We start from the raw sequence: 56,403 nt of genomic DNA, 5'->3' as shown, positions 1-56,403 counted from the left end.
TGCCGCCGATCATCGGGCTTGGGACCGGCAGCGGCTTCGAGTTCCAGCTTCTCAGCCTGAGCGGGGGAAGCGCCACGGAAATTGCCCAGGCGGCGCGCGGCCTGATTTTCGCGGCCAACCAGAATCCGGCGCTCAGCCGGGTCTACACCACCTTCAGCGCCAACACGCCTCAGCTCTATCTCGATATCGACCGCGAAAAGGTTCAGACGCTCGGCATCCAGGTCGCCGACGTGTTCAGTGCGCTCCAGGCGGTTCTCGGCAGCACGTATGTCAATGACTTCAACCTGTTCGGTCGAACGTGGCAGGTCACCGTCCAGGGCGAGGCTTCCGCCCGCGCGCGGGTCGACGACATCTACAATATCAACGTGCGCAACAGCAACGGCCAGATGGTTCCCGTCAAGGCGTTCGCGGAGGCGCGCCTGATCCTCGGGCCACAGCAGATCGTCCGGTTCAACAACTATTCAAGCGCCACGATCAACGGCGGCCCGGCGCCGGGTCGCAGTTCGGGCGAGGCGATCGCGGCGATGGAGGAAGTTTCGGCGAAGACGCTGCCGCCCGGCTACAGCTACGAATGGACCGGAACCGCATTGCAGGAGATCGAGGCCAGCGGCAAGACGACCATTATCCTCGGCCTCGCGGTCCTGTTCGCCTATCTGTTCCTCGTCGGGCTCTACGAGAGCTGGACCATTCCCATCGCGGTGTTGCTGTCGGTCACGGCCGGCATCGCCGGTGCGATGCTGGCGCTGAAGATCGCCGGCCTCGACAACAATCTCTACGCCCAGATCGGTCTTGTCGTGCTGATCGCGCTTGCCGCGAAGAACGGCATCTTGATCGTCGAGTTCGCCATGGAGCGGCGCTCGCATGGGCTCGGCATATCAGAGGCCGCAGTGGAAGGTGCCAAGGAACGCTTCCGTGCTGTGATGATGACGAGCTTCGCCTTCATCGCCGGCCTCGTGCCGCTTGTCATAGCAGAAGGAGCCGGCATGCTCAGCCGCCGCGGGGTCGGCACGGCCGTCTTCGGCGGCATGCTCGGGGCAGCCCTGGTCGGCATCTTCCTGATCCCCGTCCTCTACGTGGTCTTCCAGTGGCTTCGGGAAAAGGCGAAGGGCATCAGGAGCACGCCGAAGCCGGAGGTGGCCGAGCAATAGCCGTCGCTTGCACGGTCTGGACCTATAGGCCGCCGGCGCCTGCCGTTTCGGTCGCAATCTGCGGCAGGGACTGCAACAAGGTCTGACGCGCCGAACGCAGGTGCAGGCGGCAGGAGAATTCGATGGCCGCCGGGTCGCGTGATTCGAGGGCGGCGATGTAGTCGAGATGCTCGTGAATGGCGCGTTCGTTGCGCTGTCGGGCAAACGCCTTGTTCCACTGATAGTGATAGTGAAAGACGATGGCGATCGCATCGTAGAAATCGGCAATGAACCGGTTCTTGGCCGCGCCGTGGATGAGCAGGTGAAAGCGCTCGTCGAGGGCGGAGAACTGCTTGTAGCGCTTGTCGAGATCCTGCAGCATCGCCTGGTGCTCGGCCTTGATCTCGGCAAGCGCACGCCAGGCGTCGTTCCCCGCCGGCAGCTTGCCGAATTCCGCCGCCGAGTGAAGCTCGAACATCTCGCGCACGTCGGCCAGCTCCAGCGCGAATTCGCGGGTGAACCCTTTCAGGATCCAATGGCTGTTGGGCCGCTTTTCGATCAGCCCGAAGCGGGAGAAGCGAATGAGGAATTCACGCACGCTGGTGGTGCCGGTTCCGATTTCGCGGGCAAGTTCCAGCTCGTTGATCTGCATGCCGGGCGCCGCGTCATCGGACAGGATGCGCAGCATGAAGCTTCGCTCGATGATGTTGTGGAGCGAATCCGTTTCCTCCGAGGGGAAGAAGTCTTCCTCGTTCGGTGCTCTCAGGACGATCTTCTGCCGCTTGTTCCAGCGAATGATTCCCTCGTCGCTGAGGCGAGTGAGGATCGCACGCGCGGTGCTGCGGCTGATCCCGAGCTGCGCGGCGATTTCCGGTTCCGACGGCAATGCCTCATCGGCGCGCAAGGCCGAAGCATAGCGATTGTAGGCCTCCTTGAAGACCGTATTCTGTCTTGCCATACGCACCCCGCCTTCATACCCTGCCGCATGGACCGACAGCCCGCGAATGCGGGCTTCGGATCATGGCAGAAGCTTATCTATCAGCAATCCTTATATTATTTTGGATTGCGTGCGGCTGTTTGCCTCCCTCGTCCACAGGATCAACAATCCCGTTGACTTGGAAATGTTTATTGTAGATAAAAAACAAAATCAATGCGCATTCGCCGATGCAGCGAGTGTTTCCTCAGGGAGAAGACGATTGACCAAAGACCCCTGGATCATCCTGTCGACCGGCGACAATGTTGCCGTTGCAACGGCAGCGATCGCCGCCGGTTCCGATGTCGCGGGCATTCCGACCCGGGAAAAGATCGACCCCGGCCATAAGATTGCCCTCACCGATATCCCTCTCGGTCAGCCCGTCGTCAAATACGGCCAGGCGATCGGGCGGACGACGGCGGACGTCAAGGCCGGCGACCACGTGCACAGCCACAACCTGCATTTCGAGAACGACCGCCTTGCGGCGACCGCGAACGCGGCACCGGAAGAAGCAAGTGCCGCAGACAAGGCACGCACCTTCATGGGCTACCGCCGCGCCGACGGGCGTGCGGCGACGCGCAACTATATCGGCATCATTGCCAGCGTGAACTGTTCCACCACGGTCTGTCGTGCGATTGCCGACACGGCCAACCGCACGCTCCTGCCGCTTTACGAGGGCATCGACGGCTTCGTGCCGATCGTCCACGACCAGGGCTGCGGCATGAGCTCGACGGGCGACGGGATGGCCGTGCTGCACCGGACGCTTGCCGGCTACACCAGGCACGTCAATTTCGGCGGCGTGCTGATGATCGGACTTGGCTGCGAGGTCAACCAGCTCACCCTCTACGGCCAGAGCGGCGCAGGCAATTCCAAGCGCCATTTCAATATCCAGGATGCCGGCGGTTCGCGCCGGGCCGTCGAACGTGCCATGGGCATGCTTCGCGAGATCGCCGACGATGTCGGTCGCGAGCGGCGCGTGCCGATCTCGATCGGCGAGATCATCATCGGCCTGCAATGCGGAGGCTCGGATGGCTTCTCGGGCATCACCGCCAATCCGGCGCTCGGAGTGGCGGCCGACTTGCTGGCTGCAGCCGGCGGCACCTCCATCCTCTCGGAAACCTCCGAAATTTACGGCGCCGAACATCTGCTGCGCAGCCGTGCCGTCAGCGACGACGTGGCACGGAGGCTCGACGACAAGATCGCCTGGTGGGAAAAATACGTGGCGATGCATGGGGCCTCGCTCGACAACAACCCCTCGCCCGGCAACAAGCGCGGCGGGTTGACGACCATTCTTGAAAAGTCTCTCGGTGCGGTTGCCAAGGGCGGACGCTCGCCGCTCAACGCCGTCTACGGCTATGCCGAGCGGGTTACCGCTCCGGGCCTCGTCTTCATGGACACGCCAGGCTACGATCCGGTCTCTGCGACCGGCCAGGTTGCGGGCGGCGCCAACATGATCGCGTTCACCACCGGTCGCGGCAGCTGCTTCGGCTGTCGCCCGGCGCCATCGATCAAGCTGTCCAGCAATTCCGCGCTCTATGTCTCGATGGAAGAGGACATGGACATCGACTGCGGCACGATCGCCACCGGCGATGCGACGATATCAGGCAAGGGCCGCGAGATCTTCGATCTCATCATCGATACCGCCTCCGGCAAAAAGACCAAGAGCGAAGAGTTCGGCTACGGCGACAACGAATTCGTGCCGTGGCACCTTGGCGCGACGCTCTAGATCAAAGCAATATCAAGTCTTCAGAGGAGGAATGATGAAGACGAGAAGGATCGGCAAGACGGAGTTGGCGGTGACCGAAGTGAGCTTCGGCGCGGCAGCCCTTGGCGGCCTATACCGTGCCTGCCCGCGTGAGCAGGCGATGGAAACGCTCGATGCGGCCTGGGACAGCGGCATCCGCTATTTCGACGTCGCTCCGTGGTACGGGCTCGGCCTTGCCGAACGCCGCGTTGGGGATTTCCTGCGTGACAAGCCCGAGGCGGAATGGGTGCTGTCCACCAAGGTTGGACGGCTGTTGCGGCCGGTGCCAACCGGAACGGTACCGGACTACAGCTATGTGGACCCGCTCTGCTTCGATGCGGACTACGACTATTCCTATGACGGCATCATGCGCTCGGTCGAATTCAGCTATGCACGCCTCGGACTGAACCGCATCGACATTCTCTATGTCCATGACATCGGCGGCTATACGCATGGTGCCGCGAGGAACGCGGTCTATCTGAAGCAATTCCTCGACAGCGGCGTCAAGGCGCTGGAAGAGCTGAAATCCTCCGGAGCGATCAAGGCCTTCGGCCTCGGCGTCAACGAGGCGCCTGTTTGTCTCGACGTCATGCGCAACGCCGACATCGACTGCATTCTGATGGCCGGCCGCTACACGCTGCTCGACCGGACCGCGGTCGCCGAACTGCTGCCGCTCTGCCGCCAGAAGGGCACGTCCCTTGTGGTCGGCGGCGTCTTCAACTCCGGTATCCTGGCGACCGGCGCGGTGCCGGGATCGAACTTCGACTACATGCCCGCGACGGAGGACGTCCTTGCCCGGGTTCGCGGCATGGAGGCCATAGCGAGCAAGCATGACGTACCGCTGGCGGCACCTGCCCTACAATTTCCGCTGCGCGACCCGATCGTCGCCTCCGTTCTGATCGGCACCGCGAAGGCATCGAGCCTGAACCGCAACATGGCACTTTTCGCGCCGCCGTTGCCCGAGACGATCTATCCGGAATTCGACAACTACACGCTCGTGGCACCGCCACTCGGCGACGAAGCCGTGCGCGTCTGAGGAACAGACCATGCTCAAAGGAATTCATCCCGTTCTCAATCCCGACCTGCTTCGAGCCATCGCCCGCATGGGCCATGGTGACGAAATCGTCATCGCCGACGCCAATTTCCCTTCCAGCACCATGGGTCCCGAGATGATCCGTGCCGATGGCGTGAGCGCGACCGATATGGCTGAAGCGATCCTCGCTCACATGCCGCTCGACACGTTCGTACCGGAAACCGCCTGGCGCATGGAGGTCGTCGGCGATCCGCAGGCGGTGCCGGACGTATGCTCGGAGTTCCAGGCCATCGTATCGAAGCGCGCCGGCGACTTTAAAATCGCGTCGCTGGAGCGCTTCGCCTTTTACGAGCGATCGCGAAAAGCAGCCTACATCGTGGCAACCACGGAGTTTCGGCTCTATGGCAACCTGATCCTGAAGAAGGGCGTGGTGCACCCACACGAGGTATTCACCGGCTAGCAGACAATGAAAATAGAATAAACATTCCGTATTGACATTTGCGCGGAACCTATGTTTCACTATTGCACACTGCCACCGGATATCGAGGAGGAAGTCCGGGGAGCAAAGAAGGTCCGAAAGTGGGCTTGCGGGATTTGATGCCGCGTCATCTGCAGCGTAGCAACTGACGCGCCGCCATTGGCGCGAGCGGACAAAATGCCCCGGAACTGTTGAGTCAAAGGGGCTTAATGCATGGGCTTGCAATTGGAATGAGCCTCGGCTAGCTTCCAAATCTGAAATGTTTTTTATCGATAAAAATCTCTCGTTCGCGTTCGCGAGAGATTTCCAGGAGGAGAACGCACCTGAGAGGAGAACCTACATGCGCATGAAATCCATCCTGTCCCGTCGAGCCTTTACAGCTCTTGCGGGCGCTGCCGTGATCGCTACTGCGATGCCGATGCCGTCTTTTGCGGCCGACGTCACGATCCCGATCATCGTCAAGGACACCACTTCCTTCTACTGGCAGATCGTTCTCGCCGGCGCTCGCGCCGCCGGTAAGGATCTCGGCGTCAACGTGCCGGAACTCGGCGCGCAGGCTGAAACCGATGTCAACGGCCAGATCAGCATTCTCGAAAACGCCGTAGCCGGCAAGCCGGCCGCGATCGTTATCTCGCCGACGGAATTCAAGGCACTCGGCAAGCCGATCGACGAAGCCGCCAAGTCCGTTCCGATCATCGGCATCGACTCCGGCGCCGACTCCAAGGCGTTCAAGTCGTTCCTGACGACCGACAACACGCAGGGTGGACGCATTGCTGCCGACGGCCTCGCTGCCGCGATCAAAGCAATGACGGGCAAGGACGAAGGCGACGTCGTGATCATCACGAACACGCCCGGCGCCGGCTCGCTCGAGCAGCGCCGCGAAGGCTTCCTCGATCAGGTCAAGACCAAGTATCCGGGCCTTAAGGTCGTCGCCGACAAGTATGCCGACGGCCAGGCAACGACCGGTCTCAACATCATGACCGACCTGATCACTGCCAACCCGAACATCGGCGGCGTCTTCGCTTCGAACCTGATCATGGCGCAGGGCGTCGGCCAGGCGATTGCTGAGAACAAGCTTGGCGACAAGGTCAAGGTCATCGGCTTCGACAGCGACGACAAGACCGTCGGCTTCCTCAAGGACGGCGCGCTTGCCGGTCTCGTGGTGCAGGATCCCTACCGCATGGGTTACGACGGCGTGAAGACCGCGCTTGCCGTATCCAAGGGCGAAAAGGTCGAGGCCAACGTCGATACCGGCGCCAACCTCGTTACCAAGGCCAACATGAGCGATCCGAAGATCGACGCTCTGCTGAACCCGAAGATCAAGTAATCTTCACCGGGGCCGCGCGGGAGCAATCCCGCGCGGCCCTTCTTCACCTGTAACATCGTCTGCCTGTCGAGCGCGGATGTCTGGTGGAGAGACCGGAATTCGCGAGGAGGAGACGTCCATGAGCCTGGAAGAAATCAGTCATCGTCACGATGATAGCGCCACGCTGAAAGAGGCAAACCGCGTTCCGGCGGGAGCGCCCATCCTCGAACTCAAGGGATTGCAGAAGAACTATGGCTACGTCCAGGCGCTGAAGCCGGCGACGATGACGTTTCTGGCTGGCGAGATCCACGCCATCGTCGGTGAGAACGGTGCCGGCAAGTCGACACTCATCAAGCTGTTGACCGGCGTCATCAATCGAACCGCCGGCGAGGTTCTGTGGTGCGGCCATCCGGTTGCGCTGGCAACGCCGAACGAGGCGATCGCGCGTGGCATCAATGCCGTCCACCAGGAAGTCGTGCTGTGTCCGCATCTGACGGTTGCGGCCAATCTGTTTCTCGGCGATGAAGTCAACAAATTCGGCCTGATGCGCAAGAAGCAGATGGTAAAGATGGCTCAGGCCGTTCTCGACGATCTCGGCTTCGGCCTGCCGGCCGCCGTGCTCCTGAGCGACCTCACGATCGGGCAGCAGCAGCTCGTCGCCACCGCCCGCGCAGCGATGCGCGGCACCCAGTTTCTGATTTTCGATGAACCGACGGCCTATCTCACGCGTCAGGAATCGGCGCAGCTGTTCAAGCTGATCCGCCGCCTGCAGAGCGAAGGCGTCACTATCGTCTACATCAGCCATCGCATGGAAGAGGTTTTCGAGCTTGCCGACCGCGTCTCCGTGCTGCGCGACGGAACGCATGTCGGCACCCGCCTGATCGGCGAGACGAACGACACCGAGTTGATCGCGCTGATGATCAACCGCTCGATCGAACAGATCTACCACAAGGAAAGCATCGACATCGGCGAGAACATCGTCGAGGTCCGCGGGCTCTCCGGCCCTGGCTTCCAGGACATATCGCTCTCGGTCAAAGCCGGTCAGATTGTCGGCCTCTATGGCCTTATCGGCGCCGGCCGCAGCGAATTCGCCCTGGGTCTCTATGGCCGCGAGAAGACCACGGCAGGCGAAATCCACTGGATGGGCAAGAAGGTCAACATCAAGAACGAACGCACGGCGATGGAACTCGGGATTGCGCTTGCGCCCGAAAGCCGCCGCGACCAGGGACTTTGCCTCAATCTGCCGATCGGCCTCAACATCAACCTGCCGGTGTTCGACCGGTTGAGTAAGGGCCCGGTCATTGGCCTCGCCGACGAGGCGAAGAATGCCGACAAGCAGATCCGCGACCTCAGCATCAAAACACCGAGCCGGCGCGTACTGGTGTCAGCCATGTCGGGCGGCAACCAGCAGAAGGTGGTCATCGGCAAGTGGCTGAGCCACGGCGCGCGGCTCTTCATCTTCGACGAGCCGACCGTCGGCGTCGACGTCGGCACCAAGGCGGAAATCTACCGGCTGTTTGCGAGGCTTCTGAAACAGGGAGCCGGAATCATCCTGATTTCGTCCTACCTGCCCGAAGTCTACGAGCTGGCCGACGAACTGCACGTCTTCCGGACAGGCAGGCTCGTGGCCACCCACGGCTTCCATGCGGCGTCACATGAACAAGTCCTCAGCGAAGCGATCGGCGTCTGAGTTAGGAATAAGAGGGAGAGAGACAATGACCGTAACCCCCACCGAGATCCCCGCGCCGCCGCAACGCCGGAAAGTGAATATTCTCTTCGGGCTGACCCTGATCGGTCTGCTGGTTGCGCTTTGGGTGGCGCTCGGGCTTTCCACCAACAGCTTCTGGACACCGCTCAACATCAGCAACCTGCTGCGCCAGGGCTCGATGACGGCGATCCTCGCTCTCGGCGAAACGTTCGTGATCATCACGGCCGGCATCGATCTTTCGGTCGGCGCGATCGTCGGCTTTGCCGGCGTCATCGTCGCCTATCTGCTGCAGGCGGGCTTCCCGGTGTGGGCGGCGATCCTGCTGACGCTCGCCTTCGGCGTTGCGATCGGTTCCTTCCACGGGTTCGGCATCGTGCACATGGGCCTGCCGCCCTTCATCATCACGCTGGCGACGTTGACGGCATTGCGCGGTTTCGGCCTGCTGATCACCAACGGCTCGTCGATCAACATCACCAACGAGGCCTTCTCCAACTTCTCGCGCGCCGATTTCCTCGGGGTGCCCAGTTTGTTCTGGATGGTGATCCTCGTGGCCATCCCCTCCTACGTCCTGCTGCATCTGAGCCGATGGGGCCGCTATCTCTTTGCAGTCGGCTCCAACGGCGAGGCTGCACGCCTCTCCGGCGTCCGGGTCAGCGCCATCATCTATATGGCCTATATCCTCTCGGCGACGTTCGCTGCGTTTGTGGGCGTCCTGCTGGCGTCGCGCATCGCGATCGGCAATGCCACACAGGCGGACGGATGGGAGTTGCAGGCAATCGCCTCGTCGGTCATCGGCGGCACCAGCCTCTTCGGTGCCGTGGGTTCGGTTCATGGCCCGCTGATCGGCGCCTTCATCCTTGCCACCATCAACAACGGCGCGAACCTGCTCAACGTCAATTCGTTCTGGCAGCGCATCATCACCGGTCTGCTGATCATCGTGATCGTGTATTTCGACCAGTTGCGCCGCCGCCGCAGCTCCTAACCGAAACGACAAGCAAAGCCGGTCCGCAAGACCGGCTTTATCTCTTCAACGATGCGAGACCCCGTCATGAAAGCCGTGCTTTGCCAACAACCAGGCGTCCTCGAGGTCGTCGAGCGCCCCTCCCCGGGGAGCCCGGCGCCCGGCTGGGCTCGGCTTGCGGTCAGCCATGTCGGCATTTGCGGCACGGACTACCACATCTTCGAGGGCAAGCATCCGTTTCTCGAGTATCCGCGTGTCATGGGCCATGAGATATCCGCGACCGTCGTCGAAGCCGGGGACGGTGTGGCGCTGGCCGTGGGCACGCCGGTCATCGTCAACCCGTACCTCTCCTGCGGCACCTGCGTTGCCTGCAGGCACAGCAAGCCGAACTGCTGCACCAACATCAAGGTGCTCGGCGTCCATACCGACGGCGCCTTCTGCGAGGAAATCACGGTGCCCGCAGGCAATCTCTACGCGGCGGAGGGATTGAGCCCGGAGGCTGCGGCAACCGTCGAATTCCTGGCAATCGGGGCACACGCCGTGCGCCGCTCGCTGGCACCCGCGGGGTCTCGCGCGCTCGTCATCGGCGCCGGCCCGATCGGCCTTGGCGCCGCTATCTTTTCGCGCATCGCCGGGCACGAGGTCACACTGCTCGACACCAGCGCCGAACGCCTCGACATGGCCGCGCATCGCTTCGGCTTCGCATCCGGTATCATTGCAAACGACGACACCAGCGAGGCAGTCAGGGCAAAGACGGAAGGCGACGGATTCGACGTCGTCTTCGATGCGACCGGCTACGGCCCCTCGATGGAGAAAGCCTTCAGCTTCGTCGCCCATGGCGGCGCGCTGGTTCTGGTCAGCGTCGTCAAGGACGACATCCGCTTCTCCGACCCGGAGTTCCACAAGCGCGAAATGATGCTGATCGGCAGCCGCAATGCGACGCGCGTCGATTTCGAGCATGTCGCCGCATCAATTGCCAACGGCCTCGTGCCGGTCGACAAACTGATCACCCACCGCACGACGCTCGCCGATGCGCCGCATGATCTCGCGCGCTGGGCGCACGAGAAAAGCGGGCTGATAAAGGCCGTCATCAAGGTTGCGAACTAGCATTTGCGGACGCAAAGCCGCGCTGCACGCTTTTGCTGAAATTGTTCTAGGCCGCGTCGATCGCCTGCCGCATCAGCCGGACGACTGCGGCATCCGTTCTGTTGGCCGACGCCGCCTCGAAGCCGAAGGCAACCGCGCGCGGATCCACGCTTGCGACCGGAGAACTGCACGAGCCGTGGACTTCCTTCGCGCCTGTCGCGCGCAGGATTTCCAAGACGTTGCTCGGGCGTACACCGCTGCCCGGCATGATGGAAATCCGCCCCGCTGCCGCCTTCGACAGGCGCGCCAGCGTCTCGAGCCCGTCGAGCGCCTTCGGAACGCAGCCTGATGTCAGGATGCGTTCGCAGCCGAGTTCGATTGCCTGCTGCAGCGCTACATCCGGATCTGGAACCAGATCGAAGGCGCGGTGGAGGGTCGATCCCATACCGGCGGCGTGGGCTTTCAGCCGGTGCAGCAGCGGCAGGTCCAGCGTCCCGTCCTGGAGGTTGGCGCCGATGACGACACCCGCAAGGCCGAACGCCCGCGCTGCGTCGATATCAGCCATCATCGCCGCTTCGTCTGCGGCGTCGAAAACGAACGGCCCCGCATGCGGACGGATCATCGCATAGACGCGGATGGGTGCCGCTGCCGCCGCCTTCATCAGACCGGCGACAGGGGTGAGGCCGCCGACTTCAAGCGCCGAGCAGAGCTCGATGCGGTTCGCCCCGCCCTCGACTGCGGCTGCGAGCCCCTTTGGACTGTCCACGCACACTTCCAAAACTGTCGTCACGTCCGAATCTCCTTCGCCTGCCTGCCGCGTCATACGCCGATGCCGCTCACTCGGCGACCGGCATTCGTCGCTATGCCTGCATAATTCGACGGGATGCTCATTCAGGCGGGGCCGTCGACGTCCAGCTGCTGGAGAAGATGTGGGGAGCGAGGCTGAGTTTGCCGATAACCTGCTCGATCAGTTCGTCCTCTTCGCGGCTGCTGAAAACCATCGCCTCTACCTCGGCCACGCTGGTGTCGTTGACGGCGTGACTTTCCATGGAATGAAGGCGAAGCTTGCTGGCACTCAACGCCTGGAGAAGCTGGGTGCGCACGGTGGCTTCATCGTGTGCCGCACATTTCAGGCCGATGACGTAAAAGCGCTCGACGGTCTCGTGTTCGGGTGCGAGCGCACTGATGTAGAACCCAAGGCGGGGAAGGCCGATATTGATTGCGATGATCAGGACCGTTGCCTCGACGGCTTCGAGCAACATCGCGTAACCGGCAAGAACGCCGATTGCGCCGGTTGCCCATACCGTGGCGGCGGTACTGAGCCCCCGGACATTCGTTCCGTCCCGCATGATGAGGCCGGCGCCGAGGAAGCCGATGCCGGTGACCACCTGCCCCCCCATTCTCACATCCGGAACATCGTGAAGGAGCGCCGGCAGCGAGGTGTAGATGGCGGCGCCGAGGGAGACCAGGGCATGCGTCGTCAAACCCGTGTGCCGCTGCCGCCATTGCCGTTCGATGCCAACCAGGCAACCGAGGAAAACGGCAACCAGAAGCCGCGGCGCGATCAAAAGAACTCCAGACAGACCCGTGGCATATTCCCACACAGCAAAACCCTCACCCTGTTTGCGCATGATTGCCGCGCTGCCAATCACTCCCGCAGTCGGAGAACTGCAACGTATGCGGCCCCTTCGATACGAGTCAATCGGCAGGGAAAGCGCCGGGAAATTCCTTTTGGGGTTGCTGCTTCCGGGCGCGTCGAGCCTGCCGGAAGGGGCGAATTCTACCCTATGCATCCCATTCTTCGCCGTCCGATCGTGCCGAGGTACCAGCCTGTGGCGACGGTGGTTCGAGCAAATTCCGTTGTCATCCGCGATAGTTAGCGACGCCCAGTTGCCATCCGCGCGGTCGCGTTCGCCAGCGAAAGCGGAGTATTTTAGCGTTCGCATCGATTTTTCTGTCATGCACGCTATTTCTGGTACGCAATACCTTGCCGACAGATTGAGGCTATGGCTTTTTTCGCCAGCGATCTTATCCGCGGCAGACTCCGCTAAAGGTTCCGCGCGTGTCAACGATCAAGGGGATAGTCCATGCTCACTAAATTCGCACTCGCCGTAACGCTCTCCGCCTTTGCTGCGGGTGCAGCACAGGCGGCAGACGTCGTCGTTTCATCGAAGATCGATACCGAAGGCACGCTGCTCGGCAACGTCATTGCGCTGGCACTCAATGCGAACGGCATCAAGACGCAGGACCGTATCGCGCTGGGCGCCACGCCTGTCGTTCGCAAGGCGATCACGGCCGGGGAAATCGATATCTATCCGGAGTACACCGGCAATGCCGGCTTCTTCTTCAACAAGCCCGAGGATGCCGCCTGGAAGAACCTCCAGCAAGGCTACGACATGGCAAAGAAGCTCGACTACGACGCCAACAAGATCGTCTGGCTGACGCCATCGCCGGCCAACAACACCTGGGCGATCGCCGTTCGCAACGATGTCGCCGCGCCGAACAAGCTCAAGACGATGTCGGATTTCGGCAAATGGGTCGCCGGTGGCGGTTCAGCCAAGCTCGTCGCGTCGGCCGAATTCGTGAATTCCGCCGGTGCGCTTCCGGCATTCCAGACGACCTATGGATTCACGCTGAAGCCGGACCAGGAAATCGTGCTATCAGGCGGGGATACGTCTGCGACCATCAAGGCGGCCGCGGACCAGACGAACGGCGCCAATACCGCCATGGTCTATGGGACGGACGGGGCGATCGAAGCCGCGGAACTGACCGTGCTTGAAGACGACAAGGGCGTGCAGCAGGTCTATGCGCCGACGCCGATCATCCGCGAGGAGGTGCTGAAGGCCAACCCGAAGATCGAGGAAGTGCTCGCCCCCATCTTCAAGAGCCTGACGGCCGACGAACTGCGCAAGCTGAACGGCAAGATCCAGGTCGACGGAGAGCCCGCCAAATCCGTGGCCGAAGCGTACCTGAAGGAAAAAGGGTTCCTGAAGTAGCCGCCCGACGCTCCGCCTTCCGAGGCGGAGCAACCTTTCTTTCCATACTGGGACGGATCGATGGAAGAAACCTCAGCGGTCCGCAGGCTGGACCGGCTCGGCGTGGTTCTTGTTGTTGCCGGCGTCGCCGCGACGCTTCTGCCCTTCATCTATGTCAAGGCGAACCGCATCGCGGCAGGCAAGCCGGTGTTGCTGATGCAGCTTCTGAACCAGCCTTCCGCAATCGTTCTCACCGTGCTGCTGCTGTCCACCGCGCTGGCGGTCTTGCTCGTGCGGAACGTTCGGCTCAGGCTGGCGATCGCAACGCTCTGTCTTCTGGCGTTGATCGCGGCGATCGGCCTCGTGGCAACCGCGTTTACACCAGAGAACAGCAACGTCGCGCGAATGACGCCGGGCGGCGGGTTCTGGCTGCTGTTTGCCGTGATCGGCCTCGTCATTTCCGATGCGCTGGTAAAAATCGACCTGACGCCAAAGATGCGCATTGCCGCACTCGCCCTCTATGCCTTCCTTCTCGGTATCTTCCTTTGGTCCGGCCTGCTCGATAGCCTTTCGATCATGAAGGAATTCGCCACGCGTGCCGATCAGTTCTGGTCGCAGGCGCTGGCACATCTGCAATTGGCTTTCGGATCGCTCGCGATTGCCGCCGTCATCGGCCTGCCGCTCGGCATCACCTGTTTCTGGGTGCCGAAGCTCAGGGCGGCGCTGCTCCAGGGATTGAGCCTGATCCAGACGATCCCGAGCCTGGCGCTGTTCGGCATCCTGATGCTGCCGCTCGGCTACCTCGCAACCCATGTTCCACTGGCCGCGGCGCTCGGCATTCGCGGCATCGGGGCCGCGCCGGCGCTGATCGCGCTCGTGCTCTATTCGCTGCTGCCTATCGTCGCCAACACCGTTGTCGGGCTCGAAGGCGTGGATCCCGCCGTGCGGGACGCCGCAGCGGGCATGGGCCTCACCCGCCGGCAGATCCTGACCGGTATCGATCTGCCGCTTGCGCTGCCTGTCATCCTTACCGGCATCCGTATCGTGCTCGTACAGGCGATCGGGCTCGTGACGGTAGCCGCGCTCATCGGCGGCGGCGGCTTCGGCGTCTTCATTTTCCAGGGGCTTGGCCAAACGGCCATGGACCTCGTCCTGCTCGGCGCCGTGCCGACTGTTTTCTTCGCCTTCTCCTCGGCCGTCATCCTCGATGCGGTCGCCGACAGCATCCGGGGGCCCACCGCATGAGCATGATCGACATCCGGAACGTCACCAAGCGTTACGGTGCCACGCCTGTGGTCGACAATGTCTCGATGTCGGTCGAGAAGGGGGCGATCACCGTCATCGTGGGCACCTCAGGCTCCGGAAAATCGACCCTGATCCGCATGATCAACCGCCTGGTGCCGATCACCGAAGGGGAGATCTTCGTCGACGGCCGCAACGTTGGCGACGTGCCGGCCACCGAGCTGCGCCGCAACATCGGCTATGTCATCCAGGGCAATGGCCTGTTTCCGCACCGAACCGTGGGCCAGAATATCGCGACCGTACCGCAGCTTCTCGGCTGGGACAGCGCGCGGATCGACAATCGCGTCAAGGAACTGCTGCGGCTGTTCAATCTCGATCCGGCGATCTTCACCGCGAAATATCCGCATCAGCTCTCAGGCGGCGAACAGCAGCGCGTCGGGGTGGCGCGCGCGCTTGCGGCCGAACCCGAGGTACTGATCATGGACGAGCCGTTCGGCGCGCTCGACCCTGTCATCCGCGGCAAGGCGCAGGATGACCTTCTTGCTATCCAGAAGCAGTTCGGGACAACAGTCATTCTCGTCACGCACGACATGGACGAAGCCTTCCATCTCGGCGACCGGATCGCGGTGATGAAGGGCGGGAGGCTGCTGCAATATTCGACACCTGAGGAGATCCTGACCGAGCCCGCCGACCCCTTCGTGCAGCAGCTGACCGGCACGTCCGACCGCGCGCTGAAGCGCATGTCGCTGCTGCCGCTGAAAGCCAGCATGGCGCCTGCCAAGCCCGGCCTGTCCCATAGCCTGGAGCAATCGCTTAGCCTTCGCGACGCGCTGGCGGAGATGATCTGGCAAGGCATCGACGAGGCGGCCGTTCAGGACGGCACCAAGAAAGCCCCTGTCGGCTCCATCTCCATGTCGCGGCTGCTGGCGCTGGGCCGCAAGGCATGAAACTGATCACCGCAAATCTTTTCCGCGTCGCAGCGCTGGTGCTGCTGCTGATCCTGCTTTTCAGGACGGAATGGCTGTCGTTTTTGCTGGCGCCGCTGACCAACAACAATGCGCCGGCGGTCTATAGGCAAAACAGCCTGCCGTCGCTCGCCGCCGGACATCTTGAGCTGGTGCTCGTCTCGATCGTGGCGAGCGCGGTTCTGGCCATCGTCGGGGGAATCTTCGTGACCCGAAAAAGCGGCGCCGACTTCCTGCCGCTATCGCGTGCCATCGCCAATGCCGGCCAGACCTTTCCGCCGGTTGCAGTGCTTGCGCTTGCCGTGCCCGCCATCGGCTTCGGCGCCGGCCCGACGCTGATCGCGCTCTTTCTCTACGGCCTCCTGCCGATTTTCGAGAACACGGTCGCTGGTCTCAACCAGGTATCGTCTTCGGTGCTCGATGCCGCTGACGGCATGGGGATGAGCCCGACGCAGCGGCTGTTTCGCGTCGAACTGCCGCTCGCGCTGCCGCTGATCATCGAAGGCGTCAAGGTCGCGACGGTGATCAACATCGGCACGGCCACGATCGGCTCGACGGTCGCGGCAAAGGGGCTCGGGGAGGTCATCATCGCCGGCCTGATCTCCGACAACACGGCCTTCATCCTGCAGGGCGGCTTGATCGTCGGCCTGATGGCCGTCCTGATCTACGACGCGATGGGGCTCGCCGAAACGGCAATTACGCGAAGAATGGGCTTGCGCGCGACCTGACACAGCGGCTACCAAAGCTGCCGCAACATGCAAGAGGGGAGGCAGCCTTGGCCAAGATGATTCACTCCATGATCCGCGTTCTCGACGAAGCGCGCTCGGTCGAGTTCTATGGCAAGGTTTTCGGCCTCGAAGTCGCCGATCGCATCGATTTCGATACGTTCACGCTGATCTATCTCAGCAGCCGCGACACCGGTTTCGAGCTGGAGCTGACGGTCAACAAGGGCCGCATCGAACCCTATAAGCTCGGGGACGGCTACGGCCATCTGGCGTTTTCCGTCGACGAGGTCGCCGTCGAACACAAGCGCCTGACAGAAGCGGGTCTTAACCCGGGCAAGCTGGTCGAACTCAATCGCGACGGCAAGCTCCTGGCGCTCTTCTTCTTCATCACAGATCCGGACGGCTACAAAGTCGAAGTCATGCAGCGCCACGGCCGCTACCTCTAAGAGCACACAATGATCGAAAAAATCGAACTGAGCCGCGGCTGGACCGCCTCCTGCAACGTTACAGGAAGGCCGGATCTCAATACCGGCATCCCTGCGGCCGTACCCGGCTGCGTCCATCTCGACCTTCTGGCGGGCAGGCTGATCCCCGACCCCTACATCGACGTCAACGAGATCACCAACGACTGGATCGGGCGGGAGGACTGGACTTACCGCTGCAGTTTCGATTCTGCGCCGGACGACGAACGGGTGCACGAGCTGGTCTTCGACGGACTCGACACGGTCGCGGCAATTTCGCTCAACGGCGAAGAGATCGGCCGGACCTTCGACATGCATCGCACCTACCGCTTCGACGTGTCGGAGCGGCTGAAGCCGGGCGCGAACGAGCTGAGCATCGTCTTCCGCTCGGCCTATGCCTACGGCGCGGAGATGGAGGAGCATTACGGCTACCGGCCGAACAACTATCCGGGGCCCGGCAACCTGATGCGCAAGATGGCGTGCAACTTCGGCTGGGACTGGGGTCCGACGCTGGTGACATCGGGCATCTGGAAGCCGGTGCGGCTGGAAAGCTGGAACCGGGCAAGGATGGCGGAGACGCGGGTTTCGGCGACGCTTGCGGGCGGCGATGGTCTTGTAACCGTCCATGCAACACTGGCGCGACAAGGCGAGCCGACGCCCTTGATGCTCACCGCAACCGTCGCTGGCCAGGAACTGGCCGTCGCCATACCGCCCGATACCGACGAGATCAGCTTCGAGATCCGCGTGCCCTCGCCGCAGAACTGGTGGCCGCATCATCTCGGCGCGCAACCGCTGTATTCGCTGGGTCTCGAGCTGAGCTGCGACGTAAGCAACGACTTACTCGATACCTATACGAAGGACATCGGCTTCCGGTCGGTGCGGCTGGACACGTCCGCGGATGAACACGGTTCGGCCTTCACCTTCGTCGTCAACGACGTTCCGCTGTTCGTATGCGGAGCCAACTGGATTCCGGATGATTGCTTCCCGTCGCGCGTGACGGCGGAGCGATACGCGTCCCGCGTCGACGAGGCGAAGGCTGCGAACATCAACATGCTCCGCGTCTGGGGCGGCGGCATTTTCGAGCGCGACGAATTCTATGAGGCCTGCGATCGCGCCGGCATGCTCGTCTGGCAGGATTTCCTCTTCGCCTGCGCCTCCTATCCCGAGGAAGAGCCACTTCGCAGCGAGGTCGAGGCCGAGGTGCGCGACAATGTCGTGCGACTGATGCCGCACCCGTCGCTGATCGTCTGGAACGGCAACAACGAGAATATCTGGGGCTTCGACGAATGGGGTTGGCGGCCTGTCATCAAGGACGGCGAGAGCTGGGGGCTCGGCTACTATCTCGATATCCTGCCGAAGCTCTGCGCCGAACTCGATCCGGACCGGCCCTATTATCCCGGCAGTCCCTATTCCGGCAGCATGACGATCGAACCGAACGCCGATTCGCATGGATGCAAGCACATATGGGATGTCTGGAACGACGTCGGCTACGAGGTCTACCGCAACTACATCCCGCGCTTCTGCTCGGAATTCGGCTGGCAAGCGCCGCCCAACTGGGCGACGCTGGAAGAGAGCGTCCATGACGCGCCGCTGACGCCCGTTTCCAATGGAGTGTTTCACCACCAGAAGGCGACGGAGGGGAACGACAAGCTGATCCGAGGGCTCGCCGGCCATCTGCCGATACCGGAGACGATGGACGACTGGCATTTTGCCACACAGCTCAATCAGGCGCGCGCGATCCGCTTTGCGATCGAGCACATGCGCTCGCATCGCGATATCTGCAAGGGTGCGATCGTCTGGCAGTTCAACGATTGCTGGCCGGTGACGTCATGGGCGGCACTCGATTCGGCCGGGCGGCGCAAGCCGCTGTGGTATGCGATGCGAGAGGCCTTCGATCCGCGGCTTCTGACGATTCAGCCCCGCGCAGGCGGACTGGCGGCCGTCGCGGTGAATGAGCGAACGCTTTTCTGGCGTGCGAAGATCAGCGGCAAGCGGATGAAGCTCGACGGGACGGTGCTCGCGGAGTTCGAGTTCTGGCGGCATCTCTGCGATCGCTTCGAGGCAAAAGCATTTCCTCTGCCGGCCGACATCGCTGCGCCAGCCGCGGCACATGACGAAATCGTCGTCGTGCAAATGCTCGACAGGCGCGCTTTCCACTACTTCGTCGAGGATATCGATCTCCGGCTACCGAAGCCGAGGGCTGCCATCAAGGTGACGACGACCGCAGATGGCTGCGAGGTCCACATCACTGCCGAGAGCTTCCTGAAGGACCTCTGCCTGATGGCGGATCGTCTCGATCCCGATGCCGTGGTGGATTCGATGCTGGTGACGCTGCTGCCGGGCGAAAGCCATACTTTCAAGGTCAGGACGTCGAAGGCCGTTTCCGTGAAGGACATCTCCCTTGGGAAGGTGCTTCGATCGGCCAACGATCTGCTTGACGGGCACTGAAATGGCCCCGTCCCCGACGGGGCCATCCAAATCATGCCGCCGCGCCGCCACAACCTGGACGCAGCGTGCTGCACGGGCGCTTATCCACGCTTGCGGGTAACCCTACATCCAGTAGGGCGGCACGCCATAGTAGTCATAGACCCGGCGGCCGTTGTCGTTGTACCAGTTGTCGTCATCGTCCGAATAGCTCGGCGCGCCTTCGATCTGCTCCTTCGTCAGGTCGATGCGATAGCCGTCCAGCTGGGTATCGTAGGCCAACTTTTCCCACGGCAGCGGGTAGTGATCGTGACCGATCCCCATGAAACCACCGAAGCTCAAAACGGCGTAGGCGACGCGCCCATCCTGCTTGCCGAGGATCAGCCGCTCGATCGAACCGATGTGCTTGCCATCGGCACCGTAGACGCGCGTCCCTTCCACGCGGTCGCTCGCAATCAACGTCGGCGTGTCCTTTACGTTTGGGTCTCGGCGGTTGTTGTCAGCGTCCTGATGCAGCATTGTGCACCTCCCTTTTGTTGGTTTCGTCGTGCTTGGCGTACGGTTTGAAAACGTCGCGCGGCGCTCAAGGTTCCAAATTTCCCACAGGCGCGCGCGTTGCTGCAATATTGACGTTTACGTCAAGGTTAGTGTATCTAATCTCGGCTTGAACCATTCAGGCAATGACATAAGCTGCCGTATTGGAAGATGGAGGATCGTCCAATCGGTTGCCGGTGGAACCGGTCGGCAGCGAGAGGGAGAGAGACACGATGAACAGCATTTCCGCCCACCCAGGCGGCGCCAAGCCGGCAAAGCCCTGGCTTGCCACCTATCCCGAGATCGTCCCGGCGGAGCTTCCGCCTCTCGAATATGCATCATTGGCGGAACTGCTCGACAAATCCTGCGCACGCTATGCCGACCGCGTCGCATTCTCCAGCATGGGAAAGCGACTGACGTATCGGGAACTGGAAAGCCAGACGCGCAAGATCGCCGCGTGGCTGCAGAACACAGGCCTGCAGAAGGGCGACCGCGTCGCCGTGATGATGCCGAACGTCCTGCAGAACCCTGTTGCCGTCTACGGCATCCTGCGCGCCGGCCTGGTCGTCGTGAACGTCAACCCGCTCTATACGCCGCGAGAACTGGAGCACCAGCTGCGGGACTCCGGCGCCAAGGCTATCTTCGTCCTCGAGAATTTCGCGCGAACGGTCGAGCAGGTGCTCGCCAAGACCGACGTACGCCACGTCGTCGTCAGTTCGCTCGGCGAAATGCTGGGTGCCAAGGGCCTGATCGTGAACCTCCTTGTTCGCAAGGTGAAGAAACTCGTTCCCTCGTGGTCCATCCCGCAGCACAAGACCTTCAAGCAGGTGCTGAGCGAAGGGGCCGGCAAGGCATTCAAGCCGGCCGTGGTGACCGGCAACGACATCGCCTTCCTGCAGTATACCGGCGGCACCACAGGGGTCGCCAAGGGCGCGGTCCTTACCCACCGGAACCTGCTGTCCAACAAGCTCCAGCTTGAACTCTGGCTGAAATCGGCCTTCGAAAGCCGGCAGCGGCCCGATGTCCTGAACTTCCTCTGCGCCCTGCCCCTCTATCATATCTTCGCACTGACGGTGAATTCGCTGATGGGCATGTCGCTCGGCGCGCACAACATTCTGGTCGCCAATCCGCGCGATATCCCTGCACTGGTCAGGGAGTTTTCCAAGTCCAACGTCCACGTTTTCCCCGGCCTCAACACGCTCTTCAACGCCCTGATGAACAATCAGGAATTCGCGAAGGTCGATTTTTCATCGCTGGTCATCTCGCTCGGCGGCGGCATGGCCGTGCAGCGGCCGGTCGCGGAGCGCTGGCTGAAGATGACGGGATCTCACATTACCGAAGGCTACGGCCTCTCCGAGACCTCGCCGGTTGCGACCGCCAACCGTTTTGATTCGCCCGAATTCACCGGCTCGATCGGCCTGCCGATCCCTTCCACCGACCTCGATATCAGGGACGAGGACGGCAAATCGCTACCGCTCGGCGAGATCGGCGAAATCTGCATTCACGGGCCGCAGGTCATGGCTGGCTATTGGAACAAGCCAGAGGAGACAGCCCGCGCGATGACGCCTGACGGCTACTTCCGCACGGGCGACATGGGCTTCATGGATGCGCGCGGCTACACCAAGATTGTGGACCGGAAGAAGGACATGATCCTCGTGTCCGGCTTCAACGTCTACCCGAACGAAATCGAGGAGGTGGCCGCCATGCATCCCGGTATCCTCGAATCCGCGGCGATCGGCGTTGCGGACGGCCACTCCGGCGAAGCCGTGAAGCTGTTCGTCGTCAGGAAGGATCCGGCGCTCACCGAGGCCGACGTGAAGGCTCACTGCGCGGAGAACCTGACCAACTACAAGCGGCCTCGGTTCATCGAGTTCCGCCCCGAGCTGCCCAAGTCGCCCGTCGGCAAGATCCTGCGCAAGGATCTGCGCAGCTAGATCCATATGCTCCGCGCTGAAAAGCCATCCGTCGTCGCGGGTGGCTTTTTTGCGTTTCGGCAGGTCGCCGAACTTGATTTGCACCCTACAAAGCGAATAGTTTCCGCGACCCTCTCGCCCTGCAAAGGAGCCTCCCATGAATGCCATCGTTGAACAATTGAAGAGCACTGCGGCCGCGACCAAGGCGACCGACATCCGCGCCGCTTTCGCGGCCGATCCGCAGCGCTTCTCCCGCTTTACCGCGTCGCTCGACGATCTTCTTATGGACTATTCAAAGACGGCCGTGAACGACGAGGTCCTGGCTCTCCTGGTGAAACTTGCCGAAACCGGGGGCGTCGAGGCCAAGCGCGACGAAATGTTCTCCGGCACGGCGATCAACTTCACGGAGGACCGCGCCGTTCTGCACACGGCGCTGCGCAACCGTTCCAACACGCCCGTTCTGGTCGACGGCAAGGACGTGATGCCCGACGTCAACGCGGTCCTGGCTGCGATGGGCAAATTCGCCGACGGCATCCGTTCGGGCGCGTTGAAGGGGGCGACCGGCAAGGCGATCACCGATGTCATCAATATCGGCATCGGCGGCTCGGATCTGGGGCCCGTCATGGCGACGTTGGCGCTTGCGCCCTTCCATGACGGCCCTCGCGCGCATTTCGTCTCCAACATCGATAGCGCGCATATCGCCGACATACTGAAGCTGGTGAAGCCGGAAACGACGCTCTTCATCGTCGCGTCCAAGACCTTCACGACCATCGAGACGATGACCAACGCGCAGACCGCGCGCAAGTTCATCGCCGACGCGCTTGGCGAAGCGGCTGTGCAGCATCACTTCGCGGCCGTTTCGACAGCGCTCGACAAGGTCGCGACCTTCGGCATCGACAGCGAACGCGTCTTCGGCTTCTGGGATTGGGTCGGCGGCCGCTACTCGATCTGGTCGGCGATCGGCCTGCCCCTGATGATTGCTGTGGGGCCGGAGAATTTCGGCAACTTCCTCGATGGCGCCCATGCGATGGACAACCACTTCCGCCAGGCGCCCATTACGAAGAACCTGCCTATACTGCTCGGCCTGATCGGCTTCTACAATCGCAATGCGTTGGGCTACGCGACGCGCGCGATCCTGCCTTACGACCAGCGCCTGTCGCGCTTCCCGGCCTATCTGCAGCAGCTCGACATGGAATCGAACGGCAAGGGCGTGACCATCGACGGCACGCCGGTCGAGGGCAATTCCGGCCCGGTCGTCTGGGGAGAACCCGGCACCAACGGCCAGCACGCCTTCTACCAGCTCATCCACCAGGGCACGAGCGTCATTCCAGCCGAATTCATGATCGCGGCAAACGCCTTCGAACCGGGGCTGCGCCATCAGCACCAGCTGCTGATGGCCAATGTCATTGCCCAGTCGGAAGCGCTGATGAAGGGCCGCACCTTCGCGGAAGCCAAAAAGCAGCTCACCGACAAGGGCATGGACGACAGAAAGGCCGATTTCATCGCTCCGCACCGCGTCTTCACCGGAAACCGCCCGTCGATCACCTTCGTCTACGGCAAGCTGACGCCCTATGCGCTCGGCCGCCTCATCGCGCTCTACGAACACCGTGTCTTCGTCGAAGGCGTGCTCTTCCGGATCAACTCCTTCGACCAATGGGGCGTCGAGCTCGGCAAGGAACTGGCAACCGGCCTGCTGCCTGTCATCGAAGGCAAGGAGAGTGCGGAGGGCCACGATTCCTCGACACAGGGCCTCGTCGCGGCGCTGGCAAGCCTCGCCACGAAGTAGATACGAGCGAAACTGGAAACGCTCCCGCGACAGGCGCCGCGGGAGCGTTTTTCTTATGACTGCCTTGCTCCCCTCAGGCGGGCCAGATACTCGCTGCGGGAGAAATGGTTTGGTCCGGCGTGCTTTCTAACGGGCGGCGGGCCGTTGAGCGCGCGATATCCGAAAAACTCCGCATCCATCGTACCCAGCCCGCCGGTCAAGGACGGCAAGGCACGTTGCAGCGAATGCACGCTGATGGCAGCGATCGTGCCGCCCAGCACCAATATGGATCCATTCGACGTAGGCGGCTCGAGCGATGCTCCCAGGCGCGCAAGAAGGCTCTGCACGCCTGGCAACGCTTCAGGGGGCATTTCGATGCTAATCCGATCCATGGGTTCGCATACTTCCGTTCCAGCGGCTTCAAGCGCCGCGGCGAGGACCAATGGCGTCAGGTGCCGATGGTCGGCAGGGGTACTGGATGCCCACTTCCGCATTCTGGTCGCCTCCACCAGCGAGACAACGCAATCGGTTACCTGCCACCCGAAAACGCCCTGCTTCAACGTTTCCTCGACTGCCTCCTCGACGGCCTTCAGCGCAAAGAACGGAAGCGATCCCGGGTCGATCAGCGATCGGAAGCGGTGACGACCCTGGCAGTCGCCGGGTTCGACGATCAGACCTACCGTAGCGACAAACGGATCGGGTGCGTGATCCACGGCCCTACCCGTCCCCACGACGCGCTCGATGTAAATCGGTGACGTCTCGAGAAAATGGACCTCGAGACCGTAGTCGACCCGCAATGTGTGCTCGATCACCTCTTTCTGCACTTCGCCGTAGAGGGAAATGGAGATCGCGTCCTGGCCGCCGTCGCCCTGTCGTAAATTGATGAGCGGGTCTTGCTCTGTCATTTGCAGCAGCGCCTTCCACAACAACGGCGCTTCGGTCGGATCGGACGGGACGACGACCGATTCCAGCATAGGAGGGGAGAATTGCCGCTGTACATATACTGACCGCTCGCCGATCCAGTCTCCGATACGAACGTCGGAGAGGCCTCTGACCTTGGCTATGTCCCCCGCCCGAGCAAGGTCGCGCCGGCCGGCCTGCCCTTGGGAGAATACCTCGATCTCCGTAATTCGATTGTCCTTGCCGGCAATCGAGAGGCGGTCGCGAACGCGGACCGATCCGGCAAACATCCGGAGATAGGCCAGCTTCTCCCCGGCTCCAGTCCGTTCCACCTTGAAGACCGCGGCTGAAGCTGGCCTGTCGGTTTCGGGCACGGGTGCCGGAAGCAGGGCGGTGACCCCGTTCATCAGTTCCCCGATGCCCGAGCCTGTGATCGCCGAGCCAAAAAACACTGGGTGTACCGAGCCCGCGGCGGTCTGCATGGCGAGGGCAGCCGACAGTGTGCCGCCCGGTACATCCGCATCATCGGCGAACGCTTCGAGCAACCGATCGTCGTGTTCCGCCAGGGCCTCGAGAACAGCCGAACGGAACTGACGATCCTTCCAGGAAAATGCGACAAATGCAGCGTCCGGCGTTCCCGGTGCCGTCGCGTATCCCATGGGCACGATTGCGTCCGACAGCCGGGACCGCAGGTTGGCAAGGGCATGCCGGTCGTCGGCTCCCCGGCGATCGATCTTGTTGACGAAGACGATGGTGGGGACCTTTAGCCGCGCCAGCGCCCGCATGAGGACACGCGTCTGCGCCTGCACCCCTTCGACCGCAGATACGACAAGGACCGCGCCGTCCAAGATGCCGAGAACCCGCTCCACCTCTGCAATGAAGTCGGGATGGCCGGGTGTATCCAACAGATTGACACGCGTGTCGTTGAATACGAAAGACGCGACAGCAGCCTTGATCGTTATTCCCCGTTCACGCTCCAATTGCAGCGTGTCGGTCTGGGTGTCGCCGGTATCGACACCGCCCATGGTCTTGATGACCCCGGCATGAAAAAGCAGGCGTTCGGTTAAGCTAGTTTTGCCGGCGTCGACATGCGCCAAAATTCCAAGATTGAGTGTTCGCATAGCACATCATGTTCATGGCTTCGGGAGTAGCTCCGTTTCCTTCGAACATGTGACAGCGCATGCTTACCTCCATTGTTGGACGGCTTTTGGTAACACTACCGGCCGACGCCCGCAACTGCGGAGGCCGTCTCGCCCTCCGCGATATCCATTGCGACAGATCCAACTTCGCTGAATTCCTACAGGGATTTCGCCGGCCAATCAGCTCGGGGGCATCCTGTCGAACCTTGGCAATTGTGGGTCGACGTGGTCCCATGGCTGCGCGGCGGCGGTCCAGCTGATCAACTGCGGCCTGTATCGTGTCGGGTCGTCCAAGCTGGCGGCACGAACGACGAAATAATCGGGCATGGCTGGAAACGTCATGTAGACGGGCGAGCCGCAGGTGGGGCAGAAGGCCCGGTCCTTGACAATTCCGCCGTCACCGGTCGCTTGCCAATGCGTTGCTTCTCCCTCGACAACAACGTTGTCGCATTGGAAGGTCAGATGCGATGCGTGCCCGGTGCCACTCTCGCGCTGACATTGGCGGCATTGGCAGTCAAGCATGACAATCGGATCGCCGGCGATCCTGTAACGGATCGCACCGCAGGCACAGCCACCTGTATAGGGTTCACTCATGTGATCCTCCTTTGGGAAACAACAATGATATTCGGGGGTGTCGGGTTCAGGCCGGCTCGTCCATGAGGGGGCCCAGGCGAGGAACGACTTTTTTCCAACCTTCGCTCATGTTCATGAAGGCCGTATCGTTCTTCGGCGTGACGAACCCGGAATGGACAAGGCGAATTCGTGTTCCGCCTTCCGCCTCGATGAGCGACCAGGTAACGACCGTATCCAGCAGCGAGCCGTATCCCGAGTTGGTGGGGTGCCCACCTTTCCAGCTGTAGGCAAAACGTTCGTTCGGCACCACATCGGTCACTTCGCAGTGAATGACGCCGTCCCATTCGCCGGCAGGGTTCGTCTGGAAGGTGAAACGGTTGCCCACCACCGGCTCGAATCCTGTCGGCTTCATCAGGAAGCGCGCAATCATGTCGCCTGACGTCAGGGCTTTCCAGACCGTCTCTGCGGCATGCGGAAACACCTCGTCGACGACAATGTCCTGAATATCGGTTTGCAGCATTGCCTTGTTCATGGATCGATTTCTTTCAGTAGGGTTCGCAGACTGTCGAAACGTTCTTGCCAGAAGAGGCCGTAGTGGCTCATCCAGTCGAACAGCGGGGCAAGCCCATCCGGCTCCGCACGGTAGTAGACCTTTCGGCCTTCGGGTCTCTCGGCGACGAGACGGGCCTGCTTCAGTGACTTCAGATGCTGTGAAATGGCACCCTGCGTCACTCCGCTTCCGCGCGTCAGATCGACAACGGTAATCTCTCGCGCGCTGACGATCCGCTCGTAGACCGCCCGCCGGGTCGGATCTGCAAGTGCCCGCATGACGGAGGAAATTTCGACTGCTTCTATCATGCCTAAACGATTAGTCGTTACTCATCAAATAGTCAACGCTAATTATTATTTCTGCGGAATTTAGACGAGACCCTCCAGGGCTTCGTGCCGGAGGTTGCGACCGGACGGCGTTTTTATATGCTCGATGTCGAAACGCGACATCACCAATCGTCATCGTATAAATCGCCATTGGAGAACCGGGATGACTGCAACCGACGACGACCTTGTTCATTTCGAGGCGCACGGCGCCATGCCATTGCCTGCGGCCCGCAGCGAAGGATTCGTCGACAACGACGGAGCGCGGATCTGGTACGCGACCTCAGGATCCGGCCCGGCGGTCGTCCTTCTCCACGGTGGGCTCGGCAACAGTGGCAACTGGGGATACCAGGTCCCGGCACTGGTTGCGTCGGGCCGCCAGGCAGTCGTCATCGACAGCCGCGGGCACGGCCGCAGCACCCGCGACCAGCAGCCCTACACATATGAGTTGATGGCATCGGACGTTCTTGCGGTCATGGACCGGATTGGGATCGACAGAGCAGCCCTCGTCGGCTGGAGCGACGGAGCCTGTACCGCCCTTATCCTTGCGGATCGGGAGCCGCACCGCGTCTCGGGTGTTTTCTTCTTCGCATGCAGCATGGACCCGAGCGGCACCAAACCATTCGTTGCAACGCCGGTCATCGATCGCTGCTTCAGCCGGCACAGGCAAGACTATGCGGCACTGTCGGCCACCCCGGATCAATTCGAGGCATTCGTGGAGGATGTGAGCCACATGATGGCGACGGAACCCAACTACTCCGCGGAAGACCTCTGCCGGCTGAGCGTGCCGGTCGCCATCGTGCTCGGTGATGCCGACGAGTTCATCAAGACGGAGCATGCGGCTTATCTCGTGCGCAGCATACCCGGAGCGGAGTTCATCGGGCTTGCCGGCGTCAGCCATTTTGCGCCGCTGCAGCGGCCCGAGTCCTTCAACCGGCAAGTGCTCGGATTTCTGGACCGGACAGGCTGAACCCGGCGGCGGCCGGTTCTCCCGGCACATTCCAACTCATTGGCAAGTTGCCAATGTCGGCTCGCCGGCGCGCGACAGCATTGCCTGCAGGTCGCTGCCCTGAATGAGCGGGATGAAGTCATCCGCGGGGGCAGTCTGGAGCCAAACCTCCAACGGCTGGCGCGAATCGGCCGCCGGATAGACGCCGCGCCAGCAGCCGCCGGAGAAATCGGCGCTCAAGCTGCCCCTGCCGTTGATGCCGGCTGCCTTCTCGGCCTTCATCTTCCGCTGAAAGGCGCGGAACGGCTCGACGTCGGCCGCGGACAAGGCGAGGATCACCATCTTTTCGCCCGATGCCAGGTTCGTCGGCAGACCACCAACTGACTTGGTGACCTCGGTGATCTCGAGCGGGTATTCCTGCGTCATCGGGGCGGTAACAGTCGACGACCACTTCATGACCAGCTTGACGCTTGCCTTGCCGAGTTCAAGCGACGCCGGCAGCCTGATTGCCGCCCGCAGATCGGCCGGATTGGAGTCCAGAGGGGAAAGGGTACTGAGTTTCGCAGCAGAGATCGGGTTGGCCGACATGCAGGACGGCAGGAACAACAGTGCGAGGACTGCGATTGAAAACGGAAAAGATGAAAATGTGCGCATGAAAAACCATTCGACGTTGAAATGCGATAATTATTGCTATACGATAATTTTAGCTCATATAGCAATAAGGATTCAACATGCGACAGGAAACATCTGGTGAGATCCGCAGGCTCAGCCGAAAACTCAGGCTGCTCGTTCTTATGATCGGCCTGACAGCGGGAAGCGTTCTGGTCTATTGCGCCTGGCGGTTGTCGTTCGACCTCGAGGGATTCCAGCACGACGTCGGTCAGGCGCTGTTCAGCGATCCGAAACCGATGACCCTGACCCCCATTGCGATCATGGGCCTTGTCGTCATCGGGCTGGCGAATGCGGCGCTTGCATTCGGGGGTCTGCACGCCGTGTGGTCACTGTTCGGCCGCTATCAGATCGGTGATCTCTTTTCACGGCAATGCGGCAAGCTTCTGCGCAGGGCAGGCATGTTCGCTCTTGCCGGCGCGGTTTCGGGCATCGTGTCGCGAACCGCGGGTGTTCTCCTGGTGACCTATGCGAATCCGGCCGGACAAAAGATGCTTGCCATCGGCGTTTCCAGCACCGAAGTCCTTCTGTTCCTGCTGTCAGGGTTGTTGTTCGTGCTCGGTCACATCATGATCGTGGCGGAAGAGCTCGAAGCCGACTATCGGAGCTTTGTTTAACCGGTGGCCATAATCGTCAATCTCGACGTGATGCTGGCGAAGCGCAAGATGCGGTCGAGGGAACTGGCCGAGCGCGTCGGGATCACCGAGCAGAACATTTCCCTGCTGAAATCCGGCAAGGTCAAGGGTGTGCGTTTCGATACGCTGGAGAATATCTGCCGGGCGCTGGAGTGCCAGCCCGGCGATATCCTCGAATTCCGCGAGGACGAGGCGACGTGATCGCCGCCCCGGTTGTCGATGTGATCAGAACCCGATCTCATGGGCGAAGGGCGGGTTGGCGCCGGCACGTGAGACAGTGACGGCGGCGGCCCTGGCGCCCAGTTCCAGGGCATCGCGTATGCCGGCCTCGTCGAGGGCTGCAACCTTGGCCTTGGTCAGCCGGTCGTGACGCTTCAGCGAGGCCAGCACGCCGGCATCGAACGTGTCCCCCGCCCCCACGGTGTCGACCACGGTCACCCGCTCGCTCGGCACCGATACCTTGTGGCTGGCGGTGTAGCCCGTAGCCCCCTCGGCACCCTTGGTGATCACAACAAGCTTGGCGCCGTGCTTCAGCCAGTGTGCCGCCAGATCGTCATGGTTGCCCTGGAGGCCGAACCAATCCAGGTCCTCGTCGGAAAACTTCAGTATGTCGGACTTAGCCGCCATGCGCTTGATGCGCGCCATGTGGGCATCCTTGTTCCTGATGAAGCCGGGGCGGATGTTTGGATCGAGCGAGATGACGCGATTGTCGGCTTCGCGATCGAGAAGAGCTTCGTAGGTTTCGCCGCAGGGGCTCGGGATGAGGCTGATCGCGCCGAAATGGAGGGCTTCGCAATCGTCGCCGAGGGTCGGCAGATCATCGGCGGTGATCATGCGGCCGGCCGTGCCTTCATCGTAGAAGGCATAGGTCGCCTGACCATTCACAAGCTTGACGAAAGCGACCGTCGAAGGGCGCGGCGTGATGGCACAAAGACTGAAGTCGACATTGCTGGCCTTCAGCGTGTCGCGCAGGATTTCGCCCATCATATCGTCGGCGAGACCCGTAAAAAACGACGTGGGAATGCCCAGCCTGCCGAGCGCGATCGCCGTGTTGAAGATCGCGCCGCCGGCGTAGGGAGCAAAGCCCTTTTCGCCGAGCGTGGTTTCCCGCGGCAGCATGTCGATGAGCGCTTCGCCACAGCATAAAATCATTCCGACCTCCCAGTGCATTCACTGATTTCGATGTTCTAATCGATTAGATAATTTCGTGGCAAAAGCAAAGCGCCGCGTCACGCATTCGGCGTCACAGCGATGAAATGCCGCCATTGCGGCCCGACCAGGCAAGCGGTGCATCGAGGAAGGACTCAACCTCATTCAGCGTGTTTTCGTCGAAAAGCTTCTGTGTCTTGGCAACGGCAAGCACGTCGCGCCAGGTCGCGATGTAGTGGAGCTTCACCTTGCCATCGGTAAACCGCAGCGCACCCTCATCGAAGATACCATAGTAGAAGAGCGCGATACCGTGGTCGACAACTCCGCCGGCGGCGCGTATCGCATCGATGAACTTGAACATGCTGCCGCCGGCCGTCGTCAGGTCCTCGATGACGAGAACGCGCGAACCCTCCGGCATGTTGCCCTCGATCTGCGCATTGCGTCCGTGGCCCTTCGGCTGCTTGCGGACATAGATCATCGGCAGGCTGAGGCGATCGGCAAGCAGGGCTGCGAAGGGAATGCCAGCCGTCTCGCCGCCGGCGATGCAATCGAACTGTTCGAAACCCGCCTCGCTCAGCACGACGCCCGCGGCGAAATCCATGACAGCGGACCGAATGCGCGGGAAGGAGAGAAGCTTGCGGCAGTCGATATAGACCGGGCTCGCCATGCCTGAGGCGAACTTGTAGGGCTGCGCGGCATTGAAATGCACCGCCTTGATCTCCCAGAGCATCTTCGCCACCAGTTCTGCCATGACTGCACGGTCGGTGAATGTCGTCTGGATCATCGCTCTCTCCATTGGTCAAATTTATGGGCCAATAGCAGCAAGTGCGGAAAGATTCCAGAACGGCGGGCGGGATGAAGCAGAGAATGCGGGCAAAAACTAGTGGCAAACGCGCCGGCATTCCGGCTTCGGCCCGAGAAACATTCGCCGGACAGCGGCTCCGCAAGAGTCCTGCGAGAAAATCTTTCAGCTTTTTCAAACCGTTGGGCTTGCGCGGCAGCACGGCGGGGATATCGTGACGGAATGGATCATATGGATGTCTTCCATCGCCTTGGCGTGGCACTCGCAATTGGCCTGCTCGTCGGCGTCGAGCGAGGATGGCAGGAGCGCGATATCCGGGATGGCGGCCGAACGGCCGGCATCCGGACTTTCGGGCTGACCGGCTTTCTCGGCGGCGTCGTCGGGATACTGCAGCCCATGACCGGCCCATTCTTGCCGGCGACGATCGCAGCCCTTGTCGGCGCCTTATACATCGCCGGCAAGTGGCGTGAAGCGGAGGAAGACAAGGACTACGGCGTGACGTCGATCGTCGCGGCTCTCCTGGTCTTTGCGCTCGGCGTTCTTGCCGCCGTTGGCGATGTAATTACCGCCGCTGCGGGCGCCGTGGCCATGACGGTGGTTCTGGCGGCGCGACACAGCCTGCACGGCTTCGTCCAGTGGCTGACCTGGCCGGAGTTGCGCTCGGCACTGATGCTGCTCGCCATGACAGTGGTCGTGCTGCCGCTGCTGCCGGACAAGACGCTCGACCCCTGGGGAGCAATCAATCCCTTTTCGCTCTGGCTGCTGACCATTACGATCGCGGCACTCTCCTTTGCCGGCTACGTTGCCATCAGGCTGATGGGCACGAACCGCGGCGTATTACTCGCTGGTGCCGCGGGCGGTCTTGTCTCGTCGACTGCGCTGACGCTTTCCTTTGCGCGATATTCCAGAGAGGCGCCGCAGGGGTCGCGCCACCTGGCAGCCGGAGCGGCCATCGCCGGCGCCCTGTCTTTCGCGCGCGTGCTCGTCATTGGCAGCGCATTGGCGCCGGATCTGCTCGTCCCGCTCGCGTCGGGCCTCGTACCGGCCATCGTCGGATTTCTTGCTTTAGGTTTTCTCTGGGTTTCTCGTCCCCGGCCATCAACGGATCTGCCCGGGCCATCAACAGGCGTGCCGGAGATCACGTTGAAGAACCCGTTCGAAATACAGACGGTCCTTTCCTTCGCACTTCTGCTCGGGCTCATCAGCCTGCTGTCGAAGGTCGCGATCACCTATCTGGGAGCCACGGCACTTTTCGCGGTGGCCGCGATCTCCGGCCTGGTCGATGTGGACGCGATTACATTGTCGACAGCACGGCTTGCCGGCACCACGATAAACTTGACGACCGCTGCCGGCGTCATTCTGCTCGGCGTCGCCGTCAACATGGTGACCAAGGTGGTGCTGGGACTCACTGCAGGCAGCCGGGGATACGGGCTTGCACTTGCGCAGGCGTCTGCCATCTCGGTCGCACTTGGGGCCGTCGGCTACCTGTCCTACTTTGCCTTCCTGCCAGGATAGACTGCGCCCTGCGCCCTGAAATCGATGTTCACGACCGCAGACCGGAGGCTTTGTTCCGCCAAGAACGGCGGCCGCAATGCCGTCCACTCGGAGTTTCCGTATCGGCCAAAGGCGCACGCGTCAGGGCGTAGCCATGAGGTGACCGATGTCGACGGGCAGCATTTTCTTGTAGAGCGCGATTGCGGCCCGTCCGTCCTCCTCGCCGAGCGAAATCGAGTATCGCACGGCTGCGGCAAGCAGATGCATCATCATCCGGGCAATCGCAAGAAGCTCTTCCGGCCGGCACTTCGGCCAGAGTTTGATCAGTACGTCGAACAGCCTCTGGGAATGGAATTCCATGTCCTCGGCATCGACCTGCTGCAGCACCCTGTCGGCCTGGGTGGCGTTCCAGATGTCCCGCATGACCGGCTCGCTGCGGAAAAAGTCATAGTACTGATCGACGATGCTGCAGAGCGCCTGCCGCAGCAGCTCGGCACTCGACACATTGGCCAGCTCCGCCTCGACGCAGCGCCTGCCCTGCTCGTTGAAGCGCTCGGCAAGGGTTCGGATGATCGAACTCTTGTCCGGGAAATACTGATAGAGGGCGCCGAAGGACAATTCGGCCCGCTCGACGATTTCGCTCATCTTCAGCGCGTCGCTGCCATTCTCCTCGATGAGCTCGGTTGCGACCGAGAGGATCTTTTCGAAACGATCGCGGCCACGCTGCTGCTTCGGGATCCGCCGCGGCTGACCGGTCGCTTCCAACTGTTTTTTTCGCCCGCCTGCGGCCTGCTCCGGCATCCGACACTCCATTTTTCGGTTGACGAACAAAATAAGAGAGTTTATCTCATTTTGCAAATGAGAGATTTTCTCTTGTTTCGACAAAGGGAGTACTCAGATGCAGAATTCCGAAATCATCCTTGTCGGCGGCGCCGGAAAGACCGGCAACCGCGTCGCGCTGCGGCTGGCGGAGCGCGGCATCGGGCACCGCTTCGCCTCGCGTTCCAGCAAGCGCCCGTTCGATTGGCAGGATCGGCCTACATGGCGCAGTGCCCTTGCAGGCGCGACCGGCGCCTACGTCACCTTTCAACCCGACCTTTCCGTCGCATGGGCCGCCGAGGCGATCGGCGCCCTTGCCCGCACGGCGCTCGACTGCGGGCTGCAGCACATCGTGCTGCTGTCCGGTCGCGGTGAAGAGGGTGCGCAACGAAGCGAGGAAGCCCTGAAAGCATCGGGGATCGGTTACACCGTCCTGCGCGCCTCCTGGTTCTGCCAGAATTTCAGCGAGGGCGCCTTTGCGGAGTCGATCGCGGCCGGAGAGCTTGCCCTTCCGGCAGGCGAGGTGAAGGAACCGTTCATCGACGCCGACGATATCGCCGACGCCGCCGTTGTCGCATTGACCGATCGTCGGCATGTCGGAATGACCTACGAGTTGACCGGCCCTCGCTCGATCACCTTCCGCGAGGCTGTCGCCGAGATCGCCGAGGCATCCGGCAGGACGGTCGCCTACCGGCAGACATCGATCGGCGATTTCAAGGCGGGGCTGGCCGCAGCCGGCCTACCGCAGGGAACGATCGACCTGCTCGAAGAGCTCTTCAGCCAGGTGCTCGACGGGCGCAATTCGCAAGTCATGAACGGCACGCCGGACATTCTTGGCCGCCCGGCCAAAGACTTCGGCGCATACGCCGAGGAAGCCGCGGCTGCCGGCGCCTGGGGGGCATGACCATGACGACCGTTCTCATCATCGTTCTGATAGCGGCCGCAATCGGCAGCGGCCTGGTTGCAGGAATCTTCTTCGCCTTTTCGACCTTTGTGATGACGGCGTTTTCGCGTCTTCCGGCAGAACAGGGCATTGCCGCGATGAACTCGATCAACGTGACGATCGTGCGCTCGCCCTTCATGCTGCTCTTCGTCCCGACTGCGGTCCTATGCCTCGCGATCGCCGTGCTTGCCTTCCTGACCTGGCGTGGGGGCACCAACATCTGGATGCTCGCAGGTGCTGCACTCTATCTGTTCGCCTCATTCGCTTCGACCATCGTCTTCAACGTGCCGATGAACGATGCGCTTGCGAAGGTCGGCGGCGGCGGACCCGAAGCGACGACCCTGTGGGCGACCTATCTGAAGGATTGGACATGGTGGAACCATGTTCGCACGGTGGCTTCCCTCCTCGCCTCCGTCGCCTTCGTCCGCGCACTGATGCTTCTCTGACGGAAAGGCGGGAGGGTACGGAACCCTCCCGCGACTGCGCTTACGGCCGTTCGCAGAAGGTCACGCGGTTGTTGAACGGATCGATGACTTCCATTTCGAGCCCCCATGGTGCCTCGCTGACCCCCGGCTTCATGTAGCGGTACTGCTTTGCAGCGAGCTCCGCCTGGAAGGCACGCACGCCGGTCACCGGCACGAAGGCCCTGGCGCCAGGGCTGGCGTCACCCGAATGCTCGCTCAGATGCAGCAGCATGCCGCTGCGGGAGACTTGGCAATAGAGGGGAAAATGGTCCCCGAAGCGATGTTCCCAATCCAGCGAGAAGCCAAGAAAGCCGCAATAGAATTCCTTCGCCTTGTCGACGTCGAAGATCCGGAAGATGGGGATCGGCGGCTGGATGGCAATGGCGGGCGGCACGGCCTCTGCCTCCTCGAGCCTGGCCGAGAGGATATTCCGCTGGTCGAAGCCGAACTGGCGGGCAACGAGTTCCAGGGCTTCGCTGTGGGTGAGTGCCACGTCACGGCTGGCAAGAGCCTGCCGCAGCGTCTTCGCCATGAGCTTGGCGTCGCGAAAATCGCGCATGATGCATTCCTTCCGTTGGCGGCAAACAGGACGATCAGTGCCCGCGTCTGCTGACCCGTTCGCCATCAATCGCCAAACGGCAAGGGATGTGAAGGATATCCGTGGATGCATTCACCATAGCGCTCTCGCGCCGCGGGGCGGCTGGCCGCATCCGGCCGATGGCAAACCTATGGGAGGAAAGGCGTTCGATCAAGAGCCTGTTCGCACAGTCTCGACGGGCACCGCGTGAAGATAGCCGGACAGCTCGATACGGTTGCGGCCGGTTCGTTTGGCCGCGTAGAGGGCCTTGTCCGCAGCGCTCAGCATCGCGTCGAAATGCATCGGGATCGACCGCCCTACTGCGATGCCGGCACTGACCGTGCATCGGATCACGCTCCCGTCGAGACGCGTCTCGTAGTCTTCCAAGGTTCTGCGTATGCGTTCGGCCACGAGTTCCGCGCGCCCCGGCATCACCTCCCGCAACACCAGTGCAAACTCCTCGCCGCCGAGCCGCGCGGCTATATCGCCGGTTCGGCAGTTCGCTTCCAGAAGTGCCGCGAAGACTTTCAACACATGATCGCCGACGCCGTGGCCATAGGTGTCGTTGATGGCTTTGAAGTGGTCGATGTCGAAAACCACGATCGCGGTCGTGGTGTCAATCGCTCCAGTGCCGTAGCGGTCGAACAGCGCGCGGCGGTTGAGCAGTCCGGTCAGCGGATCGGTTATCGCATCCAGCCGGTGGCGGGCAGCGATACGCCACTGCTGCAACGCAAGCGAAAGCGCGCCGATGCCGGTCATGCTGGCGATGCATACCGCAAGGCTCAGGTCCTCGGCCCAGTTTTTCGGCGCAGTGCCCAGAACAAGCTTGCCGCCGGCGATCAGGACGGCAGCACAGAGTACGAAGGACACTGCCGTTACCGAATAGAGCAGGGCAATTGCGGTGAGCGGCGCGGGCGCCTCGTCGCGCGCCAGCCAATACTGATAGGCAATGGCAAAAAGAGCGGCGGCAATCATCGAATTTTCAGCGATGAAGGCAGCGCCGTCGTAGCCCGTGATCATCGGCGGAACCGACAGCAACATGGCGACGATCGCCCATGCCGCAGTCGCCAAGGCGGGAAAGCGACCGGTGCGAAACTGGTATCCCGCTCCCCATCCCATGGCAAAGGCCGAATGGAAAAGGACATATGCAACAACGCCGATCCACCGCTCCGGCCTATCGATGTAGAGGCCAGACACGACTATACCGCCCACGATCAGCAGCAGTGCGAAAGCGCAGCTCAGCAGGAAGGTCTCGGTGCGCCGCCCGAACCAGCTGCCGAACAGCGTTGCTGCAAGACAACCTGCAGAAACCGCCAGCGCTATCAAAAGGGAGTCATAATCAAGCGTCATGCTCTAAAACCCAGCGGCGCCTGCCGCAGCCCTCAACCGGCTCACAGCGTAGCTGCGGGACTATGACGAATGTCTTATCCGTTTTGTTAAAAATGACGGCTTCTAAGCAATATATGCTACGGCGATACAAGCGACATGCCGCGTCAGGTCGACGCGACAATATAGATTAGAATATAGCAAGATATTCCTTAGCGTTGAACGTCCCAATGCAGCGGGAACATTGGATCAAAAACAGTTACGGAGCCCGCTCCCGTTTCAATTCTGGCCGGAAAGGAAACAGGACCTGTCCGTTTGACGAGCGTTACTGTCTCTTCGTTGACAGGAAGGCCGTACCAGGCCGGGCCATTCAGGGATGCGAAGGCTTCAAGCTTGTCAAGCGCACCGTCCTGCTCGAAAACATGGGCGAGGCAGCTCATCGTGTTGATCGACGTATAGATGCCGGCGCATCCGCAGGCACATTCCTTCAGCGGATCGACATGCGGTGCGGAATCCGTTCCCAGGAAGAAGCGGGGATCGCCGCTGGTGGCCGCGGCACGCAGAGCCAACCGGTGATTCTCCCGCTTGGCGACTGGCAGGCAATAATAGTGCGGCCGGATGCCGCCGACGAGGATTGCGTTGCGGTTGATGATCAGGTGATGCGTGGTGATCGAGCCGGCGAGATTGGCCTTGGCCGACCTGATATAGTCGATACCGTCGCTGGTGGTCACGTGCTCCATCGTCACCTTCAGCTCCGGCAGGCGCTTGCGCAACGGATCAAGAACCGTGTCGATGAAGGCGGCTTCCCGGTCGAAGATATCGACCTCCGGCGTCGTGACCTCCCCATGCACGCAGAGAGGAAGGCCGATTTTGGCCATGCGCTCCAGCACGGGCATTGCCTTTTCGATATCCCGAACACCGCCGTGAGAGTTGGTGGTGGCGCCGGCCGGATAGAGCTTGACCGCGGTGATCAAGCCGCTTCTTTTTCCGGCTTCGACATCGTCGGGATCGGTGTGCTCCGTGAGATACAGCGTCATCAGCGGCTGGAACCGATCGCCCTTCGGCAGAGCCGCCACGATGCGGTCGCGGTAGGCCGCGGCATCCGTGGTGGTGACGACAGGCGGCACGAGGTTCGGCATGATGATGGCGCGGGCGAAATCACGGCTGGTATCGCCGATGACGCCCTCCAGCATGGCGCCGTCGCGCAGGTGCAGGTGCCAGTCATCGGGTCGACGGATGGTGATCGATTGCATGGCGGCCTCCGGAGCGATGTGTTCCGGGTGTCGATACCACCAACCGCGCCGCAAAAACAATCGCTAAGCGATGTCCAGCGTCACATCGGCCGGGCGGCGGTTACCAAGGATCAATCGTCCGTTCGGAAGATCGTTGCCGTAGACCTTGGCGCTCGCGGCCTCTTCGGTCAGCTTGTAACCGCGCCAGCGCGCCCAAAGGCGCTCTTCGAGCACCTCGATCGGAGGCGCAAGCATGATCGAGTAGTCGAACACGCCGTCCAGTTCGGCCCACTTACCCTGGTCGAAGAGCAGGTAGTTGCCCTCGACGATGATGAAGCGGTGATCCGGAGAAACGGCGCGCGCGGACGCGATGGCGATTTCGCGCGAACGGTCGAACACAGGCACAAGCACTTCCTGGTCGGCGAGCTGTACGGCACGAATGATGTCGAGAAAGCCGCGCACGTCGAAGCTTTCCGGGATGCCCTTGCGCGCCAGCATACCGCGCTCGATCAGGATGGCGTTGTCCATGTGAAAGCCGTCCATCGGCAGAACTTCGGCGGTCTGGCCGCTCGCCCGCAGGATGCCGGCGAGGGTGTCGGCCATGGTGGATTTGCCGGAACCCGGCGGACCGGCAATCGCCACCAGAAAACGCTTCGCATCGCCGGCACGTGCGACGACGTCGCCGGCGATTTCCTTTATCCTCTCGCTCATGCGGCAACCGTCTCCGTGGGCGCCGCCTTGGCGCCGGTCATGAACGCGACGGCATCCGACATCGTATATTCCTTCGGATCGATCACCGTGAGGCGCCGTCCCAACCGGTGGATGTGAATGCGGTCCGCCACCTCGAAGACGTGCGGCATGTTGTGCGAGATCAGCACGATCGGAATACCACGCGAGCGTACGTCGAGGATCAGTTCCAGAACCTTGCGGCTTTCCTTCACGCCGAGCGCGGCCGTCGGTTCGTCAAGGATGATGACTTTGGAACCGAACGCGGCGGCGCGCGCGACCGCGACACCCTGACGCTGGCCGCCGGAGAGGGTTTCGACGGCCTGGTTGATGTTCTGGATGGTCATCAGCCCGAGTTCGGACAGCTTGGTTCGCGCTCGCTTTTCCATCGTCGGTCGATCCAGCATCCGGAACACGCTGCCGAGCACGCCGGGCTTCCTGATCTCGCGACCGAGGAACATGTTGTCGGCGATCGATAGCGCTGGAGAGAGCGCCAGATTCTGGTAGACGGTTTCGATGCCGGCGTCCCGCGCTTCCATGGGCGAGCGGAAGTTGACCTGCTTGCCCTCGAGGCTGATCTCGCCTTCATCCGGCGTGACCGCGCCCGATATTGCCTTGATCAGCGATGACTTGCCTGCGCCGTTGTCGCCGATGACCGCCAGGATTTCGCCGGGATAAAGGTCGAAATCCGCGTTGTCCAACGCTGTGACGCGTCCGTAGCGCTTGACCAGACCGCGCGCAAAGAGAATGGGTTCGTTTGCCATGGGTTACACCGACACCTTTCTGATCCACTGGTCGATTGCGACCGCGGCGATGATGAGTACGCCGGTCAACAGCACCTTCCATTGCGGATCCGCGCCCAGCATGTTGAGGCCCATCGACACGACGCCGACGATCATCGCGCCGAACAGCGTGCCCAGGATGGAACCGCGGCCGCCGAAGAGCGAGATACCCCCGATCACGGTCGCGGTGATGGCCTGAAGGTTGTAGTCGGTGACGGCAGAGGACGGTGAGATCGAGCCGTTGCGGCCGATCGACACCCAGGCGGCAAAGGCAGCGATGACGCCGGAAATCGTATAGACGGTCAACAGCACACTCTTCGTCTGGATACCCGAGAGCTTTGCGGCTTCCGGGTCGTCGCCGACCGCATAGACGTGCCTGCCCCAGGCCGTGTGATTGAGGATGTACCAGAGCGCCAGCACCAGCAGCACCATGGCGATGACGCCGAGCGTCAATACCGCGCTGCCGACCCGAAAGCTGAACGCGAACAAATGCAGCAGCGGCGCCTGCGCATCGACATCGGTATCGCGGATCGTCTCGTTTGCCGAATAGATGAAGTTCGTCGCCATGACTATATTCCAGGTGCCGAGCGTCACGATGAACGGCGGCAGCCGCATGTAGGCGACGAGGAACCCGTTGAGAACACCACAGAGGCCGCCGACCACCAGACCCGCAAGCACTGCGAGCGGAGTCGGTATGCCATAGGTCACCGCGGCGTTGCCCATGACGACAGCGGAAATTACCATGATCACGCCGATCGAGAGGTCGATGCCGGCGGTCAGAATGACCAGTGTCTGGGCTGCGCCGAGAATGCCGACGATGGCGATCTGCTGCAGGATGAGCGTCAGCGTGTAGGACGAAAAGAACCGCCCTCCGATCGCGATGCCGAAGATGATGATAGCCAGCACCAGCACGATCAGCGGTATAGCCGCCGGGGTCGAATGCAGGAAATGCTGTGCCCGCTTCAAAAGCGAGACGTTCTGGTGCTCGAACGACGCAACGCTCTTGTCGCTGCCATCAAGGACCTTTTCGAATTCCTGTGCTCCGGTCACTTTGGTCACTTTTTCCTCCTCGCCTTCGCGCCGAACCGCGCGCGGAAGCCACTGCCGATCTCATTCCGGTCTTCTTACGCCGGTTCGTCTGGCAACAGCCCATCGTCCGTCGAAAACGGCCGGGGATCAAGCCCCGGCCGGTCTTCCGGTTAAATCGCGAGGCTTAGCCCCAGCACTTGTCCGTTCCGTCCTTGGTGTCGATCGACTTGACGCCGGAAACCGGCTTGTCGGTGACGAGCGAGACACCGGTGTCGAAGAAGGACTTGCCTTCGGTCGGCTTCGGCTTCTCACCGCCGTCGGCGAACTTCTTGATCGCCTCGACGCCGAGAGCGGCCATCATCAGCGGGTATTGCTGCGAGGTCGCACCGATGACGCCTTCGGTAACGGACTTGACGCCCGGGCATCCGCCGTCAACGGAAACGATCAACACGTTCTTTTCCATGCCGACGGCCTTCAGCGCCTGGTAGGCACCCACGGCAGCCGGTTCGTTGATCGTGTGGATGACGTTGATGCTCGGATCTTTCTGGAGAAGGTTCTCCATGGCCTTGCGGCCGCCTTCTTCGTTGCCGTTGGTCACGTCATGACCGACGATACGCGCATCGTCCTCGTCGCCGATCTTGTTCGGATCCTTGGGATCGATGCCGAAGCCGATCATGAAGCCCTGGTCGCGCAGAACGTCGACGGTCGGCTGCGATGGCGTCAGGTCAAGGAAGCCGATCTTCGCATCCTTGGCCTTGTCGCCCATGGTTTCCTTGGCCCACTGACCGATCAACTTGCCGGCCAGCAGATTGTCCGTGGCAAAGGTTGCATCGGCGGCATCGGCAGGATCGAGCGGAGTGTCGAGCGCGATGACCAGAAGGCCGGCGTCGCGGGCTTTCTTGACAGTCGGTACGATCCCCTTGGTGTCGGACGCCGTGATCAGAATACCCTTGGCACCGTCGGCGATGCAGCTTTCAATGGCCGCAACCTGGGTTTCGCTGTCGCCGTCGATCTTGCCGGCGTAGGACTTCAGCGTGACGCCGAGTTCTTTCGCCTTGGCCGTCGCACCTTCCTTCATCTTGACGAAGAAGGGGTTCGTGTCGGTCTTGGTGATGAGGCAGGCGGATACATCCGCGGCCATTGCCGGAGCCGAGAAGGCGACGCCGAGCGCCAGCGCACCGAGCGCTGCAGAGAGAACGGATTTCTTCATTTACTCCTCCCAGAGTGTAGCCGGCATGTCCCATGACAAGACCGGAATTGACTGACCCGGTGGCCGGCGATGGCCGCCTCCAAGCCGTTTCGTGCTGTTGACAGCGCTAATTAAGAGCAAAAGATTTTGGCTTGTCAATAAATAAATCCAATTGAATTATTAATTCGGTATGGCATGCTCATCGAAAATCGGGCATAGGCCGATAAACGGGAGGAGTGGCCAATGTCGTCCATAGGGGGTCCGGTTCAAACGCCGGCCCAGCTGCCTATTCTCAGTCCGGCGGGCGGCGCGAACCAGATCAGGGTACGCGCCTACAACGAACGATTGGTGCTGTCGCTGGTACGCCTCTACGACTCGCAGTCGAAGGCGGATATCGCGCGCCGTACCGGCCTTTCGGCACAGACGGTTTCCGTGATCATGCGGGCGCTCGAGAAAGAGGGGCTGCTCTCCCGCGGAGAGCCTGTTCGCGGACGCGTCGGCCAGCCCTCCATCCCAATGCGGCTCAATCCCGATGCCGTCTACTCCTTCGGCGTGAAGATGGGCCGGCGCAGCGCCGATCTCGTGCTGATGGATTTCGTCGGCCGCATCCGGATGCAGAAGCGACAGATCTACGCCTACCCGCTGCCGGAAGAGTTCCTGGACTTCATCACCTCAGGCATCAACGAACTGGAAAGCCGGCTCGATCCCGAACAGCGCAGCCGTATCGCCGGCGTCGGCCTCGCCGCGCCCTTCGAACTCTGGAACTGGGAGGAAGAAGTCGGATCGCCGAAGGGGGCGATGGACGTCTGGCGCGATGTCGATCTGCAGACCGAGGTTGCAGCACGCGTGCCCTACCCCGTGTTCCTGCAGAACGATGCGACCAGCGCTTGCGGCGCGGAGCTGGTATTCGGCGTCGGACCGTCCTATCCCGATTTCGTCTACTTCTTCATCGGCTCCTTCATCGGCGGCGGCATCGTCCTCAACTCCGCGATCTTTTCCGGGCGTACGGGCACGGCCGGCGCGATCGGCCCCCTGCCCGTCCGCGGCAAGAACGGAGAGACCCTGCAGCTGCTGGAGGTCGCCTCCATCTTCGTGCTCGAGAACATGCTGCGCGAGCGCGGGATCGACCCGCAGCCGCTGTGGTATTCCGCCGACGACTGGATCGATTTCGGCGAGCCGCTCGAGGAATGGATACAGGACACGGCAAAAGCGCTGGCGCAGGCGATCGTTGCCGCCGCCTCCATCATCGACTTCAGCGCAGCCGTCATCGACGGCGGCTTCCCCGACTGGGTGCGCGAACGGCTGGTCAGGGCGACGATCGCCGAGGCGGACAAGCTCGATCTTCAAGGCGTGGTCATGCCCGACATCATCGAAGGGGCGGTGGGATCGCAGGCGCGTGCCATCGGCGGTGCGAGCCTGCCGATCTTTGCGCGCTATCTCACCGATCAGAACGTACTCTTCAAGGAGGTCGAGAATGCTGAAGGGACTTAACCCGCTGCTCGGTCCGGAGCTGCTTTCGACCCTGCGTGGCATGGGGCACGGAGACGAAATCGCCATCGTCGACGGCAACTACCCCGGCGTCGAGCATGCGCGGCGGCTGATCCGGCTGGACGGCCACGGCATCGTGGCCGTGCTCGACGCCGTTCTCAGCGTGCTGCCGATCGACGATTTCGTTCCGGACGCTATCTTCCGCTCCACGGTGAAGGCAGACCGGGACAAGCTCGACCCGGTGCATGAGGAAATGATCGACTGCTGCGCCCGCCACGAGCCGCATCGGCAGGTGGTGCCGCTCATCGGGCAGGAGTTCTACGGCCGCGTGCGCGCCGCCCATGCGATCATCCAGACCGGCGAACCGCGGCTTTACGCCAACATCATCCTGCGCAAGGGCGTGATCTATCCGCGCACGGACGACCACGCTCAGCCCAAGGGGGAGGTCGACCCATTCGTCTACTAAGCCTCAGATCTCTCCCGCGGACGGACCCCAGACGTCGGTCAGTGCAAAGCCGGCGGGATGCGGATCGAAGGGATCGAGCGCAACCTGCGACAGGCCGAAGGTAAAGCCGCGGCCGGTGATCGTCGGCACGACCGCGGGCCTTCCGGCAACCGTCGTCTCCGCCAGCAGGCCGACTTCGAATTCGGAATCGATGATCGACCGCGACTTGAAGATGTCGCCGACCTTTGCCTTGCCGCGTGCATGCAGTGCTGCCAGGTTGGCCGAATTGCCGGTGCCGCAAGGCGAGCGATCGGCCCGGCCGGGCCACATGGTGGTGCAGGTTCGCACGGTCCCGTCGGCTTCGACGTCGCGAAACATGACATAAGCGACACCCGAAATCGCCGGAATTTCGGGGTGAACGACCTTGGTGATGCGATTGATCTGCTCTTTCAGGATCATGCCGGCCTGGACCAGCGCGGCCGCATTCGCCTTTTCGATCGTCAGGTTGATCTGACCGACATCCACCAGCGCATAGAAGATGCCGCCGTAGCAAAGATCGGCCTTGATCTTTCCCCATTGCGGCGTGTCGATTTCGACGTCCAATTCGTGAACGAAGGACGGCACCATGGTCAGTTTCACCTTTTCGCAGCGCCCGTCGCGGCAGGTCGCCGTCGCCCGGACGAGGCCGGCCGCGGTTTCGAGCGTGACGATGGTTTCAGGCTCCTGCATCTCGACGATACCTGCCTCGAGCAGGGCCGTGGTCACGCAGATCGAATTCGAACCCGAACTCGCATGCGCCTGATCCGGCTGCAGGATGACGAAGGCAGCGTCGGCATCCGGGTGCTTCGGCGGAAGCAGAAGATTGACAGAGCCGATCGGCGCGCCGCGCGGCTCCAGGCACAGGAAACGACGCAGCTCCTGGCCTTTCGGATCGGCGTTCAACCAACTCAGCTGTTCTGCGACGGTATTGCCGGGAATCTTCGGAACGCCGCCGATCGCGACCTTTCCGATTTCACCTTCGGCATGAACGTCCAGCAGCTGGATCGTGCGCTTCCATCTCATCGGTCAACTCCAGGCATGAATGACGCGCGATGCGAGAACGCGCTTCCGAAACGAGGCATGTATGGGCCTCCTAGTAGCGGTCGATGCGAAACGGCTTCACGTCGACGGTGGGCCTCTTGCCCGTGACCATATCGGCGATCAGCTGCGCTGTCGTCGCCGAATAGGTGAGGCCGAGATGGCCGTGGCCGGTCGCATACCAGACACCCTGCATCTTCGAGGAGGGCGAGATGATCGGGATCGTATCGGGCAGCGCCGGACGATGTCCCATCCACTCCGACGTTTCCTCGACCTTCAGATCGGGGATCGCGCGCCGCGCATGGCGAACCAGCACGCGCGCGCGCCGGAAGTCCGGCGCCGCATCAAGACCGGCGAGTTCGACATTGCCGCCGACCCGGATCCCGCCCGCGGTCGGCGTGATCATGAAGGCGCGATGGGGCCAGATCACCGAATAGCGCATCGATACGCCTGGCTTCATGATCTGCGTGTGGTAGCCACGCTCGGTTTCCAGCGGAATAGGCTCACCGAGCTTTTCAGCGAGAACGCGGGTGTGGACGCCGGCCGCGAGAATCACGCTGTCGGCGCTGACGCGCTCCCCGTTGTCGAGCAACACGACCGCAGTGCCATCGCCGCTCTTCTCGATGTTGCGGACGGCACCGGAGACGAAGGTAGCGCCGTGGGCGCGGGCGCAGTCGGCAAGCCTGACGACCAGGTCGTAGGGGTCGCGGATCGACTTGTTGTCGGGCAGCAGCACAGCCTTGGCAATCGACGGCGAAAGCGCCGGTTCCAGCGCGCGCAGGTCGCCGCCGCTCACCACGTCGAAATCGAAACCGTAGCGCCGCATCAGGTCGATATGGCCACGGTCGGCCGCAAATTCAGCCTCGGTTTCGTAGATGGCGAGGCAGCCTTCTTCCGTCATCAGTTCAGGAGCGTCGATCGCCGAGAGCATCGCGCGAAAATCGGAAAGCGCATTGCGGGAGAGGCTCATGCCCGCGTCCTCGATCTCGCGCAGCCGAGATGGCCGGCCCGCAGCGAGAAACCGCAGGAACCACGGCAAAATCTTGACGGCATAGGCGGGACGCAGCCAGACCGGGCCTTCCGGATCCAGCAGCCAGGCGGGCATCTTGCGCCATGTCGTTGGGCCCGATCCCGCGGCGAAATCGAGCGCGATACTCGCCATGTTGCCGTAGGAGGTACCCCGCCCTGGCTCCCCCTTGTCAATCAGGGTCACCTGCAGGCCCCGGCTTTGGAGTTCGAAGGCGATCGCCGCCCCGACTACGCCCGCACCGACAACCGCGACCGTCTGTTTCTTCTGTTCCACCATGTCATCGCCCATCGCGGTGGCGGACTCAGCCACCGTCACATCTCTGATATATCAGATTGATGGTCGTTGCCTACCCGGAATTTTACTGCGTGGCCCCCCTGCTCCGCCGCTGTCGCGAACGGCGGCGCAAACACGACGGCGAAACCGGCGGGAGCGGATAGGCAGCCAAGCATTGGAGCAGAACAGAAAAAAGCCCGGTGCGGGAGGAGGTGCACCGGGCTCTTGATCCTGACTGACAACTGGGAGGAGGAGTGTTGCCAGTCCGATGAAGGAGCGCTGGGAGGAGGAGTGCGCTGCCTTCGAGATGATTAATAGCCAATTGTTTCGATCAGGAATAGGGGGATTACCGCAATGCAGCAATGCAAAAAACGCATTGCTTTGCCGCCATGCTTTTCGTTGAAGCCTCATTTTGCAGCAATTTTGGTCAAACGATCAAGGAATTAGGCAAAATGCGCCCGCCTGCAGTCGACCTACTCCTGTTGCGTGCCTTCATCGACCTGGTTCGACAGTTGGCGCCCTCCTACAAGCGGTTCGCGTCAATAGCGCGGGCAACGCGGCGGACGGGAATCGCTGGACGGTCTGAAACTGTCGTCGCAGAACGGTTCGCGCTGATAGCTGCGCTGAACGGTGACCGGCGCTCCGAAGGCTGCCGGCGGATACCAATATCCGTCGCGACAGCGGCTGTAGCCGGCGCGTTGCGCGCGCGATCCGCGGTAGCCGTTGAGATAGCCGGCATTCTGGGACGCGATCTCGACGATATCGGACCTGGGCCTCGCGACATCGGCGATCACCGGCGCGGCCTCAGCCGGGCCAATCGCCAGGATTGCGATCGCGCACATTGTCGTCTTCGAAGGTAACCGCATGATCCACCCCGCTGGTCTCATGCGTTTTAAATGGTTCACAACCGCAGTACGCCCATGAGACCGCAGCAGCATCACCGACAATTGAACGGCCCTGTCGCACTGGCCTGCACAAGAAAGGCGGCCGAAGCCGCCTCCCCTCGTGGATGGCAGCGCGATCAATAGCCGTTGTCGCACGGCATGCTGCCGTCGCCGTTGGTGCCGCCAAAGGTGCTTTGGCAATAGGTCTGCCTATGCATCGGCACTGCGGTTGCCGGGCGCGTGCCGATCGATCCCGTCGTGCCGGTATCGACGCCGAAGGCTGCGAGCGGGTACCAGTAGCCGTCGGAGTGGCGGCGCATTTCCGGACGCTCGGTGCGCGACCCCTGATATCCATGCCAATAGCCCACATGTGGCTTGTACTGCACCATTTCGATGTTCGCGGAGGTTGAAAGAGGAACGGGCTGCACGGGCGCAGCCTGCGTTGGAGCGAAGCAGGAAAGTGCGACGAGTGCACCGAGCGGCAAGGCAGTCGAAGCAAAGCTGAAGATTTTCATGATAAACCCTCCTTCCGGATTTACAGGAGGAAAATGCTGTCTCCGCTTGTAAATTTCCACGATCACACGCGACCTCGAGCACTCGTGATCGGAGGCGATTGCGCGTGATGAGAGAACAGCCGGCGGGTCTACCGGTCGTAGGCGCGGTAGCCCTGGCTGGAAATGCAGGTCACGTACTGGCGATGGGCTGCCGCTGTTGCCTGCTGCTCCTCGTTGGCTAGGTCGATCGGATATCGGCCCATCTGCGCGCGCAACTCATATTGCTTGCGGGCTTCGCGATACATGAAGTTCCCATCCCTCGTGCAGATATTGTGGGCAATACCCGGTGGATTGAGCGGCGGATCGGTCAAGGCAATGGGGACAAGGGTGGGCGCGTCGGCGACGCAGCCGGCAAGCACGGCGAGCCCCGCTCCAAGTGCAAGCGCCCGAACCATCTTACTCAGCATGCATTCCCTCCGGCGCTGCACCACGACGTTGCCTGCCCCAGCGGACGGCAAGGCGCCACCATCGCCGCACAACATTGCGCCAGGCTAGCGCGGGCGCCGTCCGGCGGCTGAACCGGGCAAGCCTGCGTTGGGCACCTAATGCAAGGATGCAAGCTCTTGCGCAAACGACGCGTCCGTTGCGGACGTGATCCTGATACCGGCAACCAAGCACATTCCTGACATGTCGCATCATGCTGATTTTCAACAACGACAGAGACAATCATCGTTGGGGCCGGAAGATGTCCCGATCAAAAATGGCTAGGAAAGAAAATGGCGCACCCGAAGAGATTCGAACTCCTGACCCCCAGATTCGTAGTCTGGTGCTCTATCCAGCTGAGCTACGGGTGCGTAACCGGAAGCGGCTGTACCGCTTGGTTGGCGGTTCTCTAAAGGGTCCTTTGGGGGAATGCAATAGGGTTTCTGAAAAAATCGGAAGATTGATGCCGGAGCTGCCTCGATGCGGAAATTACTTCACTTTTCAATGTGGCTGCGACCGCGGTAGTCATCCAACGAAACCGGGCGATCCGGAATTTCGATGCGAAACTGCGTTCCGACAGAGGGTTTTTCCACAAGAGCGATCGTTCCGCCGTGGGCCAGCACAAGCTCGCGCGCAATCGCCAGCCCGAGCCCCGTGCCGCCGGAGCGCGCCGAGCCCCGGAAGGCAGCAAAGAGGTTCTGCCTGGCTTTTTCAGGCATGCCCGGGCCCGTATCGTCGACCGTTATGCTGACGACGCTTCCCACCCGCTGGGCCGATATGGTGATGCGTCTGGCGCCTGCCTGATCGCCTTGCCCGGTCGTCGCCGTCAGGGCCTGCAGCGCGTTGCGGCAGAGGTTGTGGATGACACGGAAGAGCTGCTCGTTGTCGGCATCGACCTCGATATCCGGGCCGATCTGCTCGACGAATTCGACACCGCTTTGTGCGTCGATCGCCAGCATGTCCTTGACGTCCTCGACCAGCGCGGAGAGTTGCAGCCTGCGCCGGCGCGGCGCGGATTCGCTGGCCTGACCATAGGACAGCACCTCTGTCGTATAGCCGACGGCACGGTCGATCGTACGCAGCAGCTTCGGTGCGAAGCGCTTGACCAGGGGATCGTCGACATCGACGAGCCGGTCCGACATCAGCTGCGCCGAGGCGAGGATGTTTCGCATGTCGTGATTGATCTTGGAGACGGCGAGGCCGAGGGCGGCAAGATTCTTCTGCTGCTTCAGCGTTTTCTGCAGTTCCGTCTGCATGGCAGTCAGATGCCTTCCGGCAACGGCGAGCTCATCGCGCCCGCCATCGTCGACGAAAACGTTGCCGGGGTTTTCCGGATCGGCGGAAAACTGCTGCATGCTGCCGGTCAGCCTGCGGATCGGACGGATCAGAATGCGGTTGATGGCGAAGAACACGAGCGTCGCGGTGAAAAGCGAGATCAGGATCGACAACAGAAAGACGTTGCGCGAATAGACGAGCATCGCGTTGCGCAGATACTTGTCCTTCATCACCACTTCGACGCCGGTATTGGTATCCTGCACGGGGCCGTAGACGCGGATCATGCGGTTGCCGCCGAAGATCAGGGTGTCGAGCGCATCGCGGATCGCGGTCACCGCCGGCACGTCGGTGAGGTCGTACTGCTCGTCGACGGAGGTCGGCATGTCGGCGGTCGCGAGGAGCCGCGATGTGCCGTCCTTGCGCAGCACGATCGCCTTGGTGCCGGTCGCCTCCAGCGTTTCCTTCTGCAGGGCGCGCGGAAGTTCCACCGGCTGCAGGCCATCGATGACGATGGCGGCGGCGGCGGCGGCGTTCAACCTCTCGTCCAGCCAGCGCAGACGCATGCTGGCGACCGATGGAAAGAAGATCAGCACTTCGGCAAGCATGATGCAGACGACCGTCAGCCAGAGAAGTTTGCCGGAGAGCCCGCTGAACTTGCCGGAGCCACTGCACGCGGCGGCGGCCTCGGAGGCCGGCGTCGGGGTTTCAGCAAGATTGTCGCCTTGATCCTGGGCTCGCATCGTCTCTTGTCCGCTCGGCGACTGGCGCTATGCCAAGCCTCTATACTAGACCATAAGAGCGCGCTTTCAAATCTCCGCGAGCAGAGGCATGTCGCCGCAACGAAAAACGCCGCCCGGAGGCGGCGTTTTCAGTGTCGGTTCGACTGGGATCAGAACTCTTCCCAGCTCTGATCGGCGACGGCGGCGTTGCCGTTGAAGGCACGCGCCACCGTACCCATGGCGCGGCGGGCCGGAGAGGCGACGGCGCGATGCTCCTGGTGGCGAGCAACGGCAATGGGCGCTGCCGGCGCGTTGGACACCTTGAAGCGGGAGATGAGGCGCACGAGACCATCGGCCTCGCCGGAGAGCTTGTGCGTCGCGGCAGAGGTTTCTTCCACCATCGCGGCGTTCTGCTGGGTTACCTGGTCCATCTGGTTGACGGCGGTGTTGACTTCCTTGAGGCCGGTCGCCTGTTCCTTGGCGGCAGTCGCGATCGAATGGATATGATCGTTGATCGCGTTGACGCGCCGTTCGATCTGCGACAGCGCTTCACCGGTCGCCTGGACCAGCTTGACGCCGACCTGCACCTCGTCGCCGGACTTGGTGATGAGACCCTTGATGTCCTTGGCGGCAGTTGCGGAACGCTGGGCCAGCTCGCGCACTTCCTGAGCGACGACGGCAAAGCCCTTGCCGGCTTCGCCGGCGCGCGCTGCCTCGACGCCGGCGTTCAGCGCCAGAAGGTTGGTCTGGAAGGCGATCTCGTCGATCACGTTGATGATCTGGCTGATTTCCCTCGAAGCCTGCTCGATGCGGCCCATGGCATCGACGGCATTGCGGACGACGATACCCGACTTGCCGGCATCGTCCTTGGCTTCGGACACCATGACACTGGCTTCCTGAGCGCGTTCCGTCGAGTTGTTGACGACGGCGGTAATCTCGTCGAGCGCTGCGGAGGTCTCCTCAAGCGCGGCGGCCTGCTGTTCGGTGCGCTTGGAAAGGTCGTCACTGGCCGCACGCAGTTCGTTGGTGTTGCCGTGGAACCCTTCGGCGGTCTCGCGAACCTCGCGCATCGTCGACTGCAGGGTCGCGAAGGTGCTGTTGACGTTCTGCTGCAGCTCGGCGAAGGCGCCCTGGAAATTGCCGCGCATCGTCTGCGTGAGATCGCCTTCCGAGAGGCTGGCGATAACGCGACGGGTTTCGCCGACGCCGCCATCGACGCTCGACAGCAGGTGATTGATGTTGCCGGCGAACTGGTTGAGGTTTGCGTCGCCATAATCCTTGTCGATCCGGCGGCTGAAATCGCCTGCGGCGGCAGCGGCAACGACGACCGACATGCTGGATTGCAGATCGTCGCTCTTGGCACGCATGGCGGCCTCCTGCGCATTCATGCGGCGCACGGCCAGGCCGTTTTCCTTGAAGACCGCGACGGCAGCGGCCATCTCGCCGATTTCATCCTGGCGGCCGGCAAAGGGCACGTCGGCATCGAAGTTGCCATCGGCGACTTCCTTGATCGCGTCGGTGACCTTCTTGATCGGGCGGCTGAGCTGGATGGTGCCGATGTAGAAGCCCATGCCTATTCCAACGGCAATACCGACGGCGGTGATGCCGAGGACCAGCCAGAGGATCGAGGCGCGCGAGGTCTCGACCAGCAGGTTGACCGCATCGAGGGTCGCCTTGTCGGTCGCAACGACCGCGTCGATCTCGGCCTGGAAGGCCTTGCGGTTTGCGCGGTTGGCATCGTTGTTGCCCTGTTCGTTGGCCGCCTGAGGATTGACCTCGGTACCAAGACGCGCGGTCTCAGCGCGGAAGGCGCGGAATTCCTTGGCGCGAGCGGTCAGCTTTTTGAAGGCGTCCTTCTGCTCTGCCGGGACCAGCGGCGCCCAGGAGGCGATTACCTTGTCAATCTGGTCGAGATCGGTCAGCAGACCCTTGGCGAAAGCCCCCGCTTCCTTCGTCGACGGCGCACCATAGATACCGCGGGCCTCCATGACCGTGGCGGTCACGAAACGGTTCAGCCGCTCGCCGGCATAGGCGCGCTCAGCGGCGTCCTCGTAGGCCGAGAGATTCTGGTCGTATTGATGCACTGCCCACAATGCCGTCGCACCGATCAGCAGCGCGACGCCGCACATGGCCGAGACGAGTAGATTGATCTTACCGCGAATTTTCAAAGGATGACCCCCCGGAACTGATGACGCGCCGGGAAAGCTATCCGGCTGATAGCTAAATTTGGCCTAAATAAATTAACGTGAGATTTCTGATGCTTGGTCGCGGCACTACAAAAAATTACCCGTACTTAGTCATTGGCACGTCATTTTTTGCGCCCAGTGGGACGGACGGCGCCCGAAGATGCGCGGATCGGTTGAAACCGGAGAATAAATTCACGCAGACCAAAGATCTGCCCCCAGCCACAAACCTTAACGGGCCGGCGGCATTCTGACGTGAAATTTGGCAAATCCGGAAAATCCGGGCGATAATTGACTTTCGCGACCTTCATCCGTATAAGCCGCCGCACGTCCGGTCATACAAGGCTTTTGATAGCCTCGCCCGTTCGAAAAACAACGCTCCTTGCTTTATGCAAATTCAAGAAGGGCCGCACTCCGCGGTGTTTAAAATAAATGAAGCGTACCTACCAACCATCTAAGCTTGTTCGCAAGCGCCGTCACGGTTTCCGTGCACGTATGGCTACCAAGGGCGGCCGCAAGGTCATCGTTGCTCGCCGCGGCCGCGGCCGCAAGCGTCTTTCGGCTTAAGCCGGAATTGCCCGATAAGATGGCGGGCGAATTGACGACGAAAGAACCCAAAAACACTGCCGGGCGGCTGAAAAGCCGCCCGCAGTTTCTTGCTGTTCGCAATGGCGAAAAACGCAGAGGCGGCTTCTTCCTACTCGAGGTCCTCGATCGGAAAGAACCCGAGACCGAAGCCCGCGTCGGCTTCACCGTCACCAAGAAACACGGCAACTCGGTCGAACGAAACCGCATGAGACGGCGCCTTAAAGAGGCAGTGCGACTTCATGCAGGGTTTGCAATGCAGCCCGGACACGACTATGTGGTTGTCGCGCGAAGGGACGTGCTCAAAGCATCCTTCACAGAATTAGCCGCAGAGCTCAAAGCTCGCGTCGAGACAAAGCCGAAACACAAGCGGTCCGGAGACGGCCGCCCCAGGAACGTATGATGCAAAACAACCGCAACTACTTCATTGCGATCGCCCTCTCCGTGCTGATCGTTCTCGGGTGGCAATTCCTGTACATGAACCCGCGCATCGAGGCTCAGCGCAAGGCCGAGCTTGCCCAGAAGGCGCAGCAGCACACCGAGCAAACGCAGACGCCGGCCGCCGGCGGCGCGACGACCGCGCAGACGAACGGCGCGGCCCCGACCGGCCAGGCGCCGGCCACGACCACGCTTGCCGATGCACTCGCCAAGAACCCGCGCGTGGCGATCGACACCCCGGCGCTTTCCGGCTCCATCAATCTTGCGGGCGCTCGCCTCGACGACCTGAAGCTCAAGGGCTACCACGAGACCGTGGACGATTCGAGCCCGATCATCACCCTCTTCAGCCCGTCCGAAACCAAGGATGGCTACTTTGCCGAGCTCGGCTACATCGGCGACGAGGCCACCGGCAGCGTTCCGGGCCCCTCCACCGTGTGGACCGCGCCGGAAGGCGCGAAGCTGACGGAGAAGGCGCCGGTCACGCTGACCTACACCAACGACAAGGGCATTACGTTTGCCCGCACGATCTCCGTCGACGAGCACTACATGTTCACCGTCACGGACAAGGTCACCAATGCCGGCCAGGCCCCAGCGGCGCTGTCCTCCTACGGTCGTGTGACGCGCTACAACAAGCCGGCGGTCGCCAGCACCTACGTACTGCACGAAGGCTTCATCGGCGTCATCGGCGACAGCCTCATCGAGAGCAAGTATGCTGCCGTCGAGAAGGAAGCCGTCGCGCCGGCCACGGCAACAGGCGGCTGGCTCGGGATCACCGACAAGTACTGGGCGGCGGCGATCATTCCGCCGCAGCAGACGGCCTATGACGCGCGCTTCAGCCACTTCACCGACGGCCAGCCGCGCTTCCAGGCGGATTACAAGCAGAACGCGGTCACCGTTGCGCCCGGCCAGTCGGTCGAGCTCAAGAACCTCGTCTTTGCCGGCGCCAAGGAAGTTCCCGTCATCGACGGTTACGAGAAGACCTATTCGATCCCGAAATTCGACCGCCTGATCGACTGGGGCTGGTTCTACTTCCTGACGAAGCCGATGTTCCGGCTGATGGACTTCTTCTTCCGCTACTTCGGCAACTTCGGCGTGGCGATCCTGATGACGACCATTGTCGTCAAGGCGCTGTTCTTCCCGCTTGCCAGCAAGCAGTACGCGTCGATGGCGAACATGAAACGCGTGCAGCCGAAGATGGAAGAGCTGAAGGCCAAGTTCGGCGACGACAGGATGGCCCTGCAGCAGGCGACGATGCAGCTCTACAAGGAAGAGAAGATCAATCCGATCGCCGGATGCTGGCCGATCGCGCTGCAGATTCCGATCTTTTTCTCGCTCTACAAGGTGATCTACATCACCATCGAGATGCGCCACGCACCGTTCTTCGGCTGGATCCAGGACCTTTCGGCGCCCGATCCGACCTCCTTCATCAACCTCTTCGGCCTGCTGCCGTTTGCGGCTCCGACCTTCCTGCATCTCGGCGTCTGGCCGCTGATCATGGGTGTGACGATGTTCGTGCAGATGCGCATGAACCCGACGCCGCCGGATCCGACGCAGGCGATGATCTTCAACTGGATGCCGCTGGTCTTCACCTTCATGCTGGCAAGCTTCCCAGCCGGCCTCGTCATCTACTGGGCCTGGAACAACACCCTCTCGGTGATCCAGCAGGGAGTGATCATGCGTCGCCATGGCGTGAAGATCGAGCTCTTCGACAATCTGAAGGGCCTGTTCCGACGAAAGCCGGCTCCGACGGAAAAATGACGAAAGCCCCGCTTCGGCGGGGCTTTCTCTTTTCCGCCCACCGGTTGACAAAATCACCCGAAACCTGAATGCCATACGTTCACTGGATTTGGACGCGCTGGAAAAGGCCGAATGACCGATAACAACGACAAGCCGCTCTTCGGGCGCCCGTGGATCTTCATCCGTGGCGTGCCTTCCCTGAAATTCCTGCCGCCGGAGGGGCCGCTGGAAGTGGCGTTCGCCGGCCGCTCGAATGTCGGCAAGTCGTCGCTGATCAACGCGCTCGTCGGCCACAAGGGGCTGGCGCGCACGTCCAACACGCCAGGGCGCACGCAGGAGCTCAACTACTTCGTGCCAGAGGGTTATTCCGGCGAAGGCGGCGATCTGCCGCCGATGGCGCTGGTCGACATGCCGGGCTACGGCTATGCGCAGGCGCCGAAGGAGCATGTGGACGCGTGGACCAAGCTGGTGTTAGATTACCTGCGCGGCCGCGCGACGCTGAAGCGGGTCTACGTGCTGATCGACAGCCGCCATGGGATCAAGAAGAACGACGACGAGGTGCTGGACCTGCTCGACAAAGCCGCCGTCTCCTACCAGGTCGTGCTGACCAAGACCGACAAGATCAAGCCGCCTGCGGTTATACAGCTGCTCGCCGACACGGCTGAAAAGATCAAGAAGCGGCCGGCCGCCTATCCGGCCATCGTCGCCACCTCCTCCGAAAAGAGCGAGGGGCTGGACGATCTGCGCGAAGCGATCGCGCAGACCGTCGGCATCGCCAACTGGAAGTGAAAGAGGCGCCCCGGGGTGGAATGGGGCGCCCCTAAAGCCGCCTGAACTCGATTACATCTTCGGCAGCAGAACCTTGTCGACGACGTGGATGACGCCGTTCGACTGCTTTACGTCGGCGATGGTTACATGCGCCACGCCGCCGCTCTCGTCGGTGAGCGTGATCTTGCCCATGCTTTCCTTGGCCTTGAGCACGCAGCCGCCGACCGTCTTGATGTCGTGCTCGCCGCCGTCATCCTTGATCATCTTGGCGACCGTCTTGGACATCGCGTCGGCCGCAACGACGTGGCAGGTGAGTATCCTGGTCAGCTTGGCCTTGTTCTCCGGCTTCAGCAGCGTATCGACCGTGCCGGCCGGGAGTGCCGCGAAGGCTTCGTTGGTCGGTGCGAAGACGGTAAACGGCCCCTTGCCCTCCAGCGTCGAGACAAGACCGGCCGCCTTGACGGCGGCGACCAGTGTCGTGTGATCCTTCGAATTCACCGCGTTCTCGACGATATTCTTCGTCGGATACATTGCGGCGCCGCCAACCATGGGGTTTTTGGCCTGCGCAGCGAAAGCGAGTGCGGACACGGCAGTTGCAAGCGCGATGGTGCGCAGTGCGGACTTGATCATGATTGTTCTCCTCTTGCGTCCGCTTGCAGATCGCTGGCCGAATGCCTGGGCGCCTCACGGACATGAGGATCTACGAAGCGACGGCAGGAAGAGTTTCAGCGAAACGTTCTAGCACTACTTTGGCAGAATGTATTTTGGCGATCTGAAGCGGATTCTGCAGTGAGGACATCGTTCTGGGGCTGACGCTGATAGGAGGATGTTTAT

General features: G+C 61.9%; 55 protein-coding genes and 1 tRNA gene (1 of these 56 only partly in view). 28 read left to right on the top strand and 28 right to left on the bottom strand.

The features are described from left to right. Positions 1-1,148: the end of an efflux RND transporter permease subunit gene (locus ASC97_RS20505; RefSeq protein ID WP_057470200.1), read on the top strand. Its footprint begins 1,996 nt before the window's first position; the window shows 1,148 of its 3,144 coding nt (coding positions 1,997-3,144); its start codon lies off the left edge, out of view; it ends in the stop codon at positions 1,146-1,148. 22 nt (positions 1,149-1,170) lie between these two features. Here ASC97_RS20505 and ASC97_RS20500 read toward each other — a convergent pair whose 3' ends face one another. Then, positions 1,171-2,085 carry a GntR family transcriptional regulator gene (locus ASC97_RS20500; RefSeq protein WP_057470199.1) on the bottom strand — a complete coding sequence of 305 codons (915 nt, stop codon included), beginning with the start codon at positions 2,083-2,085 and terminating at the stop codon, positions 1,171-1,173. Positions 2,086-2,323: 238 nt separating this feature from the next. Between ASC97_RS20500 and ASC97_RS20495 the strand changes: the two genes are divergently transcribed. The 7 genes from ASC97_RS20495 (at position 2,324) to ASC97_RS20465 (ending at position 10,437) form a co-directional block, all read left to right on the top strand. Next, positions 2,324-3,826 (top strand): UxaA family hydrolase, encoded by a 1,503-nt coding sequence (locus tag ASC97_RS20495; protein ID WP_057470198.1) that lies wholly within the window; start codon positions 2,324-2,326, stop codon positions 3,824-3,826. Between the two features lie 34 nt (positions 3,827-3,860). Beyond that, a complete protein-coding gene (locus tag ASC97_RS20490) occupies positions 3,861-4,880 on the top strand; it encodes an aldo/keto reductase (protein ID WP_057470197.1) in 1,020 nt (339 codons plus the stop codon). 10 nt (positions 4,881-4,890) lie between these two features. Beyond that, positions 4,891-5,337: an RbsD/FucU family protein gene (locus ASC97_RS20485; RefSeq protein ID WP_057470196.1), complete on the top strand. Its 447-nt coding sequence runs from the start codon at positions 4,891-4,893 to the stop codon at positions 5,335-5,337. A 358-nt stretch (positions 5,338-5,695) separates the two neighbouring features. Then, the gene (locus tag ASC97_RS20480; protein ID WP_057470195.1) at positions 5,696-6,682 is read left to right on the top strand and encodes an ABC transporter substrate-binding protein; all 987 of its coding nucleotides are present in this window, start codon (positions 5,696-5,698) and stop codon (positions 6,680-6,682) included. Between the two features lie 118 nt (positions 6,683-6,800). Continuing rightward, entirely contained in the window at positions 6,801-8,351 is a 1,551-nt protein-coding gene (locus tag ASC97_RS20475; protein WP_057470194.1) for a sugar ABC transporter ATP-binding protein, read from the top strand. 25 nt (positions 8,352-8,376) lie between these two features. Next, positions 8,377-9,351, top strand: coding sequence for an ABC transporter permease (locus tag ASC97_RS20470; protein WP_057470193.1), 975 nt, complete (start codon positions 8,377-8,379; stop codon positions 9,349-9,351). Between the two features lie 66 nt (positions 9,352-9,417). Then, entirely contained in the window at positions 9,418-10,437 is a 1,020-nt protein-coding gene (locus tag ASC97_RS20465; protein ID WP_057470192.1) for a zinc-binding alcohol dehydrogenase family protein, read from the top strand. A 46-nt stretch (positions 10,438-10,483) separates the two neighbouring features. Here the strand turns inward: ASC97_RS20465 and ASC97_RS20460 are convergent, their stop codons facing one another. After that, positions 10,484-11,206, bottom strand: coding sequence for a copper homeostasis protein CutC (locus ASC97_RS20460; RefSeq protein ID WP_057470209.1), 723 nt, complete (start codon positions 11,204-11,206; stop codon positions 10,484-10,486). Between the two features lie 97 nt (positions 11,207-11,303). Continuing rightward, positions 11,304-12,047, bottom strand: coding sequence for an MgtC/SapB family protein (locus tag ASC97_RS20455; RefSeq protein WP_082530090.1), 744 nt, complete (start codon positions 12,045-12,047; stop codon positions 11,304-11,306). A gap of 456 nt (positions 12,048-12,503) precedes the next feature. Between ASC97_RS20455 and osmF the strand changes: the two genes are divergently transcribed. The 6 genes from osmF to ASC97_RS20425 are packed head-to-tail and all read left to right on the top strand — an operon-like array spanning position 12,504 to position 19,232. Next, positions 12,504-13,412, top strand: a complete 909-nt coding sequence (gene osmF, locus ASC97_RS20450) for a glycine betaine ABC transporter substrate-binding protein OsmF (RefSeq protein ID WP_057470191.1) — start codon at positions 12,504-12,506, stop codon at positions 13,410-13,412. Between the two features lie 60 nt (positions 13,413-13,472). Continuing rightward, positions 13,473-14,636: an ABC transporter permease gene (locus ASC97_RS20445; protein WP_057470190.1), complete on the top strand. Its 1,164-nt coding sequence runs from the start codon at positions 13,473-13,475 to the stop codon at positions 14,634-14,636. Next, complete coding sequence (locus ASC97_RS20440; protein ID WP_057470189.1) at positions 14,633-15,580, top strand: ABC transporter ATP-binding protein; 948 nt, start codon at positions 14,633-14,635, stop codon at positions 15,578-15,580. The genes ASC97_RS20445 and ASC97_RS20440 overlap by 4 nt, the downstream gene beginning before the upstream one ends. Next, complete coding sequence (locus ASC97_RS20435; protein WP_057470188.1) at positions 15,577-16,326, top strand: ABC transporter permease; 750 nt, start codon at positions 15,577-15,579, stop codon at positions 16,324-16,326. Before ASC97_RS20440 ends, ASC97_RS20435 begins: the two co-directional genes overlap by 4 nt. A 47-nt stretch (positions 16,327-16,373) precedes the next feature. Continuing rightward, positions 16,374-16,769 carry a VOC family protein gene (locus ASC97_RS20430; RefSeq protein WP_057470187.1) on the top strand — a complete coding sequence of 132 codons (396 nt, stop codon included), beginning with the start codon at positions 16,374-16,376 and terminating at the stop codon, positions 16,767-16,769. A gap of 9 nt (positions 16,770-16,778) precedes the next feature. Further along, positions 16,779-19,232, top strand: a complete 2,454-nt coding sequence (locus ASC97_RS20425; protein ID WP_057470186.1) for a glycoside hydrolase family 2 protein — start codon at positions 16,779-16,781, stop codon at positions 19,230-19,232. A gap of 102 nt (positions 19,233-19,334) precedes the next feature. Here ASC97_RS20425 and ASC97_RS20420 read toward each other — a convergent pair whose 3' ends face one another. Next, entirely contained in the window at positions 19,335-19,727 is a 393-nt protein-coding gene (locus ASC97_RS20420; RefSeq protein ID WP_057470185.1) for a PRC-barrel domain-containing protein, read from the bottom strand. Between the two features lie 248 nt (positions 19,728-19,975). Here ASC97_RS20420 and ASC97_RS20415 point away from each other — a divergent pair, with 248 nt between their 5' ends. Both ASC97_RS20415 and pgi read left to right on the top strand, forming a co-directional pair. Continuing rightward, on the top strand, positions 19,976-21,676 hold the full coding sequence (locus ASC97_RS20415; protein WP_057470184.1) for a long-chain fatty acid--CoA ligase: 1,701 nt from the start codon (positions 19,976-19,978) through the stop codon (positions 21,674-21,676). A gap of 136 nt (positions 21,677-21,812) precedes the next feature. Then, positions 21,813-23,441, top strand: coding sequence for a glucose-6-phosphate isomerase (gene pgi / locus ASC97_RS20410; RefSeq protein ID WP_057470183.1), 1,629 nt, complete (start codon positions 21,813-21,815; stop codon positions 23,439-23,441). 53 nt (positions 23,442-23,494) lie between these two features. Here the strand turns inward: pgi and ASC97_RS20405 are convergent, their stop codons facing one another. From ASC97_RS20405 to ASC97_RS20390, 4 genes are all read right to left on the bottom strand, one after another. After that, positions 23,495-25,441 carry an elongation factor G gene (locus tag ASC97_RS20405; protein ID WP_057470182.1) on the bottom strand — a complete coding sequence of 649 codons (1,947 nt, stop codon included), beginning with the start codon at positions 25,439-25,441 and terminating at the stop codon, positions 23,495-23,497. 198 nt (positions 25,442-25,639) lie between these two features. Then, positions 25,640-26,053 carry a GFA family protein gene (locus ASC97_RS20400; RefSeq protein ID WP_057470181.1) on the bottom strand — a complete coding sequence of 138 codons (414 nt, stop codon included), beginning with the start codon at positions 26,051-26,053 and terminating at the stop codon, positions 25,640-25,642. A gap of 46 nt (positions 26,054-26,099) precedes the next feature. Next, positions 26,100-26,564 (bottom strand): SRPBCC family protein, encoded by a 465-nt coding sequence (locus ASC97_RS20395; protein WP_057470180.1) that lies wholly within the window; start codon positions 26,562-26,564, stop codon positions 26,100-26,102. Further along, entirely contained in the window at positions 26,561-26,890 is a 330-nt protein-coding gene (locus tag ASC97_RS20390; protein WP_057470179.1) for an ArsR/SmtB family transcription factor, read from the bottom strand. The genes ASC97_RS20395 and ASC97_RS20390 overlap by 4 nt, the downstream gene beginning before the upstream one ends. A 181-nt stretch (positions 26,891-27,071) precedes the next feature. On the opposite strand from ASC97_RS20390, the gene ASC97_RS20385 reads away from it, so the two are divergent. Beyond that, entirely contained in the window at positions 27,072-27,875 is an 804-nt protein-coding gene (locus tag ASC97_RS20385; RefSeq protein WP_057470178.1) for an alpha/beta fold hydrolase, read from the top strand. A 36-nt stretch (positions 27,876-27,911) separates the two neighbouring features. On the opposite strand, the gene ASC97_RS20380 is transcribed toward ASC97_RS20385, so the two are convergent. After that, a complete protein-coding gene (locus ASC97_RS20380; RefSeq protein WP_057470177.1) occupies positions 27,912-28,508 on the bottom strand; it encodes a hypothetical protein in 597 nt (198 codons plus the stop codon). Positions 28,509-28,585: 77 nt separating this feature from the next. On the opposite strand from ASC97_RS20380, the gene ASC97_RS20375 reads away from it, so the two are divergent. Further along, positions 28,586-29,140 carry a DUF2975 domain-containing protein gene (locus ASC97_RS20375; protein ID WP_082530089.1) on the top strand — a complete coding sequence of 185 codons (555 nt, stop codon included), beginning with the start codon at positions 28,586-28,588 and terminating at the stop codon, positions 29,138-29,140. 3 nt (positions 29,141-29,143) lie between these two features. Continuing rightward, entirely contained in the window at positions 29,144-29,359 is a 216-nt protein-coding gene (locus ASC97_RS20370; protein ID WP_057470175.1) for a helix-turn-helix domain-containing protein, read from the top strand. A gap of 24 nt (positions 29,360-29,383) precedes the next feature. Here the strand turns inward: ASC97_RS20370 and ASC97_RS20365 are convergent, their stop codons facing one another. Both ASC97_RS20365 and ASC97_RS20360 read right to left on the bottom strand, forming a co-directional pair. Continuing rightward, on the bottom strand, positions 29,384-30,310 hold the full coding sequence (locus ASC97_RS20365; RefSeq protein WP_057470174.1) for a carbohydrate kinase family protein: 927 nt from the start codon (positions 30,308-30,310) through the stop codon (positions 29,384-29,386). A 91-nt stretch (positions 30,311-30,401) separates the two neighbouring features. After that, complete coding sequence (locus ASC97_RS20360; protein WP_057470173.1) at positions 30,402-31,091, bottom strand: orotate phosphoribosyltransferase; 690 nt, start codon at positions 31,089-31,091, stop codon at positions 30,402-30,404. 240 nt (positions 31,092-31,331) lie between these two features. On the opposite strand from ASC97_RS20360, the gene ASC97_RS20355 reads away from it, so the two are divergent. Next, a complete protein-coding gene (locus ASC97_RS20355) occupies positions 31,332-32,624 on the top strand; it encodes an MgtC/SapB family protein (RefSeq protein ID WP_057470172.1) in 1,293 nt (430 codons plus the stop codon). A gap of 120 nt (positions 32,625-32,744) precedes the next feature. On the opposite strand, the gene ASC97_RS20350 is transcribed toward ASC97_RS20355, so the two are convergent. Continuing rightward, positions 32,745-33,404 (bottom strand): TetR/AcrR family transcriptional regulator, encoded by a 660-nt coding sequence (locus tag ASC97_RS20350; RefSeq protein WP_057470171.1) that lies wholly within the window; start codon positions 33,402-33,404, stop codon positions 32,745-32,747. 97 nt (positions 33,405-33,501) lie between these two features. Between ASC97_RS20350 and ASC97_RS20345 the strand changes: the two genes are divergently transcribed. Then, positions 33,502-34,326, top strand: a complete 825-nt coding sequence (locus ASC97_RS20345) for an NmrA family NAD(P)-binding protein (RefSeq protein WP_057470170.1) — start codon at positions 33,502-33,504, stop codon at positions 34,324-34,326. 2 nt (positions 34,327-34,328) lie between these two features. Further along, complete coding sequence (locus tag ASC97_RS20340; RefSeq protein ID WP_057470207.1) at positions 34,329-34,811, top strand: anthrone oxygenase family protein; 483 nt, start codon at positions 34,329-34,331, stop codon at positions 34,809-34,811. Between the two features lie 40 nt (positions 34,812-34,851). On the opposite strand, the gene ASC97_RS20335 is transcribed toward ASC97_RS20340, so the two are convergent. The 7 genes from ASC97_RS20335 to ASC97_RS20305 form a co-directional block, all read right to left on the bottom strand. Continuing rightward, the gene (locus ASC97_RS20335; protein ID WP_057470169.1) at positions 34,852-35,388 is read right to left on the bottom strand and encodes a glyoxalase superfamily protein; all 537 of its coding nucleotides are present in this window, start codon (positions 35,386-35,388) and stop codon (positions 34,852-34,854) included. Between the two features lie 189 nt (positions 35,389-35,577). After that, positions 35,578-36,756 (bottom strand): GGDEF domain-containing protein, encoded by a 1,179-nt coding sequence (locus ASC97_RS20330; protein ID WP_057470168.1) that lies wholly within the window; start codon positions 36,754-36,756, stop codon positions 35,578-35,580. A 188-nt stretch (positions 36,757-36,944) separates the two neighbouring features. Beyond that, positions 36,945-37,985 carry a dihydroorotase gene (gene pyrC, locus ASC97_RS20325; RefSeq protein ID WP_057470167.1) on the bottom strand — a complete coding sequence of 347 codons (1,041 nt, stop codon included), beginning with the start codon at positions 37,983-37,985 and terminating at the stop codon, positions 36,945-36,947. Positions 37,986-38,048: 63 nt separating this feature from the next. Continuing rightward, entirely contained in the window at positions 38,049-38,675 is a 627-nt protein-coding gene (locus ASC97_RS20320) for a nucleoside triphosphate hydrolase (RefSeq protein WP_057470166.1), read from the bottom strand. Further along, positions 38,672-39,454: an ATP-binding cassette domain-containing protein gene (locus ASC97_RS20315; protein WP_057470165.1), complete on the bottom strand. Its 783-nt coding sequence runs from the start codon at positions 39,452-39,454 to the stop codon at positions 38,672-38,674. The genes ASC97_RS20320 and ASC97_RS20315 overlap by 4 nt, the downstream gene beginning before the upstream one ends. Before the next feature lie 3 nt (positions 39,455-39,457). Beyond that, on the bottom strand, positions 39,458-40,522 hold the full coding sequence (locus ASC97_RS20310) for an ABC transporter permease (protein WP_057470206.1): 1,065 nt from the start codon (positions 40,520-40,522) through the stop codon (positions 39,458-39,460). 163 nt (positions 40,523-40,685) lie between these two features. Then, complete coding sequence (locus tag ASC97_RS20305) at positions 40,686-41,711, bottom strand: sugar ABC transporter substrate-binding protein (RefSeq protein WP_057470164.1); 1,026 nt, start codon at positions 41,709-41,711, stop codon at positions 40,686-40,688. A 222-nt stretch (positions 41,712-41,933) separates the two neighbouring features. On the opposite strand from ASC97_RS20305, the gene ASC97_RS20300 reads away from it, so the two are divergent. Together ASC97_RS20300 and ASC97_RS20295 are read left to right on the top strand one after the other, a co-directional pair. Next, positions 41,934-43,181, top strand: coding sequence for an ROK family transcriptional regulator (locus ASC97_RS20300; protein ID WP_057470163.1), 1,248 nt, complete (start codon positions 41,934-41,936; stop codon positions 43,179-43,181). Beyond that, positions 43,165-43,644 (top strand): RbsD/FucU family protein, encoded by a 480-nt coding sequence (locus tag ASC97_RS20295; RefSeq protein ID WP_057470162.1) that lies wholly within the window; start codon positions 43,165-43,167, stop codon positions 43,642-43,644. Before ASC97_RS20300 ends, ASC97_RS20295 begins: the two co-directional genes overlap by 17 nt. A gap of 3 nt (positions 43,645-43,647) precedes the next feature. Here ASC97_RS20295 and ASC97_RS20290 read toward each other — a convergent pair whose 3' ends face one another. The 8 genes from ASC97_RS20290 to ASC97_RS20255 form a co-directional block, all read right to left on the bottom strand. After that, entirely contained in the window at positions 43,648-44,685 is a 1,038-nt protein-coding gene (locus ASC97_RS20290; RefSeq protein ID WP_057470161.1) for a 4-hydroxyproline epimerase, read from the bottom strand. 70 nt (positions 44,686-44,755) lie between these two features. Continuing rightward, positions 44,756-46,006: an NAD(P)/FAD-dependent oxidoreductase gene (locus tag ASC97_RS20285; protein ID WP_057470205.1), complete on the bottom strand. Its 1,251-nt coding sequence runs from the start codon at positions 46,004-46,006 to the stop codon at positions 44,756-44,758. 536 nt (positions 46,007-46,542) lie between these two features. After that, entirely contained in the window at positions 46,543-46,869 is a 327-nt protein-coding gene (locus tag ASC97_RS20280) for a hypothetical protein (RefSeq protein WP_162717941.1), read from the bottom strand. A gap of 155 nt (positions 46,870-47,024) precedes the next feature. Then, positions 47,025-47,402, bottom strand: a complete 378-nt coding sequence (locus tag ASC97_RS20275; RefSeq protein ID WP_057470159.1) for a hypothetical protein — start codon at positions 47,400-47,402, stop codon at positions 47,025-47,027. A gap of 128 nt (positions 47,403-47,530) precedes the next feature. Continuing rightward, positions 47,531-47,848, bottom strand: a complete 318-nt coding sequence (locus ASC97_RS20270) for a hypothetical protein (RefSeq protein WP_057470158.1) — start codon at positions 47,846-47,848, stop codon at positions 47,531-47,533. A 310-nt stretch (positions 47,849-48,158) separates the two neighbouring features. Then, positions 48,159-48,235: transfer RNA gene (locus tag ASC97_RS20265), tRNA-Arg, on the bottom strand. A 123-nt stretch (positions 48,236-48,358) separates the two neighbouring features. Next, positions 48,359-49,879, bottom strand: coding sequence for a sensor histidine kinase (locus ASC97_RS20260; protein ID WP_057470157.1), 1,521 nt, complete (start codon positions 49,877-49,879; stop codon positions 48,359-48,361). A 149-nt stretch (positions 49,880-50,028) separates the two neighbouring features. Beyond that, positions 50,029-52,026: a methyl-accepting chemotaxis protein gene (locus ASC97_RS20255; RefSeq protein ID WP_200959513.1), complete on the bottom strand. Its 1,998-nt coding sequence runs from the start codon at positions 52,024-52,026 to the stop codon at positions 50,029-50,031. A 447-nt stretch (positions 52,027-52,473) separates the two neighbouring features. Between ASC97_RS20255 and rpmH the strand changes: the two genes are divergently transcribed. From rpmH to yihA, 4 genes are all read left to right on the top strand, one after another. After that, positions 52,474-52,608 (top strand): 50S ribosomal protein L34, encoded by a 135-nt coding sequence (gene rpmH / locus ASC97_RS33195; protein ID WP_065689331.1) that lies wholly within the window; start codon positions 52,474-52,476, stop codon positions 52,606-52,608. A 19-nt stretch (positions 52,609-52,627) separates the two neighbouring features. Next, positions 52,628-53,029 carry a ribonuclease P protein component gene (rnpA, locus tag ASC97_RS20250; protein WP_057470204.1) on the top strand — a complete coding sequence of 134 codons (402 nt, stop codon included), beginning with the start codon at positions 52,628-52,630 and terminating at the stop codon, positions 53,027-53,029. Further along, positions 53,029-54,822, top strand: coding sequence for a membrane protein insertase YidC (gene yidC, locus ASC97_RS20245; protein ID WP_057470155.1), 1,794 nt, complete (start codon positions 53,029-53,031; stop codon positions 54,820-54,822). Before rnpA ends, yidC begins: the two co-directional genes overlap by 1 nt. Positions 54,823-54,933: 111 nt before the next feature. Beyond that, positions 54,934-55,590, top strand: a complete 657-nt coding sequence (gene yihA, locus ASC97_RS20240; protein WP_057470154.1) for a ribosome biogenesis GTP-binding protein YihA/YsxC — start codon at positions 54,934-54,936, stop codon at positions 55,588-55,590. Between the two features lie 51 nt (positions 55,591-55,641). On the opposite strand, the gene ASC97_RS20235 is transcribed toward yihA, so the two are convergent. After that, entirely contained in the window at positions 55,642-56,199 is a 558-nt protein-coding gene (locus tag ASC97_RS20235) for a fasciclin domain-containing protein (protein WP_057470153.1), read from the bottom strand. Positions 56,200-56,403 lie beyond the last annotated feature (204 nt).

It is taken from the genome of Rhizobium sp. Root1203 (genome assembly GCF_001424945.1).
GTDB lineage: Bacteria > Pseudomonadota > Alphaproteobacteria > Rhizobiales > Rhizobiaceae > Rhizobium.
The sequence above is the reverse complement of the archived record's forward strand: the minus strand, read 5'-3'. Positions and strand labels throughout refer to the sequence as shown.

What these genes read in the sequence shown, in the direction of transcription:
- ASC97_RS20360 (WP_057470173.1), bottom strand. Translation starts at nt 31,091, where the DNA reads ATGATCCAGACGACATTCACCGACCGTGCAGTCATGGCAGAACTGGTG.
- ASC97_RS20395 (WP_057470180.1), bottom strand. Translation starts at nt 26,564, where the DNA reads ATGAACAAGGCAATGCTGCAAACCGATATTCAGGACATTGTCGTCGAC.
- ASC97_RS20280 (WP_162717941.1), bottom strand. Translation starts at nt 46,869, where the DNA reads ATGCGGTTACCTTCGAAGACGACAATGTGCGCGATCGCAATCCTGGCG.
- ASC97_RS20350 (WP_057470171.1), bottom strand. Translation starts at nt 33,404, where the DNA reads ATGCCGGAGCAGGCCGCAGGCGGGCGAAAAAAACAGTTGGAAGCGACC.
- ASC97_RS20385 (WP_057470178.1), top strand. Translation starts at nt 27,072, where the DNA reads ATGACTGCAACCGACGACGACCTTGTTCATTTCGAGGCGCACGGCGCC.
- rnpA (WP_057470204.1), top strand. Translation starts at nt 52,628, where the DNA reads ATGGCGGGCGAATTGACGACGAAAGAACCCAAAAACACTGCCGGGCGG.
- ASC97_RS20330 (WP_057470168.1), bottom strand. Translation starts at nt 36,756, where the DNA reads ATGACGCTTGATTATGACTCCCTTTTGATAGCGCTGGCGGTTTCTGCA.
- pyrC (WP_057470167.1), bottom strand. Translation starts at nt 37,985, where the DNA reads ATGCAATCGATCACCATCCGTCGACCCGATGACTGGCACCTGCACCTG.
- ASC97_RS20285 (WP_057470205.1), bottom strand. Translation starts at nt 46,006, where the DNA reads ATGGTGGAACAGAAGAAACAGACGGTCGCGGTTGTCGGTGCGGGCGTA.
- ASC97_RS20320 (WP_057470166.1), bottom strand. Translation starts at nt 38,675, where the DNA reads ATGAGCGAGAGGATAAAGGAAATCGCCGGCGACGTCGTCGCACGTGCC.
- ASC97_RS20390 (WP_057470179.1), bottom strand. Translation starts at nt 26,890, where the DNA reads ATGATAGAAGCAGTCGAAATTTCCTCCGTCATGCGGGCACTTGCAGAT.
- ASC97_RS20400 (WP_057470181.1), bottom strand. Translation starts at nt 26,053, where the DNA reads ATGAGTGAACCCTATACAGGTGGCTGTGCCTGCGGTGCGATCCGTTAC.
- ASC97_RS20435 (WP_057470188.1), top strand. Translation starts at nt 15,577, where the DNA reads ATGAAACTGATCACCGCAAATCTTTTCCGCGTCGCAGCGCTGGTGCTG.
- ASC97_RS20235 (WP_057470153.1), bottom strand. Translation starts at nt 56,199, where the DNA reads ATGATCAAGTCCGCACTGCGCACCATCGCGCTTGCAACTGCCGTGTCC.
- yidC (WP_057470155.1), top strand. Translation starts at nt 53,029, where the DNA reads ATGCAAAACAACCGCAACTACTTCATTGCGATCGCCCTCTCCGTGCTG.
- ASC97_RS20440 (WP_057470189.1), top strand. Translation starts at nt 14,633, where the DNA reads ATGAGCATGATCGACATCCGGAACGTCACCAAGCGTTACGGTGCCACG.
- ASC97_RS20480 (WP_057470195.1), top strand. Translation starts at nt 5,696, where the DNA reads ATGCGCATGAAATCCATCCTGTCCCGTCGAGCCTTTACAGCTCTTGCG.
- ASC97_RS20485 (WP_057470196.1), top strand. Translation starts at nt 4,891, where the DNA reads ATGCTCAAAGGAATTCATCCCGTTCTCAATCCCGACCTGCTTCGAGCC.
- ASC97_RS20270 (WP_057470158.1), bottom strand. Translation starts at nt 47,848, where the DNA reads ATGCTGAGTAAGATGGTTCGGGCGCTTGCACTTGGAGCGGGGCTCGCC.
- ASC97_RS20445 (WP_057470190.1), top strand. Translation starts at nt 13,473, where the DNA reads ATGGAAGAAACCTCAGCGGTCCGCAGGCTGGACCGGCTCGGCGTGGTT.
- ASC97_RS20345 (WP_057470170.1), top strand. Translation starts at nt 33,502, where the DNA reads ATGCAGAATTCCGAAATCATCCTTGTCGGCGGCGCCGGAAAGACCGGC.
- ASC97_RS20380 (WP_057470177.1), bottom strand. Translation starts at nt 28,508, where the DNA reads ATGCGCACATTTTCATCTTTTCCGTTTTCAATCGCAGTCCTCGCACTG.
- ASC97_RS20375 (WP_082530089.1), top strand. Translation starts at nt 28,586, where the DNA reads ATGCGACAGGAAACATCTGGTGAGATCCGCAGGCTCAGCCGAAAACTC.
- ASC97_RS20300 (WP_057470163.1), top strand. Translation starts at nt 41,934, where the DNA reads ATGTCGTCCATAGGGGGTCCGGTTCAAACGCCGGCCCAGCTGCCTATT.
- ASC97_RS20415 (WP_057470184.1), top strand. Translation starts at nt 19,976, where the DNA reads ATGAACAGCATTTCCGCCCACCCAGGCGGCGCCAAGCCGGCAAAGCCC.
- ASC97_RS20290 (WP_057470161.1), bottom strand. Translation starts at nt 44,685, where the DNA reads ATGAGATGGAAGCGCACGATCCAGCTGCTGGACGTTCATGCCGAAGGT.
- osmF (WP_057470191.1), top strand. Translation starts at nt 12,504, where the DNA reads ATGCTCACTAAATTCGCACTCGCCGTAACGCTCTCCGCCTTTGCTGCG.
- ASC97_RS20405 (WP_057470182.1), bottom strand. Translation starts at nt 25,441, where the DNA reads ATGCGAACACTCAATCTTGGAATTTTGGCGCATGTCGACGCCGGCAAA.
- ASC97_RS20305 (WP_057470164.1), bottom strand. Translation starts at nt 41,711, where the DNA reads ATGAAGAAATCCGTTCTCTCTGCAGCGCTCGGTGCGCTGGCGCTCGGC.
- ASC97_RS20365 (WP_057470174.1), bottom strand. Translation starts at nt 30,310, where the DNA reads ATGATTTTATGCTGTGGCGAAGCGCTCATCGACATGCTGCCGCGGGAA.
- ASC97_RS20425 (WP_057470186.1), top strand. Translation starts at nt 16,779, where the DNA reads ATGATCGAAAAAATCGAACTGAGCCGCGGCTGGACCGCCTCCTGCAAC.
- ASC97_RS20420 (WP_057470185.1), bottom strand. Translation starts at nt 19,727, where the DNA reads ATGCTGCATCAGGACGCTGACAACAACCGCCGAGACCCAAACGTAAAG.
- ASC97_RS20355 (WP_057470172.1), top strand. Translation starts at nt 31,332, where the DNA reads ATGGATCATATGGATGTCTTCCATCGCCTTGGCGTGGCACTCGCAATT.
- ASC97_RS20455 (WP_082530090.1), bottom strand. Translation starts at nt 12,047, where the DNA reads ATGCGCAAACAGGGTGAGGGTTTTGCTGTGTGGGAATATGCCACGGGT.
- ASC97_RS20490 (WP_057470197.1), top strand. Translation starts at nt 3,861, where the DNA reads ATGAAGACGAGAAGGATCGGCAAGACGGAGTTGGCGGTGACCGAAGTG.
- ASC97_RS20315 (WP_057470165.1), bottom strand. Translation starts at nt 39,454, where the DNA reads ATGGCAAACGAACCCATTCTCTTTGCGCGCGGTCTGGTCAAGCGCTAC.
- rpmH (WP_065689331.1), top strand. Translation starts at nt 52,474, where the DNA reads ATGAAGCGTACCTACCAACCATCTAAGCTTGTTCGCAAGCGCCGTCAC.
- pgi (WP_057470183.1), top strand. Translation starts at nt 21,813, where the DNA reads ATGAATGCCATCGTTGAACAATTGAAGAGCACTGCGGCCGCGACCAAG.
- ASC97_RS20275 (WP_057470159.1), bottom strand. Translation starts at nt 47,402, where the DNA reads ATGAAAATCTTCAGCTTTGCTTCGACTGCCTTGCCGCTCGGTGCACTC.
- ASC97_RS20295 (WP_057470162.1), top strand. Translation starts at nt 43,165, where the DNA reads ATGCTGAAGGGACTTAACCCGCTGCTCGGTCCGGAGCTGCTTTCGACC.
- ASC97_RS20465 (WP_057470192.1), top strand. Translation starts at nt 9,418, where the DNA reads ATGAAAGCCGTGCTTTGCCAACAACCAGGCGTCCTCGAGGTCGTCGAG.
- ASC97_RS20335 (WP_057470169.1), bottom strand. Translation starts at nt 35,388, where the DNA reads ATGCGCGATTTTCGCGACGCCAAGCTCATGGCGAAGACGCTGCGGCAG.
- ASC97_RS20340 (WP_057470207.1), top strand. Translation starts at nt 34,329, where the DNA reads ATGACGACCGTTCTCATCATCGTTCTGATAGCGGCCGCAATCGGCAGC.
- yihA (WP_057470154.1), top strand. Translation starts at nt 54,934, where the DNA reads ATGACCGATAACAACGACAAGCCGCTCTTCGGGCGCCCGTGGATCTTC.
- ASC97_RS20475 (WP_057470194.1), top strand. Translation starts at nt 6,801, where the DNA reads ATGAGCCTGGAAGAAATCAGTCATCGTCACGATGATAGCGCCACGCTG.
- ASC97_RS20260 (WP_057470157.1), bottom strand. Translation starts at nt 49,879, where the DNA reads ATGCGAGCCCAGGATCAAGGCGACAATCTTGCTGAAACCCCGACGCCG.
- ASC97_RS20470 (WP_057470193.1), top strand. Translation starts at nt 8,377, where the DNA reads ATGACCGTAACCCCCACCGAGATCCCCGCGCCGCCGCAACGCCGGAAA.
- ASC97_RS20500 (WP_057470199.1), bottom strand. Translation starts at nt 2,085, where the DNA reads ATGGCAAGACAGAATACGGTCTTCAAGGAGGCCTACAATCGCTATGCT.